The following is a 57,671-nucleotide window of genomic DNA, read 5'->3' as shown; positions in this document are numbered from 1 at the left end:
GCCGCCATGTTGTTGAAGGCACGCTGGAAACCGGCGAACTGGACGAGGCGACGCTCGGTGGTGCCGGTGGTGGGGTCGATCGCGGCATCGAGCACCATAGCCCGCACGTTCTGTGGAAAGGTTTCAGCGTAAATCGCGCCGAGCCGGGTACCGTAGCTGGCACCGAAAAAGGAGAGCTTGTCATCGCCGAGCACCGCGCGGAGTACGTCCATGTCGCGGGCAACATCGCGCGTGCCGACGTGAGCCAGCACCTCCTCACCCCCGGAACGCTCGGCGCATTTTTGGTACAATTGACGGGTCTCGTGGTCGGTGTAGTCCTTGCCTCCAGAGTTGATCGAGTTAACCAACTTGTCGGCCTCTCGTTCGGCATCGGTGAAGCAGTCTAGGGCTGGTGTCGAGGCCGCAACCCCGCGTGGGTCGAATCCGATCAGGTCAAACTGCTTGGCGATTGGACTGTCGGCCAAGTCCTTTGCCACCATGACCGCGTAACTCATCCCAGGGAAGCCGGGGCCGCCTGGGTTGAGCAGCAGGGAGCCGATTCGTTTGCTCGGCTTGCCCTTCGCCGGTACGCGCAGCAGTGCAATCTGCGCGGTTCGCCCGCCGGGGTTCTGGTAATCGAGTGGCACCTCAAGCCGAGCGCATTTGAAGGTATCGTTGGCGAAGTTTTTAGCGTCGGCATCCGTGGTTGCGTAGCCCTCGCACGAGCCGAAGGTCAGCTTCTGGTCGTAGAAGCGTTTCAGCTTTGCAGGGATCGTTCCTCCAGGCTCTGACGGGTATCCGAATGCGGGCTGGCCGCAGGCACTAAGAACCAGTATCACCGCCCCAATCATTAGCGAGTTTCGGACGTGGGGCTTCTTGTGAGCAAGCATGGTTCTCCTCTTAGCGGAAACCGTTGGCTCTAAGGCGTGCGTGGGTAGGTCACGATCTTGCTTGTGGTTAGAGAAAATGTGGAACATAGGGATAAACTCCTTCGAGCTAGTTATTGATGGGTTCAGGTATCAACGGGGTCATCGATGACCCCACCAAAACGCGGACTGTAAATTAGTTTGTTAGGACTTACGCATTGGCGGAAATAGAGTGGTGTGAGGCGTTACGCTTCCTCGATTAGTTCGATGTATATATGTTGATTTGTTTGACGCGATCGCTTCGCTCCGCAACCGAATACTCTGTTACCATCCATTGACGAACGACTTCTTTTCCGTTCAGGTCTTGTCGCCGACAAATGTCCATTCCATGTCGTCGGCGCAGAACGACAAGAATCCTTCATAGTTGCCTTAAGAGATCGCTGCGTTTGCCGCTTCTAAAATTGCTTTATTGTTCTCTGAAATCCGAATCTTTCCTCTGTTCAAAGCAACAAAGTGGTGTGAGTTGTTATGCTGTTGCCCCTCACTGCTTTACTTCTAGGGACTGGTAAACGGCTTACATTGAATCGCCTTCACATTTCGCAGATAGTCCAACTGTGGCTCGAAGTCAGTCGGACAGAAGACATAAACATTGTCCTGCGATCGGCTAATGACTAAACGGTAGCTGGGTGGAATCCCTTCAGAACCTTCGATCACTTCGATTCTGGGAATCACTTGTGAACTAACTTGAGCCAGGGATGGAAAATTGAACAGTAGGAGTACGCCGAACACAATTGTGATTGCGGTTGTAGTTGTGATTTTGGTTGAAAGAATCTTTCGGTTCATGAGAAATCTTCTGTGGCTTATGGTTGTGTAATGTTGTGTTGTTTCCAGGGAAGCGGGGATCGATAGGGGTTTTCGTGCATATCCAGGACTTCCCAGGTTGTTGGATTGACTCGCCCTGTAACTGGGATTTTGTATCGTCTCTGGAGATCGCGTACCGCAGACTCTGTGACCGCACCAAAAGTGCCATCGACGATCGCACCATTTGGATTGCCTAATCTCACGCCTGCGGCTCCTAAAAAGCCATTGTCTTGAAGAATGCGCTGTAACAATTGCACATTTCTGCCGCGATCTCCTTGGCGCAAGGTGGGTAAGGTTAAATCAGTGTAGGCAGTTGCGATCAGAACGGGTGATGTTTGCTGTGGAGGAATGCTGTGTGCGATCGCAAGATGAGTGAGTGAACCTCCGAGCAATCCTGTCGCTATCGTTATGAATCTGAAAATGGTTTGAAGTTTCATGATTGTCCTCCTGATAGATCAGTTCTAGTTAGCATCAATTTTGTGTCGGAGTTATTGACAAAAAACTGGGGCTGATTCATGGTGTTCCTTGTGTAGTACGTTTGACTCTATCTCGCATTGCTGAAACGAGTTTTTTTCGGCATCATCCGATTTAGACCCTAATGTTCAGAATTCACTTGCCATGTAATCACAATGAGTTCTACAAACGGTAAGACAACTATTAGCCGCAAAAACGCTCCTAAAATGGCTTCCATCGTCCAGTTCTGACTCTGAACCTCCCAGATCATCCAAACAATATTGAATCCAATCACCAACCAGGGTAGGATTACTGCTGAGTTCCGTCGGCGATAGAAGCCGATCGTCCTCTCGCGCCAAAATGGGAAGGTGCTGAGGAGACAAAAAATGTAGGAGATTCCTGCACTGATGAACAAGCTTCTTTGAGAACCCGAAGACAGGTTTGGGTATCCAAGGGCGATCGCACTCAGGCAAACTCCGAGCGCGAGGTACAGAAAAGTAAACAAGGTAAATCGTTTCATTATTTCTTCTCCGGTGAAGCTTATTCTCTGTACCACACACGCACACATTGAAAGCAATTGACTGTAACGCCCTGGCTGATCATCACTGGGTAGACCCCATTACTGACTGTCACGCCGTAGACACCATCACTTGTGCTTTTCAAGCTATCTGGTAAAACAACGGTTTCAACATTGATCACCTGTATCGTTGTATTTTCAATCCACTGATTGACCTCACTCACAACCTCAAAGAAGGATTCATAATCGGAAGCACCGCCGAAGAGTCCCCGTTCAGTAATCCGAGGCGCAAAATCTTTGCACTGAATCATTTGATTTACCACCTTAAAACTGTAGAGTTGAGCATCAATTCAAGTAGTGGGCATCGCCCACCATTTTTAAAACCTTTCTTTTTAAAACCTTTCACGGTAAAGCTTTGTGGGCAGTGCTAGCCCTACGAGATATATTCCAAAACTTAAGCCAACCTTGCCAGTAAACCGCTAAGAACAGAGGCAAAAGCATGAAAGCTGATATGGGCTAACATTGCAGCATTAGTGCGAAGATTGCCAAAAGAGCCAGCCAAACGCTCAAAATTGCCATTGCTTTAACCTCCAGATGATCCTTCCTATCAACCTATGCCAGCAGCTACTTCCGATGGCTTTGGGAAAGGGGTTCGGATGCCTCGTCACGTTTGAACATCCGGAAAACAATCACCAGGAAAATGGGAATCAGCACGAGAGAGGTGATGTCGTAGAATCTTGCATGGTACTCACTGATGCTGAACAGGGCTGGCGTAGTGAAGAAACTTCCAGACCAATTGAACAAGAGAAAGTACGCGATGTTGTTGGCGAAGTGTGCGCCGATCGCAAGCTCGGTCGTGCCATCGATCAGTGAAACGATCGCATACAGCAAACCCGTGCCGACGAAGAGTCCGAGGAACATCCCGATCCAGCCGCCCTCCTGTGACTCTGGGTTAGTAGCGTGCGGCAGCGTGAAGATCACAGCCGACACGATCGACAAAAACACCCGATTTGACCAGATCAGGCTTGCGCCCTGCACGATGTACCCGCGAAAGAAAAGCTCCTCAGTGGTCGTCTGGATCGCAGTCATGACCAGCGCGATCGGCACGAAGAGCGCGAACGTCTTGAGGTCGGAGTTGAAGGAGAAGCTATCGGGGTAGAGGAAGTACTGCCCTAGTCCAGCTAGCAGCACCCACGGCACAAACCCAGCTACAAAGCCGTGACCGACGCGCCGCCAACTGATCTTTTCCCGCGCCGTGATGAGCGTTCGGGGATGACGTTGGTGGATGAGGGTGACGGCGATGAAAATTCCTACGAGGAACACCGGAAAACCCGCCATGCTCACGACAAAGCCCCCTACCCGACCGAATGCGGCATAATCCAGCCGACCGAAAGCCGCGACACCCTCTTTGCCGCCGAGCGCAAGCGCGACGAGCGCACTAGCGAAGTTGGCAACGACCATCCAGGCAAAGAGGATGATTATCAGCCCCAGAACATACCGCCACCACCGATACTTACCCCACCCAGCAGCCTCGACGTAAGTCGCGTCTTTCACTTCTGATCCGATTCCCTGATGTCTTTTGATTGCTTTAATCTTCATCTTTGTCTCCTTTACTCGTATATATATGTAGTACTTGGAAGTTAGCAAACCTGTTTTGCGGTCATTCCAGTGAGGCGTTTAAATTCAACAAAACAGGCAAAAACTAGCGATCAAATGCGCGATCGCCGACTAGCACTCACAAACAAGTCAGATATAAATAGAGCTTAGTGACTTGCTGCAACAATGGCTGTCATCAACTCTGTCATTCTCCAGCGTGCGGTATAGCGAATGGTATTGATAAATAGGACTGGGGCAGTTGTTACTCCACTGTGTATTCCACTTTCGATATCTTCGTGGATGCGATCAACATATACTTGTTTAGATAAGTCTTTGAGAAACTGAGGAATATCAAGCCCCAAATCATTGGCGTACTCTACAAGATAACCGTTCTCTAACTTCTGTTGATAAACAAATAAAGTATCGTGCATTGACCAAAACTGTCCTTGGGCAGCGGCGGCTTCAGCGACTTCGGCGGCTCGTTGAGCATGAGGATGAATCTGTGTTTGCGGAAAATGACGGAAGATAAAGCATAAATAATCTTCTCCAAAAGAAGCAATCAGCTCTTGTTTGATTCTTTGAATTATCCTGTAAACGTCCGCACTTCTAGAGCATTGATAGTCTCCATACATCACCAGCACGACCTTGGCACTCAGCCCACCTTGCATCCAATCTTGAGTTGAAGGGGGTACAAGTAAGGAACTGTAGCGGCGATCGTCATTCATTTTTTTATGTTTGCAGCAAGTATAGAACTTTGCAATTGACTTGCTCAATCCATTGACTGCATCTCTATTTGCATACATTCAATATAGGAAATTGCCTTCAAGCTGTCTTCTATAGCGAGTTAAAATTTTTACAGTATAAATTGATAGAGCAACCATGCCATCGTGGAGTAGAAGGCTAGTTATAACTCAAGTTAGAATCCCAATTCTATCGAAAGTACGCCTCATAAATTAACAATGCCACGTTTAACGGCAACAATTACAGCTTGGGTGCGATCGCTAATACCAATTCGCAATTCGCAATTCGCAATGACGCTCCTTCTCCCAAAGGGAGACGCTACGCGAACGTCGCTAACGCTGCGCTAACGCAATTAAGAAATCTAGCTCCAGTCAGACTTTCCTGATTTCCATCTGTTGCCTCATTTTAGAGAATTGGTATTACCTCTTGTTGTGAATGGCTGTGTCACTTTGTCAAAAACTCAATGAGCAATACGTGTAGGAGCCAGCAATAAGAAGCACCTCCTACAACCAGAATGAGTACGATCCTAGTGGCAAAATGGCGGGTTTAGGCATTGATATTTGCTGGCTCCTGCACTTAGTTGCGATCGCTGGCACGATCGATCAGTGCGTTTGAGGGCAAGCTCGGATCAAGTACCTTGCGCGCACTGTCAATCCCTACAACGGGCAGTGTACCCGGATCAAGCATACCGAGTTGAACCAATACACTCGCCTGATCCCAGTAGAGGTGTTCGTGGGCTAGCTTGTCGTCACGAAACTGAACAATTACTACCAATGCCACTTCAACCCGTTTAAGAGTCGGAGCAATGCCAGGTAGCATCCAGTCCATCTGGATGGTATGAGTGAACTTAACTAGCATTTCATCGACGAGTTGATTGGTTCCGATTGTGCGCGAGACCGGAGTCAGCTCCATGTCCGGCGGCATCTGTGGAATGAAGTACTTGGAATAAAACTCGCGCAGTGCCGGTTTCCCTACTCCCCCAATCATTACCGGAATGCCGTTAACGTAAGCATCCTCAACCATCGTGGCGAGGGTATCTTCAGTGTTGTGAGCGTCAAACTCAAGCCGCAGATGCTCATCCCAGAGTTCTTGCAAAAACTCCTGGGCTGGTGTCAGGTTGCTAGTTGCCTTTCCATTTGCTTGTTCGTCTACAGATTGCTGTTTGACCATGATTGGATTCTCCTAGTTCTATTTATTTCAAGTGTATTGAGTTCCCAGGCTTGACTTCTTTCAAATTCTTACAATGATTTGTCAGATTCTTGTGGAATTAACGAACCTGCTTTGGTGTCATTCGAGTAATTCGCTTAAACTGTTGGTTCAAATGGCTTTGACTGGAAAACCCAGTTTGGAAAGCAATATCAGCAATGGTTAAATCCGTTTTCGATAACATCGATTTCGCCCGTTCCACCGGTTGTTGAATCACGTACTGATGCGGTAAATAAATTCTGCATCCATCTATACAATGGCAGGAAAACACAAAACTAAGAGAACTGCTAAATTGACTGACCAAAAAAGTAGTAAGAGATGCAATAAACTATTAAGAACTTTTGGGCTAAATGTATTGAGTTGAGTATTTTTATTTACAACCTGTTGACTCTGCCATAATTGCCAAATCCGATAAATCGTGTAAATAGTTCCGATAATTACCAGTAAACTGGGAAACAAAATGCTACTTAAAACTTGTTCAGTTATTATCTGAACAAGTAAAACTAGTAAATAGAAGCCTAAAATTTTTCGAGGTTCGGGATAACGCAGCCAAACCAAGAAAGCAATGCCAGGGAGTAGTAGCCCAACTCCAATAGCCACCCAGATCCAAAATTGTATAAAGTTGGTTTCCCATACGCTGTAATCTATAACTGTCTTGACTGGCAATACTTGATTTTTGAAGAGCCAGCCAATCAGCAGAATGAGTAGGGTGGCAAGGGTTACAAATGACAACGTTGTTTTCCAGGTCAATGATGTATTGATTGATGACTTCATAATCATTTACAAACAGCCTCTTAGGACAGATTGAACGGCTTAAACGACCACGTATAGCAACCGCCACAACCTCTTACCGCTCTCAAGGATCATGATTTGCCTGATTGGATGCACTTCTATTTACATAAACTCAATATAGGAAATTGCCTTTAAGCTGTCGTCTATAGCGAGTTAAAATTTTTACAGTATAAATTGATAGAGCAACCATGCCATCGTGGAGTAGAAGGCTAGTTATAACTCAAGTTAGAATCCCAATTCTATCGAAAGTACATCCTATAAATTAACAATGCCGCGTTTAACGGCAACAATTACAGCTTGGGTGCGATCGCTAACATCTAGCTTATTCAAAATCCGATTGACATGAGATTTGACAGTGCCTTCACCGATACTCAAAGCAGCTGCAATATCGGCATTGCTCATTCCCTGCGCCAGTGAGCGGAGTACTTCTAGTTCTCGTTCACTCAGTTCTGGATTGCTGAGGCGCTGTACCAACTTTGCTCCCACATCAGGCGGAATATACTTCTGACCCCGATGAACGGTACGAATAGCATTCAGAAGCTCGTCAGGTTCAGTTTCTTTCAACAGATATCCTTTTGCGCCTGCCTGCAATCCCCGATAAATATCTTCGTCACTATCATACGTGGTCAGTACAATAATCCGAGCAGATTTAGCAGTAGCACAAATTGAACCGATGGCGGCAACTCCTTCCACGCCCGGCATTCGGAGATCCATGAGCGTGACATCCGGTTGGTGTTCCCCAAATAAAGCGATCGCTTGTTCCCCATTTTCGGCTTGGGCAATCACCTGCATCTCTGGGTCACGGTTGATAATCGTGGCTAAACCTTGCCGAAAGATAGCATGATCATCTGCAATCAGAACCCGAATGGTTATGGTTTGGCTCATCGTGATGCTACTCCCGATTGACGGTGACAATCATTTCTGTTCCTTGTCCAGGTTGACTCCGAATCGTGAGTTGTGCGCCGATGCGCTCTGCCCGTTCGCTCATACCAAGTAAGCCAAATCCCTCAGAGGCTGGAATACTCCCGACTCCAAACCCCTGTCCATTGTCTTTCACGCGCAAGCAAAACTGATCGCGATCGTAGACTAGCTCCACTCGAATTTCGTCAGCATGGGCGTGTCTGAGCGCATTGGTTAAGGCTTCCTGCCCCATCCGCAGTAGGTTACTCTCGACTTCAGTCGGTAGAGAATACACCGCACCCTCAATCTCATAATATAAAGTGGTATCCATTGCGGCAGTTCTGAGTTGAGCGACGAGACGATGTAGAGCACTCTGTAGACTGCCTTCCTCCAGAAGTTGAGGACGGAGTGCGACGACCGATCGCCGCGCTTCAGCCAGTCCAGTGCGCGCCAATTCTTTGATCAGGTTCAGGTGTGCCTGCGTTGCTTCTGAATCATCTGTTAACACCTGTTTTGCCGCTCCCACCTGAGCCAGAATGCCTGTAAATGCCTGAGCAAGGGTATCGTGAATTTCCCGTGCCATACGGTTGCGTTCTTCCAAAATCAAGGCTACTTCTGCTTGCTTTTGCAGCGTAATATCTCGCGCCAGCCAAATCACCTGCTCATGCCGAATCGGGGCAATGCGAGCCGAAAACCAGATTTCTCGTCCAGCTATCCACTGGCTGTATTCAACGGTGAGGACTTGTTGGGTTCTTAATACCTGCTGAATGTAACTCAAGAATTCATCGGCTTGTTCCTTGGCATAGAGTTGATCCAACGTTTTGCCAATATACTCCTCCCTATATAACTCTCCATAGGATGGATTTCCTTTGATTGCGCCGATCACTTGCCCTTGGGCATTGAAAACACACAGAGGATCGGGAATGGCTGAAAAGAGCGCCCGCAGTTCTGCTTCAGAGGCTTGCAACGCTATTTCTGCTTGCTTGAGATCGCTAATATCCGCAATCACTCCTTCGATGTAGTCATCGGCTGCATTCAAATAAGAAGAGAAAAGCCCCCAAAACACTGTCCCATCTCGTTTTCGCATTTGTGTTTCAAAGCTTCGCACTTCCCCGTCCCGCTTCATCACCTCAATGCCTTGTTCGCGATCGCTTGGATTGACCCAATAACCTGTTGTGTGTTCAAGACCAATGATCTCTTGGGGTGCATTAAAGCCAAACAGATCCGCAAAGCGTTGATTGGCATTGAGAATTAAGCCATCACCGATGCGGGTTCGGTAGATGGCAACCTGTGAGTTTTCAAAGATCGTGCGGAACTTGGCTTCACTGCGTTGTAATGCCTCTTCTGCTTGTTTACGCTGGGTGGTGTCATTGCCAACCGACAAGATTTCAACTAACGCTCCCTGTTCGTTGAAAATAGCTTGATTAGACCAAGCAACCCAAACGCGCCGACCATCTCGACACAGGTTTTCACCCTCGCCTTGCGGGTACGATTGAGGATTACGAAGTAAATTATGGACAAAGGGTTTGACATCGCGTCCAGAGATTTCGATGTCTGGAATGATTGTTTCAAATAAGGTTCGCCCTACAATCTGATGTTCTTCATAGCCAAGAAGCTTTACCCCATAATCGTTAATGTAGTGAATCCGTCCTTGCGGATCATAGCGAATGATAACGGAATTCGCGGTTTGTAGCAGGTTGCGATAATTTGCTTCACTTTGTCTCAATGCGGCTTCGGTTTGTTGACGTTCCGCGATCTCCTGCTGCAAAGCTTGAGTTTGCTCTTCTAACTTCCTTTTCAGTGTTTCGGAATAATCCGATAACCGTTTATATAACCGAGCATTCTCCAGTGAAATTGCTGCCTGAGCAATCAACAGTTTAAGGACTTGTAAGCGATCGCTAGCAAACACTCCGGTACTGAGATTGTTCTCTAGATAAAGTATGCCAATCAGCTGACTTTGCTTGAGAATGGGCATACACAGGAGCGATCGCGTTTGTTGGTTTTGAATATACCGATCAGTCAAAAAAGACGGTTCGCTGATTGCATCATCAAACACCAGAGTTTCAGATGTGCGTTCTACTGATTGGATAACAGAGATAGGAATTGTTGCACAGCCAGCAACAGCGATCTTTTCCAGGTTACACTGTTTACTCCCACTGCACTGAGCCACCACAGTGAGCCGATCGTCTTCCAGGAGAATTAGAGCGCCAGTTTCGGCTCCTGCATTTTCTATCACCACCTGCATCAACGTTGCAGTTAATTGATCGAGATGGATCATTTCTGAGATGGCTTGAGCCGCTTTCATCGCCGCAGTCGGATGACGGATCGTTTCATCGGTCACGATTGAATGTGATTGCCGAACTTGGTTGGTGTTGAGGAGTTGTGGATAGCGTTTTTCTAAATCTTTAACTTTAGCGGTTGCGCCCCAGTGCTTGTAGCAATAGTGCGCCTCTTTCATGTAAGTTTGAGCAATTTTTGACCGCCCTCGCGCCAGATAATGTTTAGCCGCTAATTCATAGGCTAGTGCTTCATCCTGGATAAACTCATTCTCAGCAGCAAGAGCGATCGCTCGCTCGTAAAACTCTTCAGCCTCAAAAAATTGCCCTAGGACTCGCGCTTTTTCTGCCTCGACTAGATGAAAGTTAAATAAATAATTCATAGGGCGTGTTCTGCCCATTTCTGCATCTTTTCTTGATTGATGTTAACACAATTTAGTACTTATGCCATAAGGTCAACTCAACTACACAATACCGACATTTAAAATTATTAGTTTTTAACAAAAATATACTTATCCCTGTTTTGTTACTTTAGGAAGAGAAAAAACAGAAAGGGATTCAACTAGCAACAGGGAAACTGAGAGGAGAAGCGCGAAAATCATTCATGAAGTCGATTAATTTCAAAAAGCAAAGTTTCATACCAGAAATATTGAATACTGTGAGCCAAGGTTGAATTAAACATACCATCAAGCCCTGAATTTTTACGAGCAAGCCTTATAAATTCGTAGAAGGATTGGTAATTAATATACTACTGTAAGATGCTAGGAAAGTAGAATGGCAAGCCTAGCAACATCCAAGCATACTTGACAAATTTACCTTCAAGCAAAAAACGATCGCACATTCTCAACCAAAGTTGATCGATTCAGGCGATCGCCACAATAGCTATATAATTTTTAAAATTAATTTTCAGTCTAATTAATTATTCTCGTTTTACAAGCCTAAATCTGAAACGAAGCCGTTAAAGCCACAGCCAAAGCATCCGCAGCGTCGTCTGGTCGAGGGATGACATCTAACTCTAACTCTCTGGCTACTGCTGCTTGCACATCAGATTTATCTGCATTGCCATACCCAGTTAGGGCTTGTTTAATTTGTGCTGGAGTAAATTCTATGTATGGTAAACGGTATTGTCCCAAAACTAACATGACAACACCGCGAGCTTGTGCTACAAGAATAGTGCTTGACATACGATAGAAGAATAACTTCTCGATCGCAACCAAATCTGGTTGCAACTCCTGAATCAGGGTGTGTAAATCATCAAACAAGGTACACAACCGTTGCCCCATTTCTGCATCTGCCGAAGTACGAATCACTCCGAAATCCAGCATATTCACCTTGGTTTCGTGTACCTTCTGAGGACTTTGTTGGCAAACAATTGCACCAAATCCTAAAATCGCTAATCCAGGATCTAAACCTAAAATTCGTTTTTCCATTAAATTATCTTTGGTCAAGCCAGGGTATTGTTTTACTGGGTGAGACTTACTGACAAAAATTAGTTGTTGAGATTGGGTGCAAGGCACTTAGGGTATAAGAGTGTAAGGATTTTGCTCACTTACACCCCACACCCTTAAACCCCCATAACCCTAATCTACACTGGCAACTTTGATGACTTGTTATAAGTCTCCAAGCATTGAAATCTCCAATAAATTGCACACTTGGTGTTAAAACCAGGTAGTGTAGGTTTTCTGTTAATTATTTAGTTTGTAGCACTGCTTTAAATCAGGTATGTCAATCGGTTTTCTCAGACAAGCCCTCAACGCCCTGCAACAGCAGTCGCGCAGTCGTACATCTTATCGGGTTAACCAATGGTTTAAATGGTTATCGCCAGGACTGTCAATTAAACGCTGGTTACTAATCAGCATTGGCGGTGTACTGCTGGCAAGTCTGGGGTTAGCCATCTGGGTAAAGCTGACCCCGATTTTTTGGCTGTTGGAGTTGCTGAGAAATTTTTTAGGAGTCATCACCAACATCTTACCCAACTATATCAGCGGCCCTTTGGTATTGCTGGGTGGCTTACTTTTGCTGCTTTGGGGTCAAAGTCGTACTGTCGGCTCAATTACTCAAGTGTTGCGGCCAGAGGGTGAAGAAGAACTCATCGATGTTTTGTTGGCGCATCGACGTTTGTACCGTGGGCCAAAAATAGTAGTGATTGGTGGCGGTACAGGACTTTCAACATTGCTGCGGGGGTTAAAAACTTATAGTGCTAATATTACCGCGATCGTCACTGTTGCTGATGATGGTGGTTCTTCTGGGCGGTTACGTCAGGAATTTGGTGTGCTACCACCAGGCGATATTCGCAATTGTTTAGCCGCCCTAGCAGATGAAGAAAAACTATTAACTGAATTATTCCAATACCGCTTTCGGGCTGGTGATGGCTTGACAGGTCATAGTTTTGGCAATTTGTTTTTAACGGCGATGAGTGAGATTACAGGCGATTTAGAACGGGCTGTAGCTGCTAGTTCTAAAGTACTGGCTGTACGCGGACAAGTCTTACCAGCAACTCTTAGTGATGTACGGCTATGGGCAGAATTAGAAGATGGTCGCCACATCGATGGCGAATCGAGCATTCCCAAAGCAGGTGGTAAAATTGTCAAAATTGGCTGTATTCCCGCAAATCCACCAGCTTTACCGGCGGCGATTAAAGCAATTAAAGAAGCTGACTACATTATTATTGGGCCGGGTAGCCTTTATACCAGCTTGATTCCTAATTTATTAGTACCAGAAATTGCCCAAGCGATCGCTCAAACCAATGTTCCTCGCATCTACGTCTGCAACATCATGACCCAACCAGGCGAAACGCAAGGATATACAGTAGCTGACCATATTCGAGCTATTGATGATGCTTGCGGACATATCCGGCTATTTGATGCTGTCTTGGTACATAAAAAGTCTCCTTCTCCCCAATCTCTGATTCGTTACGCCCAACAAAATTCTCATCCAGTTTTCTTAGACCGCGAAGCTGTTAATCAATTAGGGCGCAGGATTGTTTTAGCTAATGTATTGTATGAAGATGAAACTGGTGTAGTACGTCACAATCCTCAAAAACTATCAAAAGTTTTGTTGAAATGGTACAGTGGCGCTCACCATTGGAAATAAGCATTTACTCCCACATCAATAATCAAAGGGGTGTAGGGAACACCATAATTAAAATCAGGGCTTGTACCTTGTAGGGTGTGGGAGGGGCGTTTTTCCCTTACACCCCACACCCTGTTTTTGATCAATAGTCCATCACTCAAGACTATTGACCATTGAAAATTGACCATTAACAAATATGAAAATTTTGCTTGCAGATGTAAAAGCAACCCTGGAATTGGGTATCAAACTCGGTCAGACCTTGGCTGCTGGTAGCGTCATTTTACTAGCCGGGGATTTAGGGGCAGGTAAAACAACCCTAGTTCAAGGTATTGGTCAAGGTTTAGGGATCGTAGAATCAATTGTGAGTCCCACTTTTACCCTCATTAATGAATACACCGAAGGACGCATCCCTCTTTACCACCTAGACTTATATCGCTTAGAACCACAAGAAGTTGCAGCGTTGAACTTAGAAACTTACTGGGAAGGTATTGAGATAGACCCAGGAATTGTAGCGATAGAATGGGCAGAAAGAATGCCTTATCTGCCAGAGAGTTATCTGTATCTGCACTTAACTTCTATACAAGCAGATCATCGTCAAGCAGAAATTAAACAGTTCAATTACACTATCCCAGAATTAACTGGCAACATTTAAAAATTATATTTCCAGTATATTTCATTGACATGAGGTACATTTTTCTAGCCTAAATGCCTCTGTGTCTTTGAAAGGTGTACTACACACAACTAAAAAACGCTGTATATTTAGCAAAGATAATATACAATACTAAACATTATTTAGTTGAAATTAAAAAGATGATGGGTAGGCAAATTTTGTGTAGATTATCCCACCCAAAAAAGGTGAGCGGTAAGTTTTACTGCTCTTAATTCATATTTCATTGGCGTAGCTTTGGAAAGCTTTCAGGAGCAAGTTCTTATAGCCGAACTACATAGACAAATGTCTGATTCCATTAAGCTTTACATTGTGACGATACTACAAAATTTTTTACCGATAGCCGAGGGCGGATTTTACACTCGTTCTATCTACCGCTACCACGTTCATCGAAGAAATTCACTAACATTGCTGCCTTCATTATTCAAAAATAAGTGGAATACTGTTCAAAAGGAGTCTGACCTTGATGACACTTACTCGATAGCTGACTGCATTGAGCGATTTTTGGCGTATGCTCGCAGATGATATTGCCGTAGATGTCATTATTTAGATTGAGTCAAAGCAGCTGAATGAAACAATCCTCTTGAGAGTGATATCTAGCAAACTGACAGATTTGGGAAGACTTGCGCTCAAGGGCAATTACATTCAAATTAGAACTGACCTTAACTTATGCTTTCGCAAATCATCTTTCTGAGAAGGCTCATAAATAGATGATGTGAGTTAACCAGGTTGTACTGGTACATTTGTATAAACTGTTTGTACTATGTTTTTTTCTGCTGATCACCTTCCTGAAATTACCTAAGTAAAATGTTTCTTGTAGTTGGTTTAATTGGATGCTTGTTGTTTGTGCCTAGCTCTGTTTCAATATTTGAATAATCAGCTTTCTAGCCAAACACCATCCGGAATAAAAACAATCAGAAGTATAAAAAATAGGTTTTAAAAGCGTACAAATTAAGTGCATATAGAATTTTTATATGTATAAAACATAGAGTTCACAAAAATTTGCCCGTTTACTTAACCCTATTAATTCTCTTCAGTTTTGAGGTAAAAAATCCGGATAGTTAAGCACAAAAAGCCAGTTGAAAACGGTTAAATGATTTACGATCACTATCCTCATCCTTAAAGTTATCCTGTGGGCTAGTATTCCCAAACTACGAACAAGATATGCAAACAAAAAGTCATTAATTTAAATTAATTAAATAAATTAATTCAAATTAGAGTGTCTACAAGAAAATCTTATAAACATACTGAGAATCATTCATCAAGCCCTAATACTTTTAACCAAGTACCATAGTATTTATACGAATTAAACTCGTATAAATACCAAACTTTTCTGCTCAAAATTTTGATGTAAGTATTTACACGCAAATATTGAGAAATCTGGCATAAATTTACTGGTTACACCCAAAAATTGCTAGGTAATACCCTTGGGGTTTAGGTATAGCAAGAGGCATTTAGGGGATTTTCAGCCATCTTTATCCATCATTTTCCAGTTGGTATAAATGAGTAACAAGGATTGCGATCGCTAGTATTTACCAACGACAGTAGATGGTAAATTGTCTAGAGAGAAATTTCCCAAAAATTTTATTTTCTGGGTAGAGGTAGGTTTAGCTTTCTACCAAAACACGTTGGTATATGCCATTTCGTAAAGTTTTCTATATGAGAAATTGTCAAAAAATCAATTGTTTTAAATTCGCGATCAATTGCCGGAAGACTACATATCTTCGCTCCGATACTTAAATAAGCCTGTAAAATTTTGGGAATTTCTACCTGACATTGATTAGAACAATTATGAAGATTGTCTACAGCGTGTTGTGAATGTGGAGAAACCAAAATACTTGAATGCATGAAGTTATTTTTGGCAAAAAAATTATAAGCACAAGCAGCTTTGTTAGGCGATTGTGTAAGTAAGGATGCACAGCCAAAAAAGTACTTGCTATTACTGCAAATCAGATAATTAGCTAATCCTTCCCAAAGCAAGAGTAGTGCTTGAATATGACGAAATTCTTTAGCTATACAAGCACGTCCAATTTCTACTGATGCTTGCAGTACAGAGTCAGGAATAGTGCTGAGATTAAATACATCAGCAGCATCAAAGCCTAACCCTTGAGATGCCATTTGATAAGTTTGCATCCGATACGTACCAATTGTTTGACCAGTTTGTTGAGAAATTAAAAGTAAATGATGGCAAACCCCATCAAACTTGTCTCGATCCATTTGCGTTAGACTAGAACTAGAAAATCCTAAACCTAGTTCTAAATTAAAAACTTCAAACCGCAAGCGGAATATCGATTCTAATTCTTCTTCAGTAGAAGCAAGCCGTAGGATATATTTATCGGTTTGAAGCACTGGAAAATCTGCCAAAGAAGAAGAATGATGAAGTTGATCATTGATGTTGCGGTAAGAAATTTCCATCTGTCTTCTAACTTAGATGTGCGGAGATATCCTACTGGGGTTTACGCGCTTTAAAAACAAAGCATAAAATTTACTAATATGCCCAAGCGTGATCAGCACGGTTTTCCAGTATAGCTTTTAGAAAGTTGATTCACATCTTGCACGAGGGTGGCTGAAGTTGCAGCTACACAGACAAAACCCTGATTTTTTGTTTGTGTAGCCGAACTAGTGCGTTCGGTTGCCAGACTCCCTCACTGGCGGACGAATTCTGTGCGTTGGGGCTAAGTGCAAGATATGTGATTATGTGATGAGAACTTATACCAATTCGCAATTAAGAAATCTAGCTTCAGTAAGACTTCCCTGATTTTTACCTGCCGCATTCTTTTTTCAAATTGGTATTAACTTTGACCCTGCAACAAAAGTTGGCATCAGCAGAGTGAGAGATGGGGTGTTTTTATTATGGGTTTGGCTGAGATAAAAATCTGGCAATAAGATACAAATTTTACTAATGCACACATCAAATTTTCTGTCAACAGTTAAGAGTATTTTTGCTATCAGTCGAGAAAGCCCCCGTAGACGGTCGAGGGCTTGGTAGAAGCAATAGCAAGACTGAGTATGAGGGTTATCAATTGCGATGATTATTGCTGTAGCGTACCCGCGTACCAGCCCAAAGTAACTTCTCGCGCAGTGTTTGATAATAGGAATTGTTCTCGCGTAAAACAATAAATTTAGCCCGACATTCAGCCATACGTACATCCACACGATGTCCAGGCCAAATAGAAGTAGATAACACGCCATCCATCCACAATTTGGTACTCAAATCATAGTCACCCAACGGCCAAATGCTCACTACAGAACCAGGAGGTAAGACCAGAGGACGGCTAGAAAGACTCATGGGACAGATAGGCGTGATGGTAATCGCTTCCATCCCATCGTGCATGATGGGGCCATTCGCCGAAACTGTGTAACCAGTGGAACCTGTGGGGGTAGAAATAATCAACCCGTCTCCCACATATTGATCGACGACTTCACCATCAATTTCCATTTCTAAAATTGAGGTGATCATGCGATCGGCAGAAGCGGGTTTGACGCAAAATTCATTTAAAGAAAGATAGCGTTCGGTGACTGGTTGCAAGTTGGTGCGATGACCTTCATACACGGCCGCTTGCAGCATCATCCTGCGTTGGATGGCATAGCGATCTTCTAACAAACGATCCCAAACTTTTTCCGTATCTTGAAATTCATCTACAGACTCGGTTAAAAAGCCCAGATGACCGCCCACATTCACGCCAAGAATAGGGATACCAGCTGGGGCTAAATGTCTGGCACTAGTTAAAACAGTACCATCACCACCGAGTACTAATGCCATATCGATTGGTTGACCAGCAGAAGCCAAAAAGACTGGATAAGGGTTGTCTTTTGGCCCGCTAGGCCCCATTAATACCTGGCAATCGCGATTTTCTAGCTGCTTGGCACAGATTTCTGCCCAGCGTTTACTTTGAGAATCTCGCGCTTTATAAGCAATGATTACCTGCTTGAGTTGCACGCAAAATTACCACTTCAGGAGATTAAACTGCTCCATATCAACGGTGTCACGGTTACGATAAATCGCCAAAACGATCGCCAAACCCACCGCCGCCTCAGCAGCCGCCACGGTAATCACAAACACGGTGAATACCTGACCCTTAATTAATGTTGAGTCAAGAAAGTTGGAAAATGCCATTAAATTCAAATTAACAGCATTCAGCAGCAACTCAATTGACATCAGCACTCGCACAGCATTACGGCTGGTAATTAAGCCATAAATACCAATACAAAATAAAGCTGCTGCTAGTAATAAAAAGTACTGAAGTTGCATGAATCTAAGTGTTCCTTCTGAAATATGCTAACTGCAAATGTTACTCTTGAGGTTCTCGACCAGCTGAAACCAATTCTCTAGGGCGTTCTGGCAAGGTCAATATAGTTTGTCCTAATTCTGAAGATGTCGGTTCAGGTAAATACTCACGACGTGCCAAAATAATTGCACCTACCATTGCCATCAGCAACAGAATCGAAGCTAATTCAAAAGGTAATAAATAGTCGCTAAAGAAATGTTCACCAATCAAAATTATGGAACTTTCTCCAGCTACAGGGGTAGTTGAGTATGCCCAAGGAGTAGCCAAAACCATTGCACTCAATAGCCCAAATAACCCTATACTCACCACAGCTGTGAAGATTTTTCGCAACCAAGCACTGGGATATGGTGTAAAGTCTTGGCGTTTGTTTACCAACATGATGGCAAACAAAATTAACACGTTAACCGCCCCAACATAAATCAACACTTGGGCGGATGCAACAAAATCAGCATTTAATAGCAGGTACATTCCCGCAATGCTGATAAATACGCCTCCCAACATAAAAGCTGAATAAACAATGCTGGAAGATAGCACTACAGTTAGTGCTGCTCCAATCATCATCACAGCTAATATGCCAAACGAAATAATCTGTACACCTTCCGCTAGATTCACTTTTTTGTCCTCAGTCAAACAATTTTGGATTTTAGATTTGCGATTTTAGATTGATGATTTTAGATTTGTTCCGCCGAACCCTCAAAGTTAACTGGATTTCCCTGACTATTAACTGAATATTGGGGCTGAAAACGAAATTAATCCAAAATCCAAAATCCAAAATCTAAAATTTTTCAGGTCATTGGTCATTAGTAAAAGACATAGGACAAAGAACAAATGACAAATGACAATTATTTTTCTACAAGGTCTTCAGGACGTGCGCCAGCACGAGGGGCATCTGCGGGTAAATCGTGAGGGTCGAGTACGCCTTTGGGTAGATAAACTAATTCCCTTAATGGTGTCACCATCGGGTCATTGGTCACTTTGTAAGGTAGACGACCTAGAGCTACGCTGTCGTAGTTTAATTCATGGCGATCGTAGGTGGAAAGTTCGTATTCTTCTGTCATTGAGAGACAGTTGGTTGGGCAGTATTCCACACAGTTACCACAGAAGATACAAACCCCAAAGTCGATGCTGTAATGTTTGAGCTTTTTCTTTTTACTGCCTTTGTCAAATTCCCAATCCACTACAGGTAAGTTAATGGGACATACGCGCACACAAACTTCGCAGGCGATACATTTATCAAACTCATAGTGAATCCTACCGCGAAACCGTTCACTGGGAATCAGTTTTTCGTAAGGGTACTGTACGGTAACTGGTCGCCGCCGCATATGGTCAAAGGTTACAGATAAGCCTTGACCGATATAACGACCAGCTTGTACTGCTTCTTTGGCGTAATCACCAACTTGCTTCAGGAACTTTAGCATTGTGTTTCACACTCTCTTTTCAATTTTGGATTTTGGATTTTGCGAAAAGTTGCGTGGGCGGGTTTCCCGACTTGAGCAAACTTTTCAAGACGGATTTTAGATTTTAGACTCAATCACGCCACTTGCTTCAACGGGGGAAACCCCCGCAACGCAGTGGCTCCAAAATCTAAAATCGTCAATCTAAAATTGGACTATCCACCAAAGGCGACGGGAAAAGCTAATTTCAGGGCTGCGGTTAACAGGAGATTAACCAAACCAACTGGTAACAAAAACTTCCATCCTAAATCTAGTAATTGGTCAATACGTACCCGTGGTACTGTCCAACGCAAGAGGATGGCGATAAACACTAGGAAGTAGGCTTTGAGTACGGTCATGGTAATACCCAAACCAGCTGTAACTACCTGTAATACCGGGTTAGTTTCACTAATGCCTAGTAAACTGGCGAGGGTATTGAGGGGAATGGGAAAATCCCAACCGCCTAAATATAAAACTGAGACTAATAAAGCCGAAAGTACTAAGTTCACGTAGGAACTGAGATAAAACAAAGCAAATTTCATGCCTGAGTACTCAGTTTGATAACCTGCTACGAGTTCTTCTTCTGCTTCGGGTAAGTCGAAGGGTAAGCGTTCACATTCTGCTAAAGCGGCAATCCAAAAGATGAGAAAGCCGACTGGTTGTCGCCAAATGTTCCAGCCAAGGATGCCGTAACCAGATTGCTGATTGACGATATCCACTGTGCTGAGGCTGTTAGACATCATAGCGATCGCCAGCACACTCAGTGCCAAGGGAATTTCATAACTGATAGATTGCGCTGCTGCCCGCAACCCCCCTAAGAGGGAGTATTTGTTATTGGATGCGTAGCCTGCCATTAACAAGCCAATGGGCTGAATGCTAGACAAGGCAATCCACAAAAAGACACCCATACCAATGTTTGTAATGACAATATTCTGTCCAAACGGCACAATCAAATAAGACAGAAATACTGGCAGTACCACAATGATGGGGCCGAGAGTAAATAACCAGGGGTCAGCTTTACCTGGTACAATGTCTTCCTTAAACACCAGCTTTAAACCATCGGCAACTGGAGCAAGTAAGCCAAAAGCCCCAATAAATTCAGGGCCAATTCGCTGCTGTGCTGCTGCTGAAATTTTTCTTTCCAACCACACACACACCAATACACCTACTGTTGCCCCAATCAGCATCAGGATCATTGGCAACGGCATCCAAAGTGCTTTGGCTGTGCCGTCTGATAGTCCTAAATCCGTCAGGGATTTAATAAACGTTCCTTGAAGGTCAATTCCTGAATTCATGTTTCCGCTCTTTAAGTCAGTTGAAGTATGAAGTATGAAGTATGAAGTATGAAGTATGTAGACGCTTTTAGCGGCTTGCCGCAGGCTAGTATGAATTTTCTGCTTCAAACTTCAGCCTTCAGCCTTTCTGAGATGACTCCTGATTTAAGATTTGTTGCCATATTCCCATGCCTAGTATATCGTTGCATGGTTTTCAGTCCTTGTAGCTACACAAGAACTTCTACTTATAGGTAGGATTGAGATTCACTATGGGGTGAGTATGGAGAAGTATGGAGGCTGAAGGCTAAAATTTTTCAGACTTCATACTTCATTGGCATCAAAAAACTGCCGCTTCCATGCTGGCAACGGTTTATTTGCTGTTTATAGGATTTCTGATTCCCTAAATTGGGTGGTTGATGCTGATATTTTTAGTTGAAGGTAGGTGCAGTTTTAACTATCAAAACCCCGGTTAACGTTGTTCAAGTGGGGTATAAGGAACTTCGTGCTTACCGTTGTAAACCTGTGTGGGACGGAAAATGCGGTTTTCTGCTAGTTGTTCTTTCCAGTGAGCTAACCAACCAGCAACGCGGGCGATCGCAAATATTGGTGTAAACAAGTCGGTGGGAATTCCCATCTTTCTGTACACCAAACCAGAGTAAAAGTCAACATTAGGATAAATCCCTTTGTGACCAAGTTTTTCCTCAACTACTCGTTCCATTTCTTGGGCAATGTCGTAATATTTATCTGCCCCAAACTTGGCGAATAGCTGTTCTGCTAGGTCTTGTAAAATGATGGCTCGTGGATCTTTCACTTTGTAGACACGATGCCCAAAACCCATCAGCTTTTGTTTGTTTTGTAGGCGCTCCTCGACATAAGGACGAACGTTTTCGACCGAGCCGATTTCTTCCAACATTTGAATCACTTCTTCGTTGGCTCCACCGTGCAACGGCCCGCCCAAAGTGCCTACAGCACTAGCAACTACAGCATAAGGGTCAGTCAAGGTAGAAGCTGTTACCCTAGCACTAAAAGTTGAAGCATTCATTGTATGCTCAACGTGCAGAATCAAGCAGATGTCAAAGATTTTGGCCGCCAAAGCATCCGGTTCTTTCTCGTTGAGCATGTAGAGAAAATTGGCGGAATAATCTAGGTTATCACGCGGCTTTACAGGGTCGTTACCCTTACGCATCAACTGAAATGCTGCCACCATTGTGGGGATGGTTGCTATCAAGCGTACAACTGAATCCCGAATGTAAACAGGATTATGTAAATCCCGCTTAGAGTAAAACAAGCCTAATGCCGCCGCCGAGGCTTGCAGAGCATCCATTGGATGACCGCTTTCCGGGAAGGATTTCATCATATCCCGAATCCGGTATTTAATCCGCCTGTGGAGGCGAACTTCTTCCTCAAATGCTTCGAGTTCTTCTTTACTTGGCAATTCACCCCAGATTAGGAGATAAGCAGTTTCTAGAAAGGTACTTCTGGCTGCTAATTCCTCAATCCGGATGCCACGATATTCTAGTATTCCCTTCTGCCCATCCACGTAGCTGATACTCGATTGGGCTGCGGGAATGCCTTCTAAACCAGGCTTGTATTCGCACACCATCATGGCAACACCATTTGCTTTGTGAAATATCCAATCACGCTAACTTACCAGAAATTATTTTCGCCATAACAGTAGGCATTCTCACAACAATTCTTCGAGAAGAGTTGAAAAACTGTCATAGCAAGTACTTGGGTGGTGTCAACCAGAACATCTGACTACCACCCACAATAGAACCTATTTCTGGTAGTTTTATTCCGATCATACCTGCTTTTTTCAGGACTAAGCAGCCCTTGACATCTCCCCAAAGGAGAATTTCTGCCCAACTACTCAAATCAGGTTCATGTCCTACCAATGCAAGTTGGGTATTTTGGGAATAATTTTTTGGTTCTAACCAATAAACCAACCAACTGGAAAGATTACCACCAGGGGCTAGATGGGTTGATTCTTCCAATTGCGCGCTTAATCCTGTAGTGACAAGAATTTCGGCTGTTTGGCGAGCGCGTACCAAAGGGCTAGTCACAACTAAATCAAACTTTAAACCCAGCTTGAAAAGACGCTGGGCGACTTTCTCCGTTTTTTGCCTTCCTTCTTTGGTGAGGTGTCGGTCTTCATCTTTGATACCAACTTCTCTTTCTTGGGCGATGCCATGCCGAAATAGATACAATTCCACAATAATAGCCCTGAGTGCTGAGTTAGGAGTTACGCCTGATGTTCATTAACATATCCTAATTCTTCTTGAATACTACCAGTGAGTAATTTTGGCGATCGCTCCACATACCAATAAAATGATTATTTACAGAATCTAAATCTTCTGACGCAGAGCTAGGTTCAGTGTTTTTATATCTTTGTCGTCAAAAAGCAATAAAATCGATTATCTGAGGCTGTGCTTCAGTAGGAAGAGATAAGAATTCATCAAGTAATTCTTGTTGTGTCATTAAAATTACTTTGTTTTAGCAAAATTAGTTATCATATTCACTATCTTGCCATACCTGAAAGCGGTGAGCGACACACTACAAATTTTTACACCATTCACACTGCTCAAATCTCTGTTTTAAAAACTGTTTTTTGGGACGGCACATTTCATCTTGTGGAACTCGTAGTTCTTTGCCCTCAAGCGTTCGATATTCAGTTTTTTGCAGAGTAGGGTGAATATGAACATTCATTGTTTCTGGATTGATAGCAACAAGATTTAAGTCAAATAAGGTATGTAAATCTGCACGTAATAATAAACCATTTGATGGTTCATTGTTCTCTGTTTCAATATAAGGAATTATATGAGCAGCTTCAAGTGCTGCTTCAGCATCAAAATTGGTAATTGCACACTTACCAGAATAAGCATTTAGCAAAGACTGACGAAACTTTTGTTGCCCTTGTCTCCTAGCAATTGATACAGTAATTTTTTCACAAGCATCAGCATCGCTTTTAAAAGTCAAGAATTTTTCTTTATCAAGCTTTTCTCTCTCAGCTATTAGTTTACTCTCATCTGGCAATGGTTTGATGATTGGCTTTGTATCTGTGAGCCTCTTTAAAATTAATTCACAAGACTTTATTTGATTAACTGCTTTTGCACATTTTAAATCAATTTTTAATGCTAATTTATAAGTCTCAATTGCAGCTTCATAATCTTTTTTCTGCTTGAAAGCATCACCCTTCTCCACAAAGACATCAACAAGCCTTCGTCCTTGCCCTAACCTTTGCTGTTTAAGTGAATGCTCTTCCCATGCAGAATTCAAAAAAGGAGCAGCTTTACTATTAAACCTAGCTCCGCCTCTTCCAAAATTAAAATTTACTCCTTGGAATTGAGACAATCTCTCTAAATGTTTTTGTTCTAAAGGAAAATTAAAATCTACTACTGAATCGATTTCAATATGAACATAAAAACGCCCATCATAATCATCCACATATGCTGCACTTAAATCTGAATATTGACTCGTATTCAACAGCCTTAATTGTTCATCTTCTGGTGCTGCCTTAACATAACCAGCAGCAATAAATCCTCTAGGCTCATTACCAGTATTTCCGCTTCTCTGGAGATAAGCTCTATCTCCAACTTGTATAAATCTGGAATTCCAGCAACTCCAAGAAATTTGATAGGGCTTGCCTTTTTCAATTTCTAGCTTTATTAACCTTGGAAGTTTACTGTTTTTGATATTGCATAGAAAAATTAGAGTTTCCATCAGAGATACAATTAGCTAATCATGACAATCATGATGTTAGCCATTAAATATACTAAACATAAGCCGTATATTTACTATGGTTTTGAACTGAATTAACCAAAATTTAGATTCATAAAGTAAATAAACAGCCAAGAAATAAATTTCTGGGCTGCAAATTTAAAGTTAGTTAATTTTTTACTCTCGATTCGTAGCCTTTGAACGCAAGATTACTCTGACTGAATTGGGTTATCTTTAGGATTGACTAACTTGAGTAATTTCTGCTTAATTTGAGCATCAAAAACATCCCATTTCATCTTGGCGTAGGCAGGGTTTTCGTTACTACCAGAGAGGAAACCCATTGGAATTTCAAAGCCACCGGCACTGGTTCTACCACCACCAAAAAAGCGTCCAGTGCTGTCTTGACCAAAGGCTTCTTTAATAAATTCGTCGGGGTCGAGGGTGAGTTTTGTGGTTCTCAGGGAACCGATAACTACTTCGAGTTCATCGTCTTCATCGTGAACGATGCCGTAAACTACGGCAGTATGAACGTTTTCTTCGGTGACTAAAAAATCAGCTGCTTGGGGAATCGCATCGCGGTCGTCGTAGCGCAGATAACCAACACCAGCGATGGAAAAGTTATTTTGGACGATGCGGTTTTTAAGCGATCGCTCAATCACATCCATTACCCGTTTAGAACGGTTCGCCTGAAGAATCGCGTTTAATAGTTGAGCATCATAAAATCGGCTCAGGTAAGCAGCAGCCATAAAATCTTCTTCTTGTGCTTGCATCAGTCGATTTGTATCTGACCTCAAGCCGTGCATCAAGGCTGTGGCACATTTTACGTGTTGACTAATGCTGCTGTCTAAAGCCAATAAACCTGACTGCAAATACTGAGTAAAAATCGTTGCTGTTGCCCGCACATAAGGACGGACATCAACAAATTCGGCTTTCAGTTCTGCTTGCAAGCTGTGATGGTCAATCACTGCTACTAACGGCATTCCTGACTGCTGTATTGCTGCTAATAACTGACTCGTTGTGCCTTGGTTATCAATTAAGACGAAGCCTTGATAACAAGATAAATCTTTAGATTTGAGGTTTTGTGGTGTCCAACGCTGGGCTGGTAAACCTGTAAGCTTGACTAGGGCTATATTCTCTTGATGACTCAACGTGCCAGCATAAATAATTTCACACTTAATGTCATATTGTTGAGCAATTAGCTGGTACGTCCAAGCACACGAAAGCGCGTCTGGGTCGGGAAAATCTTGCAAAATGATCAATTGGCGATCGTGCCTATGCGCTAGGAAGGTCTTTTGCAGTTCCTCCGATTTTTGAAAAGCTAGGGAATTGTTGCGCTGACCGACATAAATACTTACACTATCACCTGTAGATGCTGGCAAGGAAGGCCTATTAAGCGGCACTTCCACAGTTTCTTTCTCTACCTCAGCATCCTCGGGATTCGGTTCTGTGGTTAATGAAAAACTTTCTGACTGCTTCAAGGAAGAATTTAGTTGCATAGAAAACATCTTTGTTAAGTGTGAGGCTCTATTAATCGAGAAAGTTATAACCAGCAATTTACTGATTTAGCCACACATTCTGATCTTCGCAAAAATATAGAAACGTGGGGATATGTATGTTGGTGTATTTTTTGTCAAGACGAATAGTCAAAAATTTATCAAATTCTGCCAGATTACGGATAGACAAAGAATCTATGACTATTCACTTGATGAGCAAACGCTGATTTTAGATAATTGCAATCTTGATCTTAACTAGACCATTCTCTCAATTGCCGAGAATTTTTTATGCCGATCTAGATTTTTTTTAGTTGTGGGTATACAATAGAAGACTGTTGAATTGTTTAGGCAGATGCCAGCAAACTACTTTGACAGCTACTTGGGTGTCACCCCGTTAGCAGCCGCAGTCCTTGTCTAGGATGCAACATCAATTTTAGTAGTGTGTTAGCACCTGACCTGCCAATTACCCCAATAATAACAAAAGTATAGCATCCTGTATTAGGTTGCCTTTACATTGCTATATCTAGGGTTAAGTTGTTAGCGTCAAAGACCTATCACATATTTTTGCCACTCTTGATGCAGTCCATTCTTCAGATGTTTACTAACCTCAAAATAGAGGCTGCTATAAGGTTGGCGGGGTAAGTGACGCAAAAGCATATGGGCTTCTTGAGGTGTGCGATTGCCTTTTTTGACATTGCAACGGACACAAGCCGTAACAATGTTTTCCCAGGAATCTCCTCCACCCCGCGATCGCGGTATGACGTGATCTAACGTCAACTCATCCCCTGTGTAACCACAATATTGACAAGTATGTCCGTCACGATGCAGAATGTTGCGGCGAGTCAGAGGCATTTCCTTGTAGGGAACGCGCACATAGTGGCGTAGCCGGATTACCGTTGGCAACGGGAAACCCGCGTAAAGGAACCTGCCATTGTGTTCGACTCGTTCTGCTTTGCCTTTAATTAACAAAACCGCAGCGCGCCGCCAACTCGTGATATTGAGAGGTTCGTAAGAGGCGTTTAAGACTAAAACCTTACCCATTGATTAGTAGCTCAAGGTATTAGTTTTACATATATTAACACGAATCTATTCTCATTGGGAGATGAGAATAAATTATACTTCCGGAAGAATTCAATAATTGGTGTATTTAATAAGATATCATTTGCCGAAAAGCTTTTAGGAAAATGATCCCTTAATATTGATGATTCAGACTGAGCAATACAGAGATTTTCTATGTTGTCAGTTTTGAGTAGTAAAAATAACTTAATAAATTTTTTATAACTTAGGCAATAGGAATAAGGAAGCAAAAATCTTGATTTCTCATACCTAATTAATTTAAGAAAAACTTCCCAATTGGGCAAGAAGTAAGTTATATGAGTATGAATCAGGACTTACGCACAAAGATTATCTGTGGAGATTGGGTTAATGGGTGAAAGGGTATAGGGTGTAAGGATTTTGAATCAGTACACCCCTATACCCCTGAACCCCTAAACCCTCGCCAAAACCCTTGATTTTTCGTTTTGATGCGTAAGTCCTATGAATATCCAAAAAGTACATATTAGAAACTTAGGGATTTTTCAGAAATAAATTATCCATATTGTGGTTTGGGCATTTTGCTCAAACTAAGGATGGGAGAAATAAAACCATTTGACCAAAAATTGAGGATTTTTTATCTGGAATTCCCCTAACAGTGGTGTGATAGGAGGAACAAAAAAATGCTAAGTCGAAATCAAACGCCTGGTGTGGCATCAAATCAACAATGCGACACCTATGCGTGGTTTTCTCAGCGTGCTTGGGTGGAAGTTGATTTAGGGGCTTTATCGGAAAACGTCAAGCAATTCAAACAGTTTTTATCTCCCAGCACTCAGTTGATGGCGGTAGTTAAAGCTGATGCTTATGGGCATGGTGCAGTAACAGTTTCCCAAACAGCATTACAAGCGGGGGCAGATTGGTTGGGAGTGGCTACAGTTCCAGAGGGAATTCAACTAAGAGAAGCGGGTATACAAGCACCAATTTTGATTTTAGGGGCAGCACAAACACCAGAGCAAATTCATGCGATCGCTCATTGGAAACTCCAGCCAACTTTGTGCAGTCCTAAACAAGCTTTCATCTTTTCTAATATTTTAGAAACCATTAACTACGCTTCCCCTATACCTGTACACATTAAATTAGATACAGGAATGTCGCGCTTGGGAACTAATTGGCAAGAAGCCACAGAATTTGTGCAATCAGTTTATCGTTTGCCGCATTTGACTATTGCCAGTATTTATTCTCACTTAGCCACTGCTGATAGTCCTGACCCAGCTATCATGCAAGAACAGCACCAAAGATTTGAGACGGCAATTGCCCAAATCAAGGCTATGGGAATCAAAATACCACGCTTACATTTAGCTAACTCAGCAGCAACTTTGGCTGATCGTAATTTGCACTATGATATGGTGCGCGTGGGTTTGGGTGTTTATGGACTTTCCCCAGCAGCCCATTTAAATCATCAGATTCGCCTCAAGCCTGTACTACAAGTCAAGGCCAGAATTACGCAAATCAAAACCATCGCTGCTGGAACTGGTGTTAGCTATGGTTATCAATTTGTTGCACCCAAACAAATGCGGATAGCAGTTGTGGGAATTGGCTATGCTGATGGCGTACCTCGTAATCTTTCTAACAAAATGCAGGTGTTGTTGCACGGTCAAAGAGTGCCACAAATTGGGGCTATTACAATGGATCAGTTGATGATTGATGTCAGTACAATTGCTGATATCCAAGAAGGTGAGGTGGTGACTTTACTGGGCGACCAAGGTCAAGAACAAATTACAGCTGATGATTGGGCAGCACAATTAAATACGATTTCTTGGGAAATTCTTTGCGGATTCAAGCATCGGCTACCGCGTGTTGGTGTTGTGTAAATAGGGAGTAGGGAGTAGGGTTGACAGATGTCTAATATTTTTAGGCGATGATTCGTCTTTATCTATACTGTGAGTAGTGTAAATTGAGAGGCGTGATTATCGACTATACAGCCAATTTTTCTAGCTATTCCCTATTCCCTTTCCAAATATGTTATGCTAGTATAGTTAGCTGATGCGGATGTGGCGGAATTGGCAGACGCGCTAGATTTAGGTTCTAGTTCCGAGAGGAGTGAAGGTTCAAGTCCTTTCATCCGCACTGTCAGTAAAAAAATAAAAACTAAGTGAGAGTGACTAGTTATGTACAGTGAGACATTGTTTGTCATAGGTGACAGATTAATGTCATTGTGACTACTTAATTGTCGTCGTGAGCCATTAGTGTTTCTTAATTAATTGATGACAAATTAAATGTCATCAATAATATAATACGCTCTGCAATTATTATACAAAGCAATTAAAACAAGCGGATGAAAGGACTTGCTTTCAACCCACCCCTAAATTTAATAGTTACTGAAACCCAAAACTAATCTCGGTTTAAAAGATTTTGAAACCCACCCAGTACCTCGAGGGTTGTTGCCACCTAACAACCCGGTGCGATCGCTTGGCAATGTAACGCCTTTCAACCCACCCAGTACCTGGAGGGTTGTTGCCACTTCACGGTATCTGGAAAACGTTATTTTGGGTTTTTCTCAACTTTCAACCCACCCAGTACCTGGAGGGTTGTTGCCACGTCTAACCAAGAAGTACCCCCCACCCACAAAAAGCCTTTCAACCCACCCAGTACCTGGAGGGTTGTTGCCACGAAGTGCGGCGGTTTCTTCGGGAACAGAATTGACCTTTCAACCCACCCAGTACCTGGAGGGTTGTTGCCACCCACCGATTGTCAAATGGACTGATAGGGGAGAACTTAACTTTCAACCCACCCAGTACCTGGAGGGTTGTTGCCACCAAGTACCGCAGCGAATTCTCTACCTGTAACACTGGCTACTGATGCTTTCAACCCACCCAGTACCTGGAGGGTTGTTGCCACTCTAATTCAGGGAACTACAGTGTACAAGGTTCTAATCTTTCAACCCACCCAGTACCTGGAGGGTTGTTGCCACCTCTGATGCTTTGGGCGTATCGCCTATTGTCATCAACTCAACTTTCAACCCACCCAGTACCTGGAGGGTTGTTGCCACCCAAGTACAGATTCTACACTCCCAGCGACCATCAGCTTTCAACCCACCCAGTACCTGGAGGGTTGTTGCCACCCGATAAGTAAGCGTTAATTAAATTTGCCAACGCGCCCATCTTTCAACCCACCCAGTACCTGGAGGGTTGTTGCCACTAGCGATCGCCATGCTTGGGAACAATTTCCTGAATCCCTTTCAACCCACCCAGTACCTGGAGGGTTGTTGCCACCCACCCAGTGACAAAATATTGTGGAGCCGTTTTTCCAGATGTCTTCAGCGCGAATGTTTCCCAATTTCTCATTTGAGCCTTAGCCTCAAGAATTATGTCTTAGTGAAAAAACGATGAAATCAAGAGTAGATAAGGTATTTGGAACTTGCGCGAAACAATTGGAAATTTTGCCTTGATTTAAGCCCTTCAAATAAAAAATTGGGGAGGGTTCCCCCTTGATCGGGGGTGATTGGGTAGCCACTACAGCAGTACATCCGCGCCCTTATTGCTGGGAGCGCACCTATCCTATCCGAAGATAGCAGCATCAGGGTGAGCAGCTACCAGGGTCAGAAAGCAAGACTGTATTGCTACAGTCAAACTAACCCTCATTTAACACAGTTCAGAGGCTGCAAGCAGCATGAACTGCGGCGCTATTCAATATTATTCCATTATCAAGGTTCAGATATTTGTCAACTTCGCTTAGTTAGGCGAAGATTATAAGCACAGAGGGCTAATTCTTTTGCTTTATCCTGGGGACTGCCACGAACAGGTTGTTGACCTTCCTCAATCACAATTTCTATCTGAGCAGCTTTACTTTGAATGCTTTGGATTAATCTGCCGTAGCTCCAGGAATGAACATTGACTCGATACTGTTTGGCGTATTTTTGCTGGATTTCTACCGAGCCAGGACATTTTGTTTCAGCTATAGCTTGAATTTCACTTTGGAGAATCTCTCGCATATCTCCTAATTTAGGCAAAACTATACTACCAGCTTTGTAAGTTTGCGCGATCGCAACAATTTCTTTTGCCAAAAATCTGTCCACATATTGTCCTAACTCAGATTTGCCAAACTGATTCGGAGAAAAACTTTTTTGGGCTTTATGGCGTTCGTGGGATAGAGATCGCTGTTGTCGTCGCTGACGATTTAGCAAGTCATAATTTTCACCTAGTAATTGCCTAATACTGCGGTAAGCCAAAACTTTGTTTGCGATCGCATCGACTATGGCTATAGTTGCAGGTTTTTCTAACCCTAAGCTTACTCCAACCAATATGTGTGATTGACCTTGGTACAGGGGTTTACTAGGACGCTCGAAGGAATTATTTATGCGAGTTAGTGTAGATTGTTTACGCAGAATAAAAGCTTGCTGAGTATTACTCAGGTCTGTCTTTTCTTTCATCTTGCTGATGAATTTGGTAATCTCGTGTGCTTTCTCTTGGCGAACTTGTTCTGTTCCTTCAGCACTCCACAGGCGATTGTCTACACAGCAATAAAGGGTCAATCGGTTAATTTGCCAAGGTTCACCTTTACCTTCACCTTCTTGCCAAGCTATACGACCATTTCTGAGAGTGAACAAACCGCTAGAATGTTGATTCTTGCTTTTGCGTTTAGTTTGTTGGTCTTCTAAGAAGCGTTTAAACCAATGTAGTTGACGGCGATCGCAATAGACTTCAAAAGTTAAGTCACTTAAGCCATTGAAGTGAACACAGAGTCTACCTTTTTCATTTTTTGACCAAACTAGGTCTTCATTCGTTTCAAAAATTAAGGGAAATGGAAGAGAACTTGATCGGGTTAATAGAATATCCTGCCAGCGTTTTGCTTCAGCATTGTCTTCTGAAACGGTGGTTGTAGCAGTGAAGAGTGTCTCTAACCATTTAGCATTGGTTAAATCTCGACCCTTGGGAATTCGACTTGTTAGCTTGTCTGTTAGCCGTTGAATTTGGATTTCAATCTTACGGCGGCGTTTAGCAAATTTTTCTAGGTCTTCTTCTTTGTCATTAAGTTTGCAGCCATTTTTCAGTAGGTAGCTAATGGCGCACCGACTGAGTATGTCGTCCGTTTCTTGGTAAGCATCAAATAATTTATGAGATAAGCTACGGTCAGGATTGGAAGCGGATGATTGTTTGGATTTTTTAGTCTTTCCTCTTTTAGTCAAAGGAGCAGCTACGTCAGATTCTGGCGTAGCCATTACCAAAATCTCAGCAGCTTTGGTACGAATTGCCTCTAAGCTACAACCGCTAATTTCTACTAATTCAGCATCGCTGTTGAGCATTTCTAGCCAGCGTATTTTGCCATCAAGCTGCTGCTGTAGACGTTTTTGAATGGTTAACCAAGATTTGTAGATGTAATCCACAACATGAATTGCAGATAGATATAAACGGCTTGGCTGTCCTGCAAAGCGAGAGTTAGTTTTCAGGGATTGGCAAAGTTGGTTAACAACTGTTGAGGGCAGTTTGCCATTTTTTCGCCATTTCTCAAAATCTGGATGTTTACTAAGTTGTTGAAGCAGTTCGTTAATTAGGGGTGTGTTCAATTCTGCCATTAACTTCCAGAGTTGTTGGCGGGTAGATTTACTGGCAATTAGGCGACATTGAATAGTAATCTGGCTCATAAAAATAAAATAACATAAAAACACATCATGTTGTACAGAAAACTAATGTGTTTTAAGAGATGCTTCTATAGGATGAATCTTATGGAAGGAAAGTTCTACACAAGCACAGAAGCAGCAGAAATTACTCATTGCTCTCGCCGCCAGTTGCAGTATTGGCGAGAGAAGGGAGTTATAGTACCTACTGTTAACAGTAGTGGCAAAGGTCGTAATGTTTACTACTCCAAAGCTGACCTGTTGGCGTTAACGGTAATGGAACAGTTGCTATCAATCGGTTTAAATTTTGAGGTTTGCCATGCAGCATTAGAAACACTACGCGAACGGGAACCTTGGCTATTTGATGAGTCTGTCCCAGAAGAAAAGATGAAGCGACTCATGTTAGTACCCACGCGATCGCATGAACAACCTTTGCAAATGGCAGAGTTTGATAAACAAGCTGCCCTAGAAGCACTTTGTCAAGGACAAACGGTGATTCCCTTTTGGTGCGATCGCATTCACGAACTCTTACACCAAAATCTCAAACGCTTTAGCAAGTAATATTAAGTAATATTACGCTACATAAGGATGCTGATTAGCACTTTTATACTGCTGATAAATATGGAGAAATACTATATTACTCAGGTTATCTACATCGCTATCATCGTAGGCATCTACAGGTAAACCTGTGTCTTCGCTGTATAAATAATCGTAAATAAAACTCTTAATTGTGGCTCTTGTAGATTCCTTATCCCGCCAGTTTTCTAGTTGCTGTAATTGTGATTTCACAGCTTCAATTAAAGACTGAGCAACTTGTTTGATGCGGTTTCTAATTCTGGTATCCAAATTATCTTTAGATGAGCAAAGCAAGTCAAAAACGGCAAGGTGTTCTTCGCTTAAACCTTCGCGGACAGCACGAGTATCTTCTTCAGATAAGTCTTTGACAAGTTTCAGCAGTTCCTCAAATGTTTGCTCAATGGCTACTCGGTCGGTTTCGCGGTTATAGTTTTGCATAACTTGTTGATAGCGCGTGTAGTAGTCAATGCAAGATGGGTTTTGTTGGATCATTCGCTGAAGTTGGCGTTCGACGGCTTCTTTCAAAGTTTGAACTGAGGTATTTTTAGTTGGGGAATTGGCAAATTCTGCTTTTAATAACTCAAAGTCTATATTGCTGATATTGTAAGTTTTGCCTGACTCTGAACCTGGAAGACGAGAAGTATCAACGTTGATAAATTCGCTAACAATACCTTGTAAGGAACGGAGAACAGCGTTGATATCTAGAGATATTTTGTGTTGTTCGTGTAAGTGTTTGTAAATTTGCTCAATGGCGTTATATCTTCCTTGATAAGGTGCAGTTAATTTCGGTTCAGTGATTAGTGCCTGTTTCTTTTTAAAGACTTCTCTTGCTAATACTTCAAAGCGGGCGCGAGATTCATCGTTAGTACAAACTGTATTAACTGCACTCGATAAAGCAGCAATTTTATCAAATCCTTCTGTTTCTACCAATTCTTGCAAGTCAAACCCCAGATTGGCGATGTGGTCAATACAACTTTGAAGTGCGATCGCATAATCTTTTTGCAATTGGTTCAGGTCGTTGTAAGGTGTTATACTTTCATCTTCGCTTCCTACTTCTGCACGAGAATATCTTGCAAGGGCGGCACGGAGACTTGTTAAAATACCGTTGTAATCAATTAATAAGCCGTTATTTTTACCTTCATGGACGCGGTTTGCACGGGCGATCGCTTGCATGAGAGTATGTCCTTGTAAGGGTTTATCTACATATAATGTGGCAAGGCTGGGGACATCAAAGCCTGTTAACCACATGGCGCAGACAATCGCAAAGCGGAAAGGGTGTTTTTCGTTCTTAAATTCTTCTTCTAGATTGCGACTTTTGATAATTTGGCGATGGGGAATTATATCTAAACCCCAATCTTTGAAAGTTTTAACTTCGTTTTGGGCTTCGCTAATCACAAATAAATATTCGGTTGACTCCAGCCATTGCAGATGTTGCTGGTGTTCCACTTCCTCTTGTTCATCAGCAGCTTGTTTGACTAATTGTTTCTGTGCTTGTATTGCTTGTTTCCAGTATTTATCGATAAGTCCGTGCATTCGCACGGCGGTAATTTTATCTAGACAAACAAGCATGGCTTTTCCTGTTTGCCAACGTTGGGTATAGTGAGCTACTAAGTCTTGGGCGATTCGATCTAAACGTTTTTCGGCGGTAAGGATGAGATATTCTCCCCCCAAGCGACGACGGACAGCTTCTTCCTGTTCAGCGTCGAGTTCAAATTGTTCAATCGCAGTAGCGAGGCGTTGATTTAGTTCCTCGGAAACTGCAACCTGGCGTTGACTACCTTTGTCGTCATAATATAATTCTTCGCCTCGATTGTCGTAGTAGAGGGGAACAGTTGCACCATCTTCAACAGCACGTTGGAAGTCGTAGGTGGAAACGTAGCCACCGAAAACTCGATGGGTAAGTTGGTCTTCTTCCGACTCCATCAAGGGTGTACCAGTAAAGCCGATGAAAGACGCATTGGGTAAGGCTTGGCGCATATTTTCCGCAAGTTTACCGTATTGGGTACGGTGCGCTTCGTCGGAGATGACTATAATATCGGGACGGAGGGAGTAAGTCTCACCTGGTTTGTTGAATTTGTGAATAAGCGTGAAAACGTAGCGATGGTTGTCTTTGAGTAATTCAGCTAATTGTTCACCACTGGCCGCTTGAGTATTAGTCTCTTTGATAGCATCAACGCCAGCGAAGGTTTTTACGATTTGATTATCTAATTCTTGGCGATCTGTGACGATGACAAAGGTAAAATTACCTGGTAATTGGCGGTGGGCTTTGCGAGTGAGAAATGCCATCGAGTAAGATTTACCGCTACCTTGAGTATGCCAAAAAACGCCAAGTTTACCTTCTCGGACTTCTCGCTGTTGAACGGCGGTAAATGCGCGGTTTACACCAACAAACTGGTGATTACGAGCTAGAATTTTGATAGTTTTACCGCTACTGTCATCAAAGAGAATGAAGTTTTCGATGATGTCGAGGAAATTGTCTTTACGGCACATTCCCATTAACATTGTTTGGTAGTCAACTTTGCCTTTTTCTTCTTCCTCTAGACGTTTCCATTCTTGAAAATGGCTGTAGCGACTGGTGATGCTACCAACTTTCCCCTCTATTCCATTACTCAACATGACTATGGCGTTGTGATGGAAAATTTCGGGTATAGTGTCTTTGTAATCGGTGTAGTTGTCTTCGTAAGCCACTCTGACGTTGCGGTGGGTGGCTTTAAGTTCAATAAATAGTAAAGGAATTCCATTAACAAAACCGATAATATCAGGCCGTTTGGAATAGAGAGAACCTTTAATAGACAATTCCCGCACAACCAGGAAATGATTATTTTCGGGGTTTTGAAAGTCAATCACTTTGAGGCGGGGATTGATGGTTTCACCCTCTGGATTTTTGTAGGGTTTCTCTGGGATACCTTCACGGATGAGTTGGTATTTTTTCTGGTTGATGGTAACTAATTGGTCTGAAATATTGGATGTGGTGAATTGGGCGATCGCATCGTCGTATACTTGCTGTGGATGACCAGGATTAAATTTCTCTAGTGCTTGGCGAAGATAGCGTGTGAGAACAACTTCTCGTTTATCTTTGCGTCCTAGTGTACCGTTAGTGCCGAATGTTTCTTTTTTGTATGCGTAAACTGAGTGCCATTTCAGGGTTTGTTCAAAGAAATTAGCGGTAGTTTGTTGCACCAGGCGGTCTTCGGAATATTCGGCACTCATGGGGGTGATAGGTGATACAGGTAGCTCTTATATTGATAGCTTTGGAATTGAGTAAGTAGCAAGTATCGCCTTTAAAAGAATACTTCAAATTTTAAGCGATGATGGATATGTGAGCATAAATGACAATTGGTAATTAAAGATGGTTTCAGCCGAATTACTTAATACACTGCAAGGGCTTAACCGCGCTGATAAACTTTATATTGTGCAGGTTTTAGTATCAGAGTTAGCCCAACAAGAGACTGAACTAATCAAACCTGGACAATCTTATCCTGTTTCGTCTCCTTATGATGCCTTTGAAGCCGCAAATACAATGCTAGAAGTTTTGCAAGTAACCAAAAATCAAAACAATGCCTAGCGTCGAGGAATTTCCTTTTGTCAATGCTGACACAACGTTAGGTGAGGCTGGTTTTCGTCCATATATGCCAATTCAGCTTGTGAGTCAGCAATGCTCAATAACAGCATCCGCTTTGTTAGATACAGGAGCAACAGTAAATGTGTTACCTTATCAAGCTGGAATTGAACTTGGATATATTTGGGAACAGCAGACAGCAACTTTGAACTTGACAGGTAATCTTGCTCAATTTGAAGCTCGTGTTGTAGTGATTCAAGGAGTGATTCGTCAGTTTGAACCTGTACAACTTGTATTTGCTTGGACAAAATCTGTGCAAGTTCCTCTGATTTTAGGACAAGTGAATTTTTTTATGGAGTTTGACGTTTGCTTTTACCGCTCACAACTCTATTTTGCAGTAATTCCTAAGAAAAAGACTTCAGAACCATCATAGATCAAAAGTCAACTTAAGCCCCGGCAAATTGAATTTGCAACTGGTCGGTATCAAAAAGGTACTTCACACTGATTCACTCATTTCGTCTGCGGGTTTGTCTGCGTAACGTAACGATTTTCCATATTCCAAAACTTCCAGGAAAGTTTGCTCATCAGAAATGGAACCAGTCACTTTTTCTAACCAATTGCTAGGGGTGGGAGATGCTATCAGCAGACGTTTGAGTTCGGTAACTGTACGTTCAAGATTTACCAAGCGTTGCTCAATAGTAGTTTCATCTAACATGATTTTTAAGGCTTGTGAATATCAACAGTTGGGATATTTAAATTTTAAGCGATGATGGATGTGTAATTTTAAGCCATTATGGATGTGCGACAATAGATGAAAATGGAGAAATTTACGAAAATAAACAAACTTTTTTTGGAGGAACGCTGGTAAACATTACGCTCCTCTGCGATGAGTCACTGTATGCTTTGGACTTTGAAGCTGATGACGAGCTGTTGTTTTAAGGGAGAGATTTAAGTATGAAGCACGAAATCCTTACCTTAATAGGCAAAAACTGTATTACACCGGGCGATGGTCAGAAGGTGTATGATTTGGTTTATCCAGAATTATTAGCAGAGCATCAGGTTGAGCTAGACTTTGCAGGAGTGGAAATATTTGCTTCCCCCTTCTTCAATTTTGCCATTGGACAATTACTTCGAGATATTGAGCCAGATAAGCTAAATCGTCTACTAAAGTTTTCTAATCTCAATGCAGTTGGTAAGCAGATACTTAAGTTAGTAATTGAAAACTCAAAGCGGTATTATTCCGACCCTAATTTTCGTAGTCGGTTAGACCAAGTTATCAGCGAACAAGCAAATACATATTAATGGCTGTTTCGGAAAGCAACTGGCGAACCCGGAGGGTGATTATTTGACTGTTCCAGGAATTAGAGTTTTTACAGCTAACAGTGGGGCGATTTCCGCAGCCAGAAGTCAAGGTAAGCTTTTGGTAAGGTAATATTTAACCCACAGCATAATCTGTAAATTGGCGTTTAAATGGCGAATGAAAGCCGATGACAATATCCTGTTTGGGGATACCTAAATTTGCTAAATCTTCTCCAACTTCATTTTCTGTTCCGTTGTGTTGCAGCCAAACTTTACCATCTTTGATGTCTAGATGTAAAAAACAACCATAAACACGACGGTCATTTTTCCAGCCGACATTTACAAGTTGATAGTGGTGATGTTCTGTGTCAAAAATTAATTGAGTTTCAATTTCTGGAGCTTGATTAGAAATTGCAGCATATTCTTGGAGAAGTTGCTTAATTATTTGTTGATATTTTTTTAGTTTATCCATTCGACTATCTCCTCCGTTACAGGCTGATAGGTAATTAATTTAAGTTGATATGTTTTGATAATATTTTGTAAAAGTCTGATAGTAAAGAAAGAAGTGTATGTGTCGATGGGAACTGCTAAATAGAGAGTACGGTCTGGTTCTTGTTCAGATAATGCTAGTCGATAGTTAATAAACTGTCCTAAAGCTGTGTGAAATTCAGAAATCGCAGATGTTTTAAAAAAGCTTTTAATTTCAACAGCAATTTTTTCGCCCTCTCTTTCTGCTGCTAGAATTTTTTCCGCACCTAAGTCTATGTACATATCCCCTAACTCGAAACTAACGGATAAGGGATCATGGGTAATTTTCCACCCTTGTTTTTCTAGTCCTTTTTTGACTGCGTTGTGAAAGATATCTCTGGCTGGCATAATATAGCATTATAAAAGATTTTCTACACGGCGATGCTTCCGTTCATCAGGCGAGGGAGGAGTAAATCACGGGCTTGGCGAAGATTCTCATTTGTTACAAGTAAGTTTTTCATCTGCAAGAACATAGGGTTAGTTATTCTAGTAAAAAGTTGCATTGTTTCTTTATCAGGAACTAAAAAATCAAATATCTTTATTTTTTCTAAACTTAAATTATCTTGAGCAGCACCAGTTGAAACATTCCGCATTCTTACTTTAATAGTATCGATAGAGTACTTGATAAATTCCGCGCTTACTTGATTAGAATCAGCCTTATTTTCATCTTTTTGCTGTTGACTTAATTCTCGCTTCGGTTTTCTTTTATGTGGAGTAGTGATATTTTCGCCTCCTTGAAAGCCTTTATCACCCGAAAAAGGTTGAGACTTATCAAACTTTGTCTGAGATTTACGAAACAAATTTATATCTGCTGTTGGGCCAGGAACACCTATTTCTACTTCCACAATATCTTTCCCTTCTGGCATCCCAAACATTAGACTTTTCAATGTATGTTGTCTCTTCTTACCAGAAAAATATTTTTGTTGTTCTTTTTGGTCATAGTCCCTATATATTGGCTGTTCCAGACTATCGACTAATAGCCTAAAATTAGTTAACACTTCTTGAACAAATAGTAAATCACTTTCATTTTTTGAGACTTGTTCTAATAAACTAGCTGGTAAAATATCTCGGAGGATTGGTATCCAATAATGAAAAGTGTCGTTAGCTTCTGTCTTAGAAACGCCAAACATCATTCCTAATACTTGAAATGTTGGCATCTGTCTTAGATAATATAAGCATAAACAGACTTGCTCACTTCTTGACAACTTGGTTGGCCGACCTCCTCCAGACGCATTGATTCTAATTTTTTGGCTCTCCTGTTTCACTTTGATTTCTTGGTGTCGCTTTTCGGCACATCTTAACAGTGATTGCAGTTGTTCGTAACTAATTCCTAAAATTTGTTTTGTTCTATGTGGATATTTCTCGATATAATCAAAAACCATACCTAATTCAGAAAAATGGTAAATGCTCAATTTAACGTTTTACCATTTTTCTTTCCCTAAGTTAATATTTCGGACAAGTCTAATGATTGGTTACTGATAGTCTTGCCTGCGCTACGGAGCCTGCGACTTGCTGCCTCAGCCTCATCTAATGACAGTTGCTCTGTCTCCAAACCTTGAGCATGAGCGCGAGTTAGGAACACTTCTTGATTTTTCTCCTGGCGATAAACCAGAATGGTTGTAATGTCTCTGGGATCAAATCTTAAATTGACAGTTTCCCCAGCATCACCTGCCAAATATTCCCCCCGATACATTAAATTTTGAAACTGTAAATATCCTCCTCTTTGCACTGTACGCCGTGACTGCTTCATCAGGCAGATATCCAAATCTCTATCTGCCATTGGCTCTGGTACTGTGGGTAGTCCAGCTTCCCAACGCTCAAAGCGAGTCTGATCCCCCATTCGCGCATCAATACTTTGGTTGTAGCGGTCAACAATATAGCGAACTAGTAACTGTTCTAGTTCCCGTAAGGTGAGTTTTGCATCCTTCTCTGCATCTTCTGGGCGTTCCTGCAAATTAGATCCGGTGTACCCTGGAAGCGTTGAAAACAGTTGGTCATTCAATGTCTTAAAAGGACGCTCAACTACTCCACCTTCACTGGGGCGATCGCGTAAATGACAAATAAACCCCAATTGCGCCCCGATTTGACTTAAATGGTTTGAACGAAAATCTTTACCCGCATCAGTATAAAAATGTTCTGGCTTACCGTAAGTTCCCCATTCGCAGTGCAGTTTGTACTCTGCACCGTATTTTTTGGGCAAAATCGCATGGCGTAATGCTAAAGCTACTACAACTGAACTAGGCGCATCAAAGCCCAAATTAATACCCATGATGCAACGAGAATAAGTATCAATTACAGTTGTTAGCCAGGGACGACTTAGAAGTTCACCATGCTGATCTACTAGCAAAACATCTACACGAGTATGGTCACATTGCCAGACATGGTTGCTGTAGTCGACTGATAAATCTTGTCCTTCAAGAGTTTTAACGGAAAGTGTTGTCCCCCGCCAACCAGGGCTGCGGATACTCTTAGTTTTTTCTTTTTGTTCCAATATGGGAGCTAATACCCTTAAAACTGTTCTGTAATTAGGAGGCTTGGAGTCACCTAGTTCACGCGCTTTAGCTTGAACTCTCAGGGCAACTTGTTTGGGAGTCATGCGTTTACTACCCTTGCTACCTTCCTTATAAGTTTTGATGATGAAGTTTTCCCAAAACTCACCAATTCGATGTTTTCCTTTATCAGCCCTACCTGTCTGAGTGAATCCGACTAAGCCATCCTCTTCCCATTTTTTTACTAAACGCTGCACCGTTCGCACTGTCACACCCAGTTTTTCCGCAGTTTCCTTCAACTTCTGCCCGTAAGTTGTGCGATCGCAAGGCTCAAGTAAAGTTTGGATCACCTCTAGCTTGAGTTGGGCTTCCTCTGAGAGTTCTGTAACAATCACATTAGTCTCAGGAGATGTGTTGCTCTCTTGTGATAGAACGTCCGCAGCATTTACAGATGTATGAACAGTAAAGTCAGACATAATATTTCTGTTCATGAATTAAAAGTAATTTATAAATACATAATGTTATTCTATGGATTAGGAAAACGACAGTCAATTTGTCATTATGAAAATATACAAAGCCTTTTTTCTAAATTCTGAAGCGTCAGTTAATTTGTCATTTTTACAGAAAGCGACATTTATTTAGTCACTACCGAGAAATAATGTAATACCTTTTAAATAGCTAAAACTCTTGCTGTACAAGCATTTAATAAATGACACTAATTTGTCACAACGACATTTAATTTGTCACTGTACATATTTATCACAGATAAGACATAATTAGTCGCTTTTTGGCGTTTAATTTAAAGATACTATATTCTGCTTTTGAGTTTCCGCTATTGAAATTCTGGCGTTGCATAATTACGGGATGATTGATCTCACGCAGAGGCGCAGAAAAGCAGAGAGAATAACGAGTTAAAAATTTCAATACATCAAAATTCATCCCCTGATTCAGCAATACTGAAATTCTTAATCTCTGGGAACTAAGAATTTTAAACAATATGGAGAATCAGCAACTCAATCATCTGTTTCCTGCTACACTACATCCACTTGCAGACTTTATTGACAGCAACGTTGCTTTAAACTCTTCATTTATAAGCTACTCCTACGAAGGGCGTTGTCCGCACACAGGGGAACTGCTGAGATTACCCCGCACTATTTTAGTAGAAGCGATCGCAGTTAGTTTAATGAAACACCTCGCCAGTGATGAGGGTTATGCCTGTGAGGGTAAAATGTATGGCGTATTGTTGGTAGAACTACCTTCGGGTGAACAACGCATTATCAAGGCTTTTTCTGGATTATTGAATAGTCAAAGTTTGGTAGCAGGCTGGGTTCCCCCTATTCCAGGGCGAGAGAATGTCGCTGTTGAAGAAGTGCAAACTTTAGCTCAACTAGAAGCGATTAAACAAGAACTCATCAGCTTACAGCAATTACCCGAACGACAGCAGTATGAAATTCTTGCGGTTGAGTTTCAGCAAAAATTACAAGCAATGAGCGCTCGCCATAACCAGCAAAAAAATCAACGCCAAGAACAACGCCGACTACTTTGCGAAACTCTGACTGGGGAAGCACTCAGTTCTACTCTTGCACAGCTTGATGAAGCTAGCCGTCGAGAAGGAATTGAGCGACGACAATACAAACGTCAACGCGATGCTGTTTTAAAGCCGCTACAGCACATTATTGCAAAAGCAGATGCGAGAATACAGGAATTGAAGCAAGAGCGTAAAGCTTTGTCACGTCATCTCCAAGCACAGATGCACGCTGCTTATTCTTTGATGAATTTTTTTGGGCAATCTTTATCATTACAACAATTGATGCCAAATGGTTTACCAACGGGTACAGGTGATTGTTGCGCCCCAAAGTTGCTACATTATGCAGCTACACACCACCTCAAACCCCTAGCAATGGCTGAATTTTGGTGGGGAGCATCTTCAGGCGATAAAGTGCAAGGTGAATTTTATGGGGCTTGTGTAGAACGCTGTCAGCCGTTGATGGGGTTTTTGTTGTCGGGGATAGGACAAGGAATTGAGCAAGAGGCGATTATTTATCAAGATGAATGGTTAATTGCTGTGGATAAACCTGCTGGATTGCTTTCGGTTCCAGGTAGATATCACAAAACCCAAGATAGTGTGCTGAGTCGTTTGCGCTGTGGGTTAGGTGATAGTGAGTTGATGGCTGTGCATCGGTTAGATCAAGATACTTCTGGCATTTTATTAATAGCACGCGATCGCCAAACCTACAAACAACTCAGTCAGCAATTTCAACAGCGACAAGTCAATAAAATATATGAAGCGATACTTGCTGGATTTATGACAACTAAGGAAGGTTTAATTGAACTGCCACTTTGGGGTGATCCCGAAAATCGCCCTTACCAACAAGTGAATTGGCAGTATGGTAAACCAAGCTTGACGCGTTTTCGGGTGATTTCTCCAGAAGGAAACTACACCCGTGTAGAATTTACGCCGCTAACAGGACGTACTCATCAATTAAGAGTTCATGCAGCAGTAGGTTTAGGTATAGTTATTTTAGGCGATCGCCTTTATGGATGTTGTGCTAATGTCAGCCGTTTACACCTTCATGCTAGAGAACTAATTTTTCCACATCCTTATTTAGCAAAAGCTCTGCATTTACAAACAAAAACGCCTTTTTAATTGCCGGAAATGAGTTAACAAAAATTGATTTTATTATTTGAATATCCCTGGTAATTAAGTAGCAAAGAGTTCACAAAATAAAAAAATTTGCCCGCGTGAATGACAGTAGTAGGAATATTTTTACTTCTGCCTTCTGCGGTTTACCTCTTGCTATACCAGGGATAATTGGAATAGGTCAATACCAGCAGAACAAGCGTCGCGTAAAGACTAAAGTGTCCAGATAAGCAAACAAAGCTAGAGTTTGGCATAATTACCAAATCCAGCCAATATAACTAAAAACTCTGTATTTGATAATTTGTGAGAAGTTTTATTTTTTACTTTTTAAAACTCCTATTTCTTGTTGTATTGGCAAAACATCTAAAATATCAGTTTGGGAACAATATTTTAGGTCTTCATGACAGTCAAGGCGTAATAATCGCTTGCCATGACTAGCATGATGAAGCAATCCCAATAAATTATTTTTCCATTGCGAATAAAGAGCGATCGCACCAATTAATTCATCGTTACCAGCTAATTCATCTGTGGAAATATTGGCTTTTTCTGCCAGACTGTATGCGATCGCTCCTGCACAAACTGTATCCTCTAGGGCAAAACTACCTTCCCAACCAGAACCGACAATCCAAACTGTTTCAGGTTGCTTTTCTAGAAGATACTGTACGATTGTGGCGCGGTTAATCAAAGCGGCTGCTAGTACGGCGGGGGAATGTTGTACCCGTTGTAAAGCACGAGTGCCATTAGTGGTGCTAATAAACAAACGACGACCTTCCACTAGCTCTGGTGTACAGTCTAGGGGAGAGTTACCAAGTTCAAAGCCACTAACTCTAGCACCGCCGCGTTCTCCGGCTCGTAACCGTTTTTCGGCTGGCCATTGTTCGCTAGTCTCCATGAGTTTGTCTAAATCGCTAAAGACTTGCACCGCTTCGCCGCCAGCCGCTAAGACTGTGGCAATTGTGCTAGTTGCTCGCAAGACATCGACTGCGATCGCGCAGTCAGGAGCTTCATCCGTCGGAGTTAATTCCGGAGTGTGGTATACAAATAGCTTCACGCGCTGGATACACCTGCTCTAAATTCTATTGTCGAGATACATTCTAAATTGTGTGACCAACCAAAGTGACAATTAAAGTAATAGTATTTTCTGGAGGGAATGCCAAGAGTTAGGCCAATGAAGGCAAACAACGGTAATCTAAAAACATAATCGATTTATTTTGTGACTTTGCTGGGTAATGTTTGTTGCTGCATCAAGCAGAACACTGCAAAATCTGAAATACTTGACACTTTTTAGGCAATGTTTCTTGCTATATCAAGAGGGGAATTTTGCATCCAATCCGCCAATTTAACCTCTAGTATCTAAAAAATTGACATGGCTCCTTTACCTGACTACCGCCCCAAACAGCTATCTGTAGGCCCATTAGAAGCAGAAATTTTGAATATTATCTGGGAATTGGGTTCAGCTACAGTCAAAGATGTCCACGATCGCATTCTGGCTGACCCTAACAGAGAATTAGCTTACACTTCTGTAACTACAGTTTTGCGTCGGCTGACCGAAAAAGGATGGCTCGCCTGTGATAAACAAGGTCGAGCTTTTTATTGGCGACCTTTGTTGAGTAAGCAACAAGCACAGGTAATCAAGGCTCACGATCAGTTACAGCGATTTTTAGCGGTAGGTAATCCAGATGTAGTGGCGGCCTTTGCCGATAGTCTGGATGAAACTACTAGCAAACAAATAGAAGCGATCGCTAAACGCATTCAAGCCGCACGCCAAGCCAGGGAGGAATAATAAATGCATCTAGTGATGATTTTGACTGCTTTGGCCGTCTCGTGGATATTAAGATGTGCTGAGATTACTACCCAAGGCAATTGGAACACGCGGTGGCGGCGATCGCTATTTTTATTTCTGTTTCCGCCTTTGCTAATTTTTATGACGGCGATCGCCGTTTTGTGCATGGGGCCACAAGGCAGAATGGGTGGAACCTATACAGGCTGGTTTAGCTATGATTTAGCATTCATCAGTTTGGGATTTTTTGCCTTTTTATGTATTAAACTGGCTATTCAAGGTTGGCAGTCTGTAAAATCGGCGCGCCACTCGCCCTTGGTCAATCTTGATGGTCAACCCGTCAGGTTGCTCAACACACCAGCACTCTTCGCCGGACAAATTGGTTTTTGGCAACCCGAATTAGTAGTGAGTGCAGGACTACTGCAAACTCTTTCACCTGCTCATGTAGAAAGCGTCTTAGCACACGAACAAGGGCATCACCATTACCGAGATACATTTTGGTTTTTCTGGCTGGGTTGGGTGCGTTCCTGCACCGCTTGGTTGCCGAATACAAATGCTTTATGGCAAGAATTGTTAGTGTTACGCGAACTACGCGCAGACAGTTACGCTGCATCTTATGTAGATCCATTGATACTAGCAGAATCTTTGCTGTTGGTTGTTAGCCAAACTTCTGTATTACCAGAATCTGAAATTTGCTGTGCGGCTTTAGGTGATAGTGTAGGCGATCGCTTAGAACAAAGAATTAATGCTTTATTAGCACCACCAGAACCAACAGCCACAATCAAATGGCAATCTTGGCATGGTTTTCTGTTAGCGTTTATACCATTGTTAACAGTGTTATTCCACACTTAAAATTGACGTTTGACCAAGCCCAGTTGGGACGGGGTGTAGGGAAGAGACAGCAGCAAAAACCGCGCGCGATACAAGCCCCGTCTAATGCTGTTTTCACTACACCCTATTGTTGACAATTTAGGAGTGTGGTTATATTGCTAGCGATATAGCCAATTGCTAAAGGTGACTTATCCTTTAACAATAACAGTATGTCTTGAAGAGCTTGTGGCAGAAACGCACCATACATCCGCCACAGCTTTTCTTGCAGTTGATACAAAATGCGATCGCCGATAATATCATCACTACCAGGACGGAGTAACCAATGAGTTCGGAGTATTTTGAAATGACGAATCTCATAACTCTCGGCTACCTGATGAATTTCTTGAGCCGCATTTTCTACTAACTCATCAGTGACTACTTTCATCACCATTGGTTGCAACGTGAAAGCCACTTCGCTGCTACTCACCCATTTTTCTAAAAGCGCTCGCCTTTCTAGAGCTAAAATTCCGGCTAAAACCATCGAGGGATCAACAGATATCAGCAGATGAGTTTGTAATCGGCAGAAAGTTACAGGTTCTTGCCAAATTGCTAACCAGTAAACAATATCTTGTTCTAAATCAGAAAGTTGCTCAAATTGCTGTTTGAGGATAATTTGTAAGCGATCGCTAATCACTAAAGTATGCTGATTGATAAATGCAGCAACATTGCCCCCAAAAACAGATTGAATCAATGGAGTCACAAGTTTTAAGGCTAATGGATTGCCGCGATAAAGTTGAATTAAATTTGGCAGTCCTAATTCTTTCCCTGTGAATCCTCGAGATTGTAGTAGTTCTAAAGCGGCTAGGTTTGATAATCCTTTTAATTGCCAACAATTAGCTGTTTTTGACTGAATTTCGCTAAATTTTGGTTGTTCGCGGCTAGTAATAAAAACACAACTTTTATGATGACGGCTTAATTGATGAAAAAATCGATTATATTCTGATGTTAACTCAACAGTATCTAGCCCATCTAATATCAATAAACAACGACGTTGCTGCAAATGATGTATGAGCTTTGCTGTCCCTTTGTTAACTTCATTAACAACAGTTTGCTCAAAGATGTTCAGTAAATTTTCAAGCAGAGAAATCAAAGAAGGTGCAGTATAAAGCGATCGCCAAATTAAACAATCAAATTGTGTCTGAATGCGGTCAGCCAGAGCAAGTAAAAGAGCAGTTTTTCCAATACCAGCAATGCCTACAATGGTTATTAGTTTATAGCGATCGCTAATTATCCATTCCTCTAACTGCTCTAATTCCAGATTTCGCCCAAAAAAACTTTCGACATCAGGAGCTTCATACCAATCAAGATAGGGTTTAGATGGTTCTAAAATAATTTCTGAATCTGCATCAGAGATATCTGCAATGCTTTGCCAATCTTGAATGCCAACAGCCTGACAAATAGCAATAAAAATTTCGTGCTGGATGCGATCGCCTTGCCAAAATCGCCGTAAAGTAGCCCTAGAAGTATGAGCATCCTGCCACCAACGCGCCGTGCTGGTTTTCGTCCACCCAAGACGCTTTCTTGCCTTCTCTACAATTGCCAGTCCAGTTGTTGATGCTTTAAGCGAGTTTGACATAAATATACATATATTAAATGAGCAGATCGTCTCTATTTTGGCTTAACAGAACTTTCTGCCCGTATCAATAAATAGAATAGTGATGTAGAGATAAATTCAGCCATGAGCATCTTTATTCCTGATGAAATTTTAGCTGCAACCCGTATGACTAACGCTGAACTGAAACAAGAAATTGCAGTTATGTTGTTTGAGAAAGAAAAACTTACCCTTGCTCAAGCCAGTCGTTTAGCACAGATGAACCGTATTGCGTTTCAACATCTACTTGCCAGTCGGCAAATTCCAGTTCACTATGGTGTGGATGATTTTGAACAAGACATCAAAAACTTGCAGGAGATGGGCAGGTTGTGATTATTGTTAGCGATACCTCTCCTATCAACAATCTTGCAGCCATCAATCACCTTAATCTACTACAGCACCTTTACGGTACTGTGATTATTCCAGAAGCAGTTTATCAAGAACTAACTGATCCTGAATTTCCTGTGGCAGGTGCAACTGAAGTACAAACCTTTGATTGGATTCAAATTATTCAAGTGGGCGATCGCACGGTTGTGGAAGCACTGGCAAATGACTTAGATAAAGGTGAAGCTGAAGCAATTGCTCTGGCACTAGAAATCAAGGCTGATCAACTTCTGATTGATGAACGTCGTGGTCGTTTGATTGCTGGCAGACTACAACTCCGATATGTGGGGATTTTAGGCATTTTAGCGGAAGCGAAAAATCGAGGACTAATTTTGACAGTCAAACCTTTAATGGATGCTTTGCGTAATCAAGCAGGGTTTTGGATTGATGCAGCTTTATACAATCGAGTTTTACAGCTGGTTGGTGAGGATAACTAGGCCGCTTCCCAAGCACCAATGTATGATTTAAACTACGCGTTCACTCTGCATCAATTCCGTCCCACATCTCACTGATTGGTCTTGTTTGACCAGTTTTCGCTTGCTGTAAAGCTCTTCTCAGGCTGGCTTTAATTTCTTCAACTGGTGTATCATCTGGGTCAAACTCTTCTGTTTCCACTTGTTCTGGAATTAACACAATCACCCGTACTTGATCAGGGTAAGTTGTTCCCTGAATTGGCTCATCTAAAATTAAATTTCCTTGAGCATCAATCTTTCCAGTTACTTCAATCGCCTTCATCTTTGCTCTACCAGATTTTGTCAAAGATCCTAACACGCCCAAATGTCAGGCAAGCACATCATTACAACTGTCTGATAGATAATAGTGCGATCGCTAAATTTACTTTAATTTTATTCAGGCTTCAGTCGGTGGATGCCAGCCAGCAGAAACCCACGCTTGTCTCACTGTGACTGCATAGGGATTGTTCAGTGGTAAAGCCAAGACAGTTGCACGACCGCAGGGAGTTAGACCTGTAATCTGAGTACCATTCTTTGTCCAGGTGAAATGATCAAACCATTTTTGTTGACGAGGATTGAAAAGTTTTACTTTATGATTCGTTACAGGATCTCTAGCATCGGTCTGGATACCTTTGTAAGAATTGCATAATCGACAAGCAAGCCATAAATTTTCCTCATCATCACTACCGCCCACTGCTTTAGGAATTATGTGTTCGATTTCTAGAATTCCTAGAACATACTTTTGCAGACTAAGACAGTACCCACATTGATTATTTGCCTGTGTGCGAATTCGCGCCCTAATCTCTTCTGAAATTTGGCTCATTAGCTTAAAGGTTGAATCAGCCCACGTTTGACAGCTTCATTGAGCGCAGTTGCTTTCCTTAAGAGTCCTTCTTGATAAATCTGCATCAAGGCTTTTAACTCTGAAAGTTCATTTTCTGTCATAGTCCCGGCTTGTTGGCGATCAAGCAGTTCACTTAAGCGTGAATCCTGTTCCGGTTCCATGTGCAGTTCCGTCAACGCTAGAACTTGTTCATTGGAGAGAACTGAAACAGAGTCTAGGTTGTTAATTTCTGTACTCACCACTGGAATTGAGAGTTGAATTGTATCTGCCAAAATACTTGCAATATCCCGATTTGCCAGTCGTGCAAAGCGTTCAGCACGTTGATAAATTTCGTCAGGCAATGTAATAGTGATTTTGGTACTCATAAGTCTGAGATGGATATTCTTATTTAATTTTTACCTGCGATCGCTGTTTTATTCTCAAGACTGAATGCGATCGCTTTCATCTTTGCTCTACCAGATTCTGCAAAATATCCTAACACGCCCAAATGTAGGCCAAGCAAATGATTACAACTGTTTGATAGATACGGTGCGAGCGTTCATCGCCTTGCCAAAATCGCCGTAAAGTAAGTAGCCCTAGATATATGATTTAACAATTGCCGCTTATCGGCTAGGAAAACGTGAAATCTCACAGTGAACCCATCACTGAGCATCAACTGAACACAAAACTGAGCATATCTACCAAATAAACACGCCTACGCTAGAGACATAACATAAAAGCGTGAGGTAACAGATATGACTCAAACTATAGAACACCAAACTGGTGGCTTGTACGTCCAAACACCTGAAAAACAGCAAATAGCTTTCCCCCTCAAGCACACAGAAGTACAAGCCAAAATTGCCGGAAATATCTCGCGGGTGGAAGTTACCCAAAGTTTTGAAAATCCATTCACAACTACACTAGAAGCTGTCTACATCTTTCCGTTACCTGATGAGGCGGCTGTTGATGATATGCTGATTCGGATTGGTGACAAAACTATCAAAGGCAGTATCAAAAAACGCCAAGAAGCACAGCAAATATACGAACGAGCCAAGCAACAAGGACGTACTGCCGGACTTTTAGAACAGGAAAGAGACAATATTTTTACTCAATCCCTTGCCAATATTCAACCGGGTGAGCAAATTGATGTGATTATTTGCTACTCTGATAGTCTGAAATTTGCAGAGGGGAATTACGAGTTTGTTTTCCCGATGGTTGTAGGGCCGCGTTACATTCCAGGGATACCAATTGAGGAAAATGCAGGCGTTGTTGGTTCGGCATCTGCACCGATGATGCAAAATCAAGATACTGATTTAGTTCCAGATGCTTCGCGGTTAAATGCACCTATTCTGCCATCGGGTACGCGATCGCCCCATGATATTAATGTGACAATAGAAATTGATGCGGGAGTTGAAATTCAAGATGTACGATCGCCTTCTCATCAAATTCATCTTACCCATATAGGACAACGAGTGCAGGTAAAACTTGCCAGCGCAGACACAATTCCTAACAAAGATTTGATTTTACGCTATCAAGTGGCAGGCGATCGCACCCAATCCACCATACTCACCCAAACCGATGAACGCGGGGGACACTTTGCACTTTATCTAATTCCTGCACTCCAATACCGTCGGGATCAAGTTGTTCCCAAAGATGTGGTGTTTCTCATCGATACTTCTGGTTCACAGATGGGTGCGCCTTTGATGCAGTGTCAGGAATTGATGCGCCGCTTTATCAAGGGACTCAACCCTGATGATACTTTCAGTATTATTGATTTTTCTGATACAACTCGGCAATTATCGCCTGTTCCCCTCGCTAATAATTTCCACAATCGCACACAAGCCATCAATTACGTTAATCATTTGCGTGCGAATGGTGGAACGGAAATGTTACACGGAATTCGCACCGTTTTGAATTTCCCAGTCACAGATCCCGGACGTTTGCGGAGTATTGTACTGCTGACTGATGGCTATATCGGCAATGAAAATCAAATTCTCTCCGCAGTGCAACAACATCTGCAACCCGGAAACCGCCTCTATAGTTTTGGTGCAGGGAGTTCTGTCAACCGCTTTTTACTCAACCGCATCGCAGAATTAGGACGGGGTATTTCTCGCATTATTCGCCATGACGAACCAACCGATGAAGTCGTAGATAAATTCTTCCGTCAGATTAATAATCCTGTTCTCGCTAACATTAATTGGCAATGGGAAGGTGAAGGAGAACCGCCAATTATCTATCCTCATACACCACCAGATTTATTTGCTGAACAGCCGTTAGTATTATTTGGCAAGAAACCAGATGCGTGTGCGGGAAGACTGCACATCACTGGAATTACGGCGGGTGGTACACGCTACCAGCATACTTTTAACCTGAACTTTGAGGAAATGGGAAACCCCGCCATTGCTCAACTGTGGGGACGTTCTCGCATCAAAGATTTGATGAATCAGATGGTGAGCGGAGAAACTAAATTAGGTGTAGAAGCAGTTACAGATACAGCTTTGACTTATCAACTTTTGTCGCAATATACAGCTTTTGTGGCGGTAAGTGATGATGTACGAGTTGATTCACATCAGGCTTCAGTTTCGGTGCAAGTACCTGTAGAAATGGCTGAAGGTATCAGTTATCAAGGTATTTTTGGGAGTGCTATTAATCCTGCTCCCGTAGTAAGAGCAATATCTACTCCACCTGAGTTTTTGCAACGTAGGCGAGGAGTAGAATCTCCAGGCGCACAGGAAGCTGAGAGTAGTTTCGATGATCTATCTTTATCAATGGAACTAAGTGCGGAATCGGAAAATGAATTCTCATTGTATGACCTTGATTACCGTTTTAGCGAACCACCACCGCCGCCGAAATCTCGACAACGAAATTACCGTAGTTGGAATGAAGATTTTGAGGATGTAAACTCAGAAGAAGCAGAAAAATATTTAGAGGAATTTAATCCTGTTAAGCATCTAAAGGTAGTAAGTGTGATTGGATTAAATCAGCAAATGATGGCTCTTTTGACGCAGTATTTACAATCTATCCAGTTACCTACAGGTTTCAGTGGCGATTTAGTGTTTGAATTGCTAATAAATAAGACCAGAGTTAATCAAGTATTACTGGATGAGCAAGCTTCATCTCTCAAAGAACAGACTGTAATTGATATTATCAGGCGATCGCTGATCTCTTGGCGACCTCCAAAAATGCGCTCAACTACAGTTTCACTGACAATTAGGGTGCAATCTTAATATCAATTTATACCGGGGTTATCCCGGTTTTTTTGTGCCAAGCGATCGCAATTATTCTACACATCTACAATTAGTAGATAAAGTTTTTAGATGCCTAGAAACTTGATAAAAATTGGATGATACAAAATATTTTTTTGTTGATATTAGTCTTTATTTAATGGTAAAGTCTGAGGCTGGTTATCAGGCAATGGCTTTTCTTGTCTTTCGATTTTTTCTGTACGAATTTTCAGCAATGTATCTGCTAGACTTCTTTCTAGAGATAGATTTTGAATCTCTGTTTCTAATTTTTCTCTTCCCTCTACAAAAAATTTATCATCTCTAGGATGCAGTACACCATTAAGTACTGGTGCAGGAGGAAGCTGTTGAGCTAAAACCGGACTAGTAATCAATAGCCCTAAGCTCAAAGTTGTAGCTTGCAAACAATTAGATAAAATATTTTTCACAATTAGGCCACCAGTATGACAGTTAAATTTTGGTTTAATCAGCCTATAACGATTCTAGCGAATTTAGAAATTAGTGCTGTTAATTTAACTACAAAGGTATACTATTTTAAATCTTTTAAGACTTTTGCCAAATACTGATATTGCTCAAGTGTGTTGTAAATTTGGGCAGAAATTCTTACTAGCAAGCGAGGCGATTCTTGCCAGGGAACAACTTGCACTTGAATGTCAAAATTATCAAACAATTCATCATGCAATGCTATATAACTGTATCTTTCTAAACTTGCAGGCATAGGTACAACAGCCATTGAACCAATCATTTCTTCAGGACAAGGTGACTGTATATTGAGTGCTTCACAAAGTATCTTTCTACCTTCTAAAACTAGTTGATGGTTACGCTGGCGTAATTCCGTCCACCCACCAGGTAACAACGAACCCATAAAAGCGATCGCTTCCGGTACGCACATATACGCGGTAGGATCATCTGAACCTATCCAGTCAAATTCCAATTGAAAGCGGCTTTTATCTGTGCGCGGTGAATTAGCACCGTGACTAATTGTTAAAGGATGTATTTGGGAATGTTTATCCCGTCGCACATACAAAAATGCGGCTCCTTTAGGTGCTGATACCCATTTATGGCAATTTCCGGTATAGTAAGTTGCACCAATCTCTGGCATATTCAAATCAACCATCCCAGGTGCATGAGCGCCATCGACCAATGTCTCTACATCCCGCGCCTGCAATTCCTGTACCAACTGTTGAATAGGAAATATTAAACCTGTTTGGCTAGTAACATGATCTAATAATGCTAATCGTGTTTTAGGTGAAACTTTGCTGATAACTGCTGCAATCACCTGCTGTGGCGACTCTATCGGAAAAGGAACCTGTGCCACAACTACTCGCGCGCCAGTCCGACTAGCGATAAAGTTTAACGCATTACGACAAGCATTATATTCATGATTGGTAGTCAGAATTTCATCATCTGGTGCAAAGTGCAGAGAACGCAACACTGAATTAACACCAGTTGTCGCATTCGGGACAAATACTAAATCTTGGACATCAGCATTGATAAAAGCTGCTAACTTGCTTCTGGCATTATCTATCAGTGGTTCCCATTTTCTGCCAAAAAAGTTTACTGGGTCTTGCTCTAACTGCGATCGCAAATTTTGTTGCACCGCCAATACAGCCTTCGGACAAGCACCAAAAGAACCATGATTAAGAAAAACTACATTGCTATCCAGTGACCATAGCTCTTGATAAGATGATGATTGAAGTTTGAAATCTAACTTTTCATCCTTCATACTTCATCCTTCATAGTTTTTCAAACTCCCCAGGCTGGATTCGAACCAGCGACCAATCGATTAACAGTCGATCGCTCTACCGCTGAGCTACTGAGGAACGCTGTCGCTCACAATTTCTAATAGTAGCGTAGTAACTCAAAAATTGCAAGTAGTTTCGCTAACTTTTTTTGTTGATATTTGATTTTTGAGAATGTTGCAACCAAAAACCCCCTCTGGAGGCAGATTAGAGACTTTTGGATGCTAATAGCTACTGTAATCCCATACGCAATGCCACCAACTTCTGGCGCGCTTGATCATCAATAGCACTAGCCAAAAATCTACTATTTGGTTTTTTGCGGGTTTGATATTTTTGCCGGACTCGACAAACTGTAGTTTCTACAGCACTGCACAGTTGTTGCGCTGATAACCATTCAGCCCCATACCCCTGTACCACCAACTGTTGCGCTCTGTCTGAGGTTGCCACTATCATCCGCGAAATGCGAGATGTGGTAATGTGCGATCGCAAAGAGGCGCAAATTTTTTCGATGTAAGTATCTGCCGTTTGTCCAAAATCAGTGTAATGAACTGAGACAAGCTCTGTAATAGTTTCCTGATTACAAGACGAATTCTGATATTGGGCATCGAAAACGATTTGAGTTTCATAACCTTGAAACGCACTGTAACCAATCATCGCTTCGACCAGTTCCCAGCGTGCCGCCTCTAAGCCAGCACTATCACGAGTTTTTTTCAGACAAGGCCAAGCGCCTATTATGTTGTAGCCGTCTACCAAGAGAACGGCTGGGGCTGAGGTACGGGGCATGGTTTTTAATCACAATTTAAGAGAGTTAACACAATCCATTCATAACTTTTATAGTAATTGAAGCATTGCCTGTAACACTATGTTACAAATGACCTAAAAATGCGAAGAGATTGCAAATTTTAGCTAAAAAACCCCTCAATTAAGAAGCAAAAGTGCAGAGAGTAGCGGGTAGAATGGAGACTTTACCAATCAATTTATCGGCTGTAAACTCTTGCTGCACAAGCGTTATCAATTTTAAGTAGTTGCTATAAATTTTTCGTGCCAAAGATAAACGCGCCATTAATGGCGCGTCTAAGATGTTAGTAATTATTGATTAATTAGCTTTATAGCAGTTACCAGATAGTAGGGAATAGGGAATGATTACACCCGTTCCCTATTTCCTAATCGATGATTTAGGTGACTTCATTATCTGCTGTCATCAATCTTTGTTTGAGGCGTTGTGGTTCACCCCAATCAACTAAAGAGCCTTTTTCTAGCAAAAAAGCCCCATCACAGTAATTCAACTCATCTAAACGATGCGTCACCCACAAAGCTGTTATACCGCGACTTTTAACTAGGCGGTGGACACCAGCAACTAAATCTAGTTGACTATCTGGGTCGAGTAAAGCTGTGGGTTCATCTAATAATAAAATTTCACAGTGACGAGCAATTGCACCTGCAATTGCCACACGCTGTTTTTGTCCCCCACTCAAAGCATATATAGGACGCAATTGCAAAGACAGCAAATTGACGGCCCCTAAAGCTTCCTCAACTCTTGCCCTCACCACAGCAGGTGGTAGTTTTTCTTCCACCAGCCCAAACGCCACATCTGCACCGACAGTTGGCATAACTAATTGATGATCAGGATTTTGAAAAACAAACCCGACAGGCGGCAAAACCCCAATTTCACCCTTCTGAGGCACTAATAACCCCGCCAACAAGCGCAGTAATGTGGATTTACCACTGCCATTAGTACCCAACAGCATCCAAAATTCACCCTTGGGTACTTCTAAAGAGCAAGATTTGATAGCCGTCTCACCATTAGGCCAACTAAAATTTAAATCTTTAACCTGGATGCCCAGTTCCGCCATTGCTACACCTTAGTTACTCACCAGCTAAGGCAAAAAAGCCAGGTGGTCTGCCACTGCTAGTGCTGACTCCATCTTTCTGAATAATCTGTACTCCAGAAATTTCACTAGCACGGACAGCAATTTTCTTTTCGGTCTTGCCCTCACACTTTAGTTCTACAATATCAGGATTGCCAGAACGGATCGCTGCCAAAATTAGCTGATAGACAGCCTCAGCGTCTTCTGTGGTCTTCCGTTGTACCGATATCGGGAAAGCAGTGTTTCTTACACTTATGTCAATAGTAAACATTTAGCTTTAATCAAACATAGCTGTAGCCATCATTTTAACGTCCAGTGATGAGGGAGTGGGGAATAGGGAGTTGGGAGTGGGGAAAAATGTCTTATTTTCATTGCTTGTAGATAGCGGCATACCTGCCGCCTGGATTAAATGAGAATTTTTTAGAAAATCAAAAAATATCCTCAAACCCTACTCCTGACTTTCTCTTCCCGACTTCCTACGCCCCAAAATATTAAATTTGATTCCAAATCCCCTGGAAAAATTAACGATTTTTACCTAGAATTATTAGAGTCAGTAAAAAATTGTAAATTGGATTGACAACCCAGTTAATTTTCTGCATGAGTCCGACTGTTAAAAGTCAGACAATCGCAGAACAGTACTTATAAGATAATCGGAGTTTTACTCTCATGACCATCGCAGTTGGACGCGCCCCAAGTAGAAGAGGGTGGTTTGACGTACTAGACGACTGGTTAAAACGCGATCGCTTCGTATTCGTAGGTTGGTCAGGAATATTACTATTCCCCTGCGCCTTCCTCGCACTCGGCGGTTGGTTAACCGGCACAACCTTCGTCACATCCTGGTACACCCACGGATTAGCATCATCCTACCTCGAAGGCTGTAACTTCTTGACAGTAGCAGTATCCACCCCAGCCGACAGCATGGGACACTCCCTATTGCTGTTGTGGGGGCCAGAAGCTCAAGGCGACTTCACCCGTTGGTTTCAATTGGGTGGGTTGTGGCCATTCGTAGCCCTACACGGAGCCTTCGGCTTAATCGGCTTCATGCTGCG

The 57,671-nt window shown here is 42.3% G+C and carries 55 protein-coding genes, 2 tRNA genes, 1 pseudogene and 1 CRISPR repeat array (1 of these 59 running past the window's edge); of the genes and pseudogenes, 15 read left to right on the top strand and 43 right to left on the bottom strand.

Annotated elements, in window-relative coordinates:
- The 14 genes from H6G69_RS17085 to ruvC form a co-directional block, all read right to left on the bottom strand.
- Positions 1–869, bottom strand: the 5' portion of a protein-coding gene (locus tag H6G69_RS17085) for an alpha/beta hydrolase (protein WP_242072091.1). Its footprint begins 790 nt before the window's first position; 869 of the gene's 1,659 nt are visible here — the first part of the coding sequence; its start codon is at positions 867–869; its stop codon lies off the left edge, out of view.
- A gap of 221 nt (positions 870–1,090) precedes the next feature.
- Entirely contained in the window at positions 1,091–1,267 is a 177-nt protein-coding gene (locus tag H6G69_RS17080; RefSeq protein ID WP_190689520.1) for a hypothetical protein, read from the bottom strand.
- 133 nt (positions 1,268–1,400) lie between these two features.
- Positions 1,401–1,688 (bottom strand): hypothetical protein, encoded by a 288-nt coding sequence (locus H6G69_RS17075; RefSeq protein ID WP_190689517.1) that lies wholly within the window; start codon positions 1,686–1,688, stop codon positions 1,401–1,403.
- Between the two features lie 17 nt (positions 1,689–1,705).
- The gene (locus H6G69_RS17070) at positions 1,706–2,143 is read right to left on the bottom strand and encodes a peptidoglycan-binding protein (RefSeq protein ID WP_190689514.1); all 438 of its coding nucleotides are present in this window, start codon (positions 2,141–2,143) and stop codon (positions 1,706–1,708) included.
- A 325-nt stretch (positions 2,144–2,468) separates the two neighbouring features.
- Positions 2,469–2,624, bottom strand: coding sequence for a hypothetical protein (locus tag H6G69_RS33660; RefSeq protein WP_206757647.1), 156 nt, complete (start codon positions 2,622–2,624; stop codon positions 2,469–2,471).
- A gap of 75 nt (positions 2,625–2,699) precedes the next feature.
- Entirely contained in the window at positions 2,700–2,987 is a 288-nt protein-coding gene (locus H6G69_RS17060) for a hypothetical protein (RefSeq protein WP_190689508.1), read from the bottom strand.
- A gap of 313 nt (positions 2,988–3,300) precedes the next feature.
- Positions 3,301–4,275: a CPBP family intramembrane glutamic endopeptidase gene (locus H6G69_RS17055; protein WP_190689505.1), complete on the bottom strand. Its 975-nt coding sequence runs from the start codon at positions 4,273–4,275 to the stop codon at positions 3,301–3,303.
- Between the two features lie 164 nt (positions 4,276–4,439).
- Complete coding sequence (locus H6G69_RS17050; RefSeq protein WP_190689503.1) at positions 4,440–4,997, bottom strand: DsbA family protein; 558 nt, start codon at positions 4,995–4,997, stop codon at positions 4,440–4,442.
- Between the two features lie 592 nt (positions 4,998–5,589).
- A complete protein-coding gene (locus H6G69_RS17045; RefSeq protein ID WP_190689500.1) occupies positions 5,590–6,183 on the bottom strand; it encodes a hypothetical protein in 594 nt (197 codons plus the stop codon).
- A 97-nt stretch (positions 6,184–6,280) separates the two neighbouring features.
- The gene (locus H6G69_RS34685) at positions 6,281–6,436 is read right to left on the bottom strand and encodes a helix-turn-helix domain-containing protein (protein ID WP_313951253.1); all 156 of its coding nucleotides are present in this window, start codon (positions 6,434–6,436) and stop codon (positions 6,281–6,283) included.
- A 32-nt stretch (positions 6,437–6,468) separates the two neighbouring features.
- Positions 6,469–6,951 carry a hypothetical protein gene (locus H6G69_RS17035; protein WP_242072090.1) on the bottom strand — a complete coding sequence of 161 codons (483 nt, stop codon included), beginning with the start codon at positions 6,949–6,951 and terminating at the stop codon, positions 6,469–6,471.
- A 315-nt stretch (positions 6,952–7,266) separates the two neighbouring features.
- The gene (locus tag H6G69_RS17030) at positions 7,267–7,896 is read right to left on the bottom strand and encodes a response regulator transcription factor (protein WP_190689492.1); all 630 of its coding nucleotides are present in this window, start codon (positions 7,894–7,896) and stop codon (positions 7,267–7,269) included.
- A gap of 7 nt (positions 7,897–7,903) precedes the next feature.
- Positions 7,904–10,588: a PAS domain S-box protein gene (locus tag H6G69_RS17025; protein WP_242072089.1), complete on the bottom strand. Its 2,685-nt coding sequence runs from the start codon at positions 10,586–10,588 to the stop codon at positions 7,904–7,906.
- Between the two features lie 537 nt (positions 10,589–11,125).
- A complete protein-coding gene (gene ruvC, locus H6G69_RS17020; protein WP_190689489.1) occupies positions 11,126–11,617 on the bottom strand; it encodes a crossover junction endodeoxyribonuclease RuvC in 492 nt (163 codons plus the stop codon).
- A 292-nt stretch (positions 11,618–11,909) separates the two neighbouring features.
- Between ruvC and yvcK the strand changes: the two genes are divergently transcribed.
- Entirely contained in the window at positions 11,910–13,280 is a 1,371-nt protein-coding gene (yvcK, locus tag H6G69_RS17015; RefSeq protein ID WP_190689486.1) for a gluconeogenesis factor YvcK family protein, read from the top strand.
- A gap of 175 nt (positions 13,281–13,455) precedes the next feature.
- Positions 13,456–13,911 carry a tRNA (adenosine(37)-N6)-threonylcarbamoyltransferase complex ATPase subunit type 1 TsaE gene (tsaE, locus tag H6G69_RS17010; protein WP_190689483.1) on the top strand — a complete coding sequence of 152 codons (456 nt, stop codon included), beginning with the start codon at positions 13,456–13,458 and terminating at the stop codon, positions 13,909–13,911.
- Positions 13,912–15,510: 1,599 nt separating this feature from the next.
- Here tsaE and H6G69_RS17005 read toward each other — a convergent pair.
- The 11 genes from H6G69_RS17005 to H6G69_RS16955 all read right to left on the bottom strand — a co-directional run bounded on the left by H6G69_RS17005 (position 15,511) and on the right by H6G69_RS16955 (position 27,173).
- Positions 15,511–16,341, bottom strand: a complete 831-nt coding sequence (locus H6G69_RS17005; protein ID WP_190689467.1) for a GNAT family N-acetyltransferase — start codon at positions 16,339–16,341, stop codon at positions 15,511–15,513.
- Positions 16,342–16,945: 604 nt separating this feature from the next.
- Positions 16,946–17,866, bottom strand: a complete 921-nt coding sequence (locus H6G69_RS17000; RefSeq protein ID WP_190689464.1) for an NAD(+) kinase — start codon at positions 17,864–17,866, stop codon at positions 16,946–16,948.
- 6 nt (positions 17,867–17,872) lie between these two features.
- On the bottom strand, positions 17,873–18,178 hold the full coding sequence (gene nuoK / locus H6G69_RS16995) for an NADH-quinone oxidoreductase subunit NuoK (RefSeq protein ID WP_006199065.1): 306 nt from the start codon (positions 18,176–18,178) through the stop codon (positions 17,873–17,875).
- Positions 18,179–18,218: 40 nt separating this feature from the next.
- Positions 18,219–18,827 carry an NADH-quinone oxidoreductase subunit J gene (locus H6G69_RS16990; RefSeq protein ID WP_190689461.1) on the bottom strand — a complete coding sequence of 203 codons (609 nt, stop codon included), beginning with the start codon at positions 18,825–18,827 and terminating at the stop codon, positions 18,219–18,221.
- 230 nt (positions 18,828–19,057) lie between these two features.
- The gene (gene ndhI / locus H6G69_RS16985) at positions 19,058–19,633 is read right to left on the bottom strand and encodes an NAD(P)H-quinone oxidoreductase subunit I (protein ID WP_190689458.1); all 576 of its coding nucleotides are present in this window, start codon (positions 19,631–19,633) and stop codon (positions 19,058–19,060) included.
- A gap of 191 nt (positions 19,634–19,824) precedes the next feature.
- Positions 19,825–20,943: an NADH-quinone oxidoreductase subunit NuoH gene (nuoH, locus tag H6G69_RS16980; protein WP_190689455.1), complete on the bottom strand. Its 1,119-nt coding sequence runs from the start codon at positions 20,941–20,943 to the stop codon at positions 19,825–19,827.
- 448 nt (positions 20,944–21,391) lie between these two features.
- Entirely contained in the window at positions 21,392–22,528 is a 1,137-nt protein-coding gene (locus H6G69_RS16975) for a citrate synthase (RefSeq protein WP_190689452.1), read from the bottom strand.
- Positions 22,529–22,640: 112 nt separating this feature from the next.
- Entirely contained in the window at positions 22,641–23,135 is a 495-nt protein-coding gene (gene sixA, locus H6G69_RS16970) for a phosphohistidine phosphatase SixA (RefSeq protein WP_190689449.1), read from the bottom strand.
- 340 nt (positions 23,136–23,475) lie between these two features.
- Positions 23,476–24,642 carry an HNH endonuclease gene (locus H6G69_RS16965; protein ID WP_190689446.1) on the bottom strand — a complete coding sequence of 389 codons (1,167 nt, stop codon included), beginning with the start codon at positions 24,640–24,642 and terminating at the stop codon, positions 23,476–23,478.
- Positions 24,643–24,848: 206 nt separating this feature from the next.
- Complete coding sequence (locus H6G69_RS16960; RefSeq protein WP_190689443.1) at positions 24,849–26,135, bottom strand: bifunctional oligoribonuclease/PAP phosphatase NrnA; 1,287 nt, start codon at positions 26,133–26,135, stop codon at positions 24,849–24,851.
- 540 nt (positions 26,136–26,675) lie between these two features.
- Entirely contained in the window at positions 26,676–27,173 is a 498-nt protein-coding gene (locus tag H6G69_RS16955; RefSeq protein WP_190689440.1) for an HNH endonuclease, read from the bottom strand.
- Between the two features lie 674 nt (positions 27,174–27,847).
- On the opposite strand from H6G69_RS16955, the gene alr reads away from it, so the two are divergent.
- Complete coding sequence (alr, locus tag H6G69_RS16950) at positions 27,848–29,035, top strand: alanine racemase (protein ID WP_190689437.1); 1,188 nt, start codon at positions 27,848–27,850, stop codon at positions 29,033–29,035.
- A 174-nt stretch (positions 29,036–29,209) separates the two neighbouring features.
- Positions 29,210–29,291, top strand: a tRNA-Leu gene (locus H6G69_RS16945).
- Between the two features lie 284 nt (positions 29,292–29,575).
- Positions 29,576–30,436: a CRISPR direct-repeat array (repeat unit 37 nt; unit sequence CTTTCAACCCACCCAGTACCTGGAGGGTTGTTGCCAC).
- A gap of 449 nt (positions 30,437–30,885) precedes the next feature.
- On the opposite strand, the gene cas12k is transcribed toward H6G69_RS16945, so the two are convergent.
- Positions 30,886–32,805, bottom strand: coding sequence for a type V CRISPR-associated protein Cas12k (gene cas12k, locus H6G69_RS16940; protein WP_190689434.1), 1,920 nt, complete (start codon positions 32,803–32,805; stop codon positions 30,886–30,888).
- An 81-nt stretch (positions 32,806–32,886) separates the two neighbouring features.
- Between cas12k and H6G69_RS16935 the strand changes: the two genes are divergently transcribed.
- Positions 32,887–33,339 carry a MerR family transcriptional regulator gene (locus H6G69_RS16935; protein ID WP_190689432.1) on the top strand — a complete coding sequence of 151 codons (453 nt, stop codon included), beginning with the start codon at positions 32,887–32,889 and terminating at the stop codon, positions 33,337–33,339.
- Between the two features lie 12 nt (positions 33,340–33,351).
- Here the strand turns inward: H6G69_RS16935 and H6G69_RS16930 are convergent, their stop codons facing one another.
- Positions 33,352–36,564, bottom strand: a complete 3,213-nt coding sequence (locus H6G69_RS16930) for a type I restriction endonuclease subunit R (RefSeq protein ID WP_190689428.1) — start codon at positions 36,562–36,564, stop codon at positions 33,352–33,354.
- A gap of 139 nt (positions 36,565–36,703) precedes the next feature.
- On the opposite strand from H6G69_RS16930, the gene H6G69_RS16925 reads away from it, so the two are divergent.
- Entirely contained in the window at positions 36,704–36,919 is a 216-nt protein-coding gene (locus H6G69_RS16925; RefSeq protein ID WP_190689425.1) for a hypothetical protein, read from the top strand.
- Complete coding sequence (locus tag H6G69_RS16920) at positions 36,912–37,346, top strand: hypothetical protein (RefSeq protein WP_190689423.1); 435 nt, start codon at positions 36,912–36,914, stop codon at positions 37,344–37,346. The genes H6G69_RS16925 and H6G69_RS16920 overlap by 8 nt, the downstream gene beginning before the upstream one ends.
- Positions 37,347–37,409: 63 nt before the next feature.
- Here H6G69_RS16920 and H6G69_RS16915 read toward each other — a convergent pair whose 3' ends face one another.
- Positions 37,410–37,628 carry a transferase hexapeptide repeat containing protein gene (locus H6G69_RS16915; protein ID WP_190689420.1) on the bottom strand — a complete coding sequence of 73 codons (219 nt, stop codon included), beginning with the start codon at positions 37,626–37,628 and terminating at the stop codon, positions 37,410–37,412.
- Positions 37,629–37,867: 239 nt separating this feature from the next.
- Here H6G69_RS16915 and H6G69_RS16910 point away from each other — a divergent pair, with 239 nt between their 5' ends.
- Positions 37,868–38,215, top strand: a complete 348-nt coding sequence (locus tag H6G69_RS16910; RefSeq protein WP_190689417.1) for an STAS-like domain-containing protein — start codon at positions 37,868–37,870, stop codon at positions 38,213–38,215.
- Between the two features lie 133 nt (positions 38,216–38,348).
- Here H6G69_RS16910 and H6G69_RS16905 read toward each other — a convergent pair whose 3' ends face one another.
- Genes H6G69_RS16905 through H6G69_RS16890 form a run of 4 tightly spaced genes read right to left on the bottom strand, consistent with a single transcriptional unit; the run spans position 38,349 to position 41,720 of the window.
- A complete protein-coding gene (locus H6G69_RS16905; protein WP_190689414.1) occupies positions 38,349–38,684 on the bottom strand; it encodes a XisI protein in 336 nt (111 codons plus the stop codon).
- On the bottom strand, positions 38,672–39,088 hold the full coding sequence (locus tag H6G69_RS16900) for a XisH family protein (protein WP_190689411.1): 417 nt from the start codon (positions 39,086–39,088) through the stop codon (positions 38,672–38,674). Before H6G69_RS16900 ends, H6G69_RS16905 begins: the two co-directional genes overlap by 13 nt.
- 23 nt (positions 39,089–39,111) lie before the next feature.
- Positions 39,112–40,122, bottom strand: a complete 1,011-nt coding sequence (locus tag H6G69_RS16895) for a transposase family protein (protein ID WP_206757646.1) — start codon at positions 40,120–40,122, stop codon at positions 39,112–39,114.
- A 56-nt stretch (positions 40,123–40,178) separates the two neighbouring features.
- The gene (locus H6G69_RS16890; protein ID WP_313951236.1) at positions 40,179–41,720 is read right to left on the bottom strand and encodes a Mu transposase C-terminal domain-containing protein; all 1,542 of its coding nucleotides are present in this window, start codon (positions 41,718–41,720) and stop codon (positions 40,179–40,181) included.
- Between the two features lie 506 nt (positions 41,721–42,226).
- On the opposite strand from H6G69_RS16890, the gene H6G69_RS16885 reads away from it, so the two are divergent.
- Positions 42,227–43,876 (top strand): RluA family pseudouridine synthase, encoded by a 1,650-nt coding sequence (locus H6G69_RS16885; RefSeq protein ID WP_190689408.1) that lies wholly within the window; start codon positions 42,227–42,229, stop codon positions 43,874–43,876.
- A 307-nt stretch (positions 43,877–44,183) separates the two neighbouring features.
- Here H6G69_RS16885 and H6G69_RS16880 read toward each other — a convergent pair whose 3' ends face one another.
- Positions 44,184–44,921: a 2-phosphosulfolactate phosphatase family protein gene (locus H6G69_RS16880; protein WP_190689405.1), complete on the bottom strand. Its 738-nt coding sequence runs from the start codon at positions 44,919–44,921 to the stop codon at positions 44,184–44,186.
- A gap of 315 nt (positions 44,922–45,236) precedes the next feature.
- On the opposite strand from H6G69_RS16880, the gene H6G69_RS16875 reads away from it, so the two are divergent.
- Together H6G69_RS16875 and H6G69_RS16870 are read left to right on the top strand one after the other, a co-directional pair.
- Positions 45,237–45,653 (top strand): BlaI/MecI/CopY family transcriptional regulator, encoded by a 417-nt coding sequence (locus H6G69_RS16875; RefSeq protein WP_190689403.1) that lies wholly within the window; start codon positions 45,237–45,239, stop codon positions 45,651–45,653.
- Between the two features lie 3 nt (positions 45,654–45,656).
- Entirely contained in the window at positions 45,657–46,502 is an 846-nt protein-coding gene (locus H6G69_RS16870; protein ID WP_190689400.1) for a M56 family metallopeptidase, read from the top strand.
- Positions 46,503–46,605: 103 nt separating this feature from the next.
- Here H6G69_RS16870 and H6G69_RS16865 read toward each other — a convergent pair whose 3' ends face one another.
- Complete coding sequence (locus tag H6G69_RS16865) at positions 46,606–48,096, bottom strand: NB-ARC domain-containing protein (RefSeq protein ID WP_190689398.1); 1,491 nt, start codon at positions 48,094–48,096, stop codon at positions 46,606–46,608.
- Positions 48,097–48,198: 102 nt separating this feature from the next.
- Here H6G69_RS16865 and H6G69_RS16860 point away from each other — a divergent pair, with 102 nt between their 5' ends.
- Both H6G69_RS16860 and H6G69_RS16855 read left to right on the top strand, forming a co-directional pair.
- On the top strand, positions 48,199–48,444 hold the full coding sequence (locus tag H6G69_RS16860; protein ID WP_190689394.1) for a UPF0175 family protein: 246 nt from the start codon (positions 48,199–48,201) through the stop codon (positions 48,442–48,444).
- Positions 48,441–48,932, top strand: coding sequence for a DUF3368 domain-containing protein (locus H6G69_RS16855; RefSeq protein WP_190689391.1), 492 nt, complete (start codon positions 48,441–48,443; stop codon positions 48,930–48,932). Before H6G69_RS16860 ends, H6G69_RS16855 begins: the two co-directional genes overlap by 4 nt.
- A 40-nt stretch (positions 48,933–48,972) precedes the next feature.
- Here H6G69_RS16855 and H6G69_RS16850 read toward each other — a convergent pair whose 3' ends face one another.
- The 3 genes from H6G69_RS16850 to H6G69_RS16840 form a co-directional block, all read right to left on the bottom strand.
- Complete coding sequence (locus tag H6G69_RS16850; protein WP_190689389.1) at positions 48,973–49,230, bottom strand: hypothetical protein; 258 nt, start codon at positions 49,228–49,230, stop codon at positions 48,973–48,975.
- A 114-nt stretch (positions 49,231–49,344) separates the two neighbouring features.
- On the bottom strand, positions 49,345–49,770 hold the full coding sequence (locus H6G69_RS16845) for an HNH endonuclease (RefSeq protein WP_190689386.1): 426 nt from the start codon (positions 49,768–49,770) through the stop codon (positions 49,345–49,347).
- A complete protein-coding gene (locus tag H6G69_RS16840; RefSeq protein WP_190689384.1) occupies positions 49,770–50,156 on the bottom strand; it encodes a hypothetical protein in 387 nt (128 codons plus the stop codon). The genes H6G69_RS16845 and H6G69_RS16840 overlap by 1 nt, the downstream gene beginning before the upstream one ends.
- A 369-nt stretch (positions 50,157–50,525) precedes the next feature.
- Here H6G69_RS16840 and H6G69_RS16835 point away from each other — a divergent pair, with 369 nt between their 5' ends.
- Entirely contained in the window at positions 50,526–52,997 is a 2,472-nt protein-coding gene (locus H6G69_RS16835; RefSeq protein ID WP_190689382.1) for a VIT domain-containing protein, read from the top strand.
- A 143-nt stretch (positions 52,998–53,140) separates the two neighbouring features.
- Here the strand turns inward: H6G69_RS16835 and H6G69_RS16830 are convergent, their stop codons facing one another.
- The 6 genes from H6G69_RS16830 to H6G69_RS16805 all read right to left on the bottom strand — a co-directional run bounded on the left by H6G69_RS16830 (position 53,141) and on the right by H6G69_RS16805 (position 56,893).
- Positions 53,141–53,440, bottom strand: coding sequence for a hypothetical protein (locus tag H6G69_RS16830; protein ID WP_190689379.1), 300 nt, complete (start codon positions 53,438–53,440; stop codon positions 53,141–53,143).
- A gap of 101 nt (positions 53,441–53,541) precedes the next feature.
- The gene (locus H6G69_RS16825; RefSeq protein ID WP_190689377.1) at positions 53,542–54,738 is read right to left on the bottom strand and encodes an aminotransferase class V-fold PLP-dependent enzyme; all 1,197 of its coding nucleotides are present in this window, start codon (positions 54,736–54,738) and stop codon (positions 53,542–53,544) included.
- A gap of 25 nt (positions 54,739–54,763) precedes the next feature.
- Positions 54,764–54,835: transfer RNA gene (locus tag H6G69_RS16820), tRNA-Asn, on the bottom strand.
- Positions 54,836–54,985: 150 nt separating this feature from the next.
- Positions 54,986–55,537, bottom strand: coding sequence for an NYN domain-containing protein (locus H6G69_RS16815; protein ID WP_190689375.1), 552 nt, complete (start codon positions 55,535–55,537; stop codon positions 54,986–54,988).
- 392 nt (positions 55,538–55,929) lie between these two features.
- On the bottom strand, positions 55,930–56,607 hold the full coding sequence (locus H6G69_RS16810) for an ABC transporter ATP-binding protein (RefSeq protein ID WP_190689372.1): 678 nt from the start codon (positions 56,605–56,607) through the stop codon (positions 55,930–55,932).
- Between the two features lie 13 nt (positions 56,608–56,620).
- Entirely contained in the window at positions 56,621–56,893 is a 273-nt protein-coding gene (locus H6G69_RS16805; RefSeq protein WP_190689369.1) for a hypothetical protein, read from the bottom strand.
- Positions 56,894–57,288: 395 nt separating this feature from the next.
- Between H6G69_RS16805 and H6G69_RS16800 the strand changes: the two are divergent.
- Positions 57,289–57,671: pseudogene (locus H6G69_RS16800) on the top strand (photosystem II D2 protein (photosystem q(a) protein)); the annotation flags it as partial.

Source organism: Nostoc sp. FACHB-110, assembly GCF_014697425.1.
In the GTDB taxonomy this organism is placed as follows: domain Bacteria; phylum Cyanobacteriota; class Cyanobacteriia; order Cyanobacteriales; family Nostocaceae; genus Nostoc_B.
Note: the sequence above shows the minus strand (reverse complement) of the source record. Positions and strands in the feature narration are given on the sequence as shown.

Bases quoted from the DNA above. Each gene is read 5' to 3' on its own strand.
- H6G69_RS17080 (WP_190689520.1), bottom strand. From the start codon at position 1,267: ATGAAGGATTCTTGTCGTTCTGCGCCGACGACATGGAATGGACATTTG.
- H6G69_RS17075 (WP_190689517.1), bottom strand. From the start codon at position 1,688: ATGAACCGAAAGATTCTTTCAACCAAAATCACAACTACAACCGCAATC.
- H6G69_RS17070 (WP_190689514.1), bottom strand. From the start codon at position 2,143: ATGAAACTTCAAACCATTTTCAGATTCATAACGATAGCGACAGGATTG.
- H6G69_RS17060 (WP_190689508.1), bottom strand. From the start codon at position 2,987: ATGATTCAGTGCAAAGATTTTGCGCCTCGGATTACTGAACGGGGACTC.
- H6G69_RS17055 (WP_190689505.1), bottom strand. From the start codon at position 4,275: ATGAAGATTAAAGCAATCAAAAGACATCAGGGAATCGGATCAGAAGTG.
- H6G69_RS17050 (WP_190689503.1), bottom strand. From the start codon at position 4,997: ATGAATGACGATCGCCGCTACAGTTCCTTACTTGTACCCCCTTCAACT.
- H6G69_RS17045 (WP_190689500.1), bottom strand. From the start codon at position 6,183: ATGGTCAAACAGCAATCTGTAGACGAACAAGCAAATGGAAAGGCAACT.
- H6G69_RS17030 (WP_190689492.1), bottom strand. From the start codon at position 7,896: ATGAGCCAAACCATAACCATTCGGGTTCTGATTGCAGATGATCATGCT.
- H6G69_RS17025 (WP_242072089.1), bottom strand. From the start codon at position 10,588: ATGGGCAGAACACGCCCTATGAATTATTTATTTAACTTTCATCTAGTC.
- ruvC (WP_190689489.1), bottom strand. From the start codon at position 11,617: ATGGAAAAACGAATTTTAGGTTTAGATCCTGGATTAGCGATTTTAGGA.
- yvcK (WP_190689486.1), top strand. From the start codon at position 11,910: ATGTCAATCGGTTTTCTCAGACAAGCCCTCAACGCCCTGCAACAGCAG.
- tsaE (WP_190689483.1), top strand. From the start codon at position 13,456: ATGAAAATTTTGCTTGCAGATGTAAAAGCAACCCTGGAATTGGGTATC.
- H6G69_RS17005 (WP_190689467.1), bottom strand. From the start codon at position 16,341: ATGGAAATTTCTTACCGCAACATCAATGATCAACTTCATCATTCTTCT.
- nuoK (WP_006199065.1), bottom strand. From the start codon at position 18,178: ATGCAACTTCAGTACTTTTTATTACTAGCAGCAGCTTTATTTTGTATT.
- ndhI (WP_190689458.1), bottom strand. From the start codon at position 19,633: ATGCTAAAGTTCCTGAAGCAAGTTGGTGATTACGCCAAAGAAGCAGTA.
- nuoH (WP_190689455.1), bottom strand. From the start codon at position 20,943: ATGAATTCAGGAATTGACCTTCAAGGAACGTTTATTAAATCCCTGACG.
- H6G69_RS16975 (WP_190689452.1), bottom strand. From the start codon at position 22,528: ATGATGGTGTGCGAATACAAGCCTGGTTTAGAAGGCATTCCCGCAGCC.
- H6G69_RS16965 (WP_190689446.1), bottom strand. From the start codon at position 24,642: ATGGAAACTCTAATTTTTCTATGCAATATCAAAAACAGTAAACTTCCA.
- H6G69_RS16960 (WP_190689443.1), bottom strand. From the start codon at position 26,135: ATGCAACTAAATTCTTCCTTGAAGCAGTCAGAAAGTTTTTCATTAACC.
- H6G69_RS16955 (WP_190689440.1), bottom strand. From the start codon at position 27,173: ATGGGTAAGGTTTTAGTCTTAAACGCCTCTTACGAACCTCTCAATATC.
- alr (WP_190689437.1), top strand. From the start codon at position 27,848: ATGCTAAGTCGAAATCAAACGCCTGGTGTGGCATCAAATCAACAATGC.
- cas12k (WP_190689434.1), bottom strand. From the start codon at position 32,805: ATGAGCCAGATTACTATTCAATGTCGCCTAATTGCCAGTAAATCTACC.
- H6G69_RS16935 (WP_190689432.1), top strand. From the start codon at position 32,887: ATGGAAGGAAAGTTCTACACAAGCACAGAAGCAGCAGAAATTACTCAT.
- H6G69_RS16930 (WP_190689428.1), bottom strand. From the start codon at position 36,564: ATGAGTGCCGAATATTCCGAAGACCGCCTGGTGCAACAAACTACCGCT.
- H6G69_RS16925 (WP_190689425.1), top strand. From the start codon at position 36,704: ATGGTTTCAGCCGAATTACTTAATACACTGCAAGGGCTTAACCGCGCT.
- H6G69_RS16920 (WP_190689423.1), top strand. From the start codon at position 36,912: ATGCCTAGCGTCGAGGAATTTCCTTTTGTCAATGCTGACACAACGTTA.
- H6G69_RS16915 (WP_190689420.1), bottom strand. From the start codon at position 37,628: ATGTTAGATGAAACTACTATTGAGCAACGCTTGGTAAATCTTGAACGT.
- H6G69_RS16910 (WP_190689417.1), top strand. From the start codon at position 37,868: ATGAAGCACGAAATCCTTACCTTAATAGGCAAAAACTGTATTACACCG.
- H6G69_RS16905 (WP_190689414.1), bottom strand. From the start codon at position 38,684: ATGGATAAACTAAAAAAATATCAACAAATAATTAAGCAACTTCTCCAA.
- H6G69_RS16900 (WP_190689411.1), bottom strand. From the start codon at position 39,088: ATGCCAGCCAGAGATATCTTTCACAACGCAGTCAAAAAAGGACTAGAA.
- H6G69_RS16895 (WP_206757646.1), bottom strand. From the start codon at position 40,122: ATGGTTTTTGATTATATCGAGAAATATCCACATAGAACAAAACAAATT.
- H6G69_RS16890 (WP_313951236.1), bottom strand. From the start codon at position 41,720: ATGAACAGAAATATTATGTCTGACTTTACTGTTCATACATCTGTAAAT.
- H6G69_RS16885 (WP_190689408.1), top strand. From the start codon at position 42,227: ATGGAGAATCAGCAACTCAATCATCTGTTTCCTGCTACACTACATCCA.
- H6G69_RS16875 (WP_190689403.1), top strand. From the start codon at position 45,237: ATGGCTCCTTTACCTGACTACCGCCCCAAACAGCTATCTGTAGGCCCA.
- H6G69_RS16870 (WP_190689400.1), top strand. From the start codon at position 45,657: ATGCATCTAGTGATGATTTTGACTGCTTTGGCCGTCTCGTGGATATTA.
- H6G69_RS16865 (WP_190689398.1), bottom strand. From the start codon at position 48,096: ATGTCAAACTCGCTTAAAGCATCAACAACTGGACTGGCAATTGTAGAG.
- H6G69_RS16860 (WP_190689394.1), top strand. From the start codon at position 48,199: ATGAGCATCTTTATTCCTGATGAAATTTTAGCTGCAACCCGTATGACT.
- H6G69_RS16850 (WP_190689389.1), bottom strand. From the start codon at position 49,230: ATGAAGGCGATTGAAGTAACTGGAAAGATTGATGCTCAAGGAAATTTA.
- H6G69_RS16845 (WP_190689386.1), bottom strand. From the start codon at position 49,770: ATGAGCCAAATTTCAGAAGAGATTAGGGCGCGAATTCGCACACAGGCA.
- H6G69_RS16840 (WP_190689384.1), bottom strand. From the start codon at position 50,156: ATGAGTACCAAAATCACTATTACATTGCCTGACGAAATTTATCAACGT.
- H6G69_RS16835 (WP_190689382.1), top strand. From the start codon at position 50,526: ATGACTCAAACTATAGAACACCAAACTGGTGGCTTGTACGTCCAAACA.
- H6G69_RS16825 (WP_190689377.1), bottom strand. From the start codon at position 54,738: ATGAAGGATGAAAAGTTAGATTTCAAACTTCAATCATCATCTTATCAA.
- H6G69_RS16815 (WP_190689375.1), bottom strand. From the start codon at position 55,537: ATGCCCCGTACCTCAGCCCCAGCCGTTCTCTTGGTAGACGGCTACAAC.
- H6G69_RS16810 (WP_190689372.1), bottom strand. From the start codon at position 56,607: ATGGCGGAACTGGGCATCCAGGTTAAAGATTTAAATTTTAGTTGGCCT.
- H6G69_RS16805 (WP_190689369.1), bottom strand. From the start codon at position 56,893: ATGTTTACTATTGACATAAGTGTAAGAAACACTGCTTTCCCGATATCG.